This window comes from Streptomyces sp. BBFR25, from assembly GCF_044590125.1.
GTDB classification, from domain to species: domain Bacteria; phylum Actinomycetota; class Actinomycetes; order Streptomycetales; family Streptomycetaceae; genus Streptomyces; species Streptomyces canus_D.
This window is the reverse complement of sequence record NZ_CP172447.1, coordinates 5,443,607-5,500,350: the sequence shown is the minus strand read 5'-3', so window position 1 is coordinate 5,500,350 and position 56,744 is coordinate 5,443,607. Positions and strand designations below refer to the sequence as shown.

Genomic DNA, 56,744 nt, shown 5'->3' with positions numbered 1-56,744 from the left:
TTGCCCGTGAGGCGGTAGGCGAGGCGGTAGACCCGGCCGCTGTGGGTGCTGACGATCTCCTCCCAGGTGGGCGGAGTCCACGCCTGCCCGTCCGCGTCGCTGGAGAAGGTCGCGGTCTGGGCGGGTCCCCTGGCGGGACCCTCGGCGTGGCTGTGGTCAGCAGCGGTGTCGTTCACGGATTTCGGCCTGCCTGCCGATCCGAGGAAGCGCCGCAGCACTCCGCCCCGATCCGCGGGTGCGGCCGCACCTCCCCTGTCGGCTCTGGTGGTGTCCAGTGGAGCCCCTACCATAGCCACCTCGCCCGTTAGCTCCGGATAAGCGGTTTTACGAGAATTTGATCTGAGCCGGTACGGCTCGTCCCCGGGCCGCTCGGCCGCGTCTCCTCGGTTCCGCCTTCTTGCTTCCCCTTTTAACGACTGGTCCCATCTGCGGGTTCCCGACGCCAACGGATACAGTCACGCCGAGGCAACGACGGGGACAGGAGAGGGTCATTACCGGCAACCGGCAGACGAGCTGGGCGTTCGCCGACGCCTATGTCGCCGAGGACGACGCGCTGCTCTGGGCACGCGACCGGGCCCGCGAGGCGGGTCTGCGCTCGGTGACCCCTGGCACCGGCTCCGCCCTGGGGTTGCTCGCCGCCGCCGTGGACGCCAAGGCGGTCGCGGAGATCGGCACCGGCTGCGGCGTCTCCGGGATCCATCTGCTGCACGGTATGCGGCCGGACGGGGTGCTGACGACGGTCGACCCGGAGCCGGAGCACCAGCAGTTCGCCCGCCAGGCCTTCCGGGCCGCGGGCTTCGCCAGCAACCGCGCCCGGTTCATTCCCGGACGCGCCCTGGACGTGCTGCCCCGGCTCGCGGACGCCGGCTACGACCTCGTCTTCTGCGACGGCGACCGTCTGGAGTACCAGGACTACCTCGCTGAATCGTTGCGCCTGCTGCGCCCCGGAGGTCTCGTCGCCTTCGAGGGCGTCTTCGGCGCCGGCCGCACGATCGACTCGGGACCGCAGCCCACCGAGGTGCTGCGGGTGCGGGAACTCCTGCGCGCGGTACGGGAGAGCCAGGAGCTGGTGCCGTCGCTGCTCCCGGTGGGCGACGGACTGCTGTGCGCCGTGAAGCGCTGATCCGAAGTTTCCGCCCGCGCGGCGCTCACCCGAATGCCGGAAAAAGGTGCCGGGCGCCGGGAAAGGCCGTCACACGACAATCACCCCGGCACCAGGTGCGGTACCGGGGTGATTGCACGGGTATGGTCGCTCGCGCGTCAGCCGACGACCTTCTTGAGGGCGTCGCCGAGCGCGTCGGCCTCATCGGGGGTCAGCTCGACGACGAGCCGCCCGCCGCCTTCGAGCGGAACGCGCATGACGATGCCCCGCCCCTCCTTGGTCACCTCGAGCGGGCCATCGCCCGTCCGCGGCTTCATGGCCGCCATGCTCGTTCCCCTTCCTGATACCAGCTCACCGTCACCGGCGACGGCCCGTGAGGGCACGCGCATTCCGGCAAGGACGCGCGACACCGGCATCGAACACATTGCTTCCCAGCCATTATCCCGCATCGCAGGACCCGATGACCAACATCGGTCGGCATCGCTTGGGCAACGCGCGCGAGCAAAACCACTCAATTCGGCGATGTGACTGCGATACTGCGCGCCCTCACGCACTTCCACCGAATGGATACGGACCGGATTTCTTTGACGCAGGTCACATCGCCCGGGCGATCCGTTCCCGGTGATCTCCGTCATGCTGTCTCCCGGACGCATGCCACCGCATGCCGCCGTACGACACTGCATGACACGACGCGGAGGGGATCTCCCATGGCCGACACCGTGCTCCACGAAGTGAGCGACGGGCTCGCGACGATCACGCTGAACCGCCCCGAGGCGATGAACGCGCTGAACATCGAGACCAAGGTCGCGCTCCGGGACGCGGTGCGCTCCGCGGCGGCGGACGACGCCGTACGGGCGGTGCTGCTGACCGCGGCCGGGGAGCGCGCGTTCTGCGTCGGCCAGGACCTCAAGGAACACATCGGACTGCTGGCCGCCGACCGGGAGACGGGCTCGGGGCAGACGATGAGCACGGTGCGCGAGCACTACAACCCGATCGTGCGGGCGCTCGTCGAGGCGCGGAAGCCGGTGGTCGCCGCCGTGAACGGCGTGGCGGCCGGGGCGGGCCTGGGGTTCGCGCTCGCGGCGGACTACCGGATCGTCGCGGACACGGCGGCGTTCAACACCTCCTTCGCGGGCGTGGCGCTCACCGCGGACTCCGGCATCTCCTGGACGCTGCCGCGCGTCGTCGGCCCCGGCCGCGCCGCCGACCTGCTGCTCTTCCCGCGCAGCATCGGCGCGCAGGAGGCGTACGAGCTGGGCATCGCCACCCGGGTGGTCCCCGCCGCCGACCTGCGCGCCGAGGCCGAGAAGACGGCGCGCGCGCTGGCCGAGGGGCCGACGGTGGCGTACGCGGCGCTGAAGGAGGCGATGGCGTACGGGCTGACGCACTCGCTCTCCGAGACGCTGGTCAAGGAGGACGAGCTGCAGTCGCGGGCGGGGTCCTCCGAGGACCACGCGATCGCGGTGCGGGCGTTCGTCGAGAAGCAGAAGCCGAAATACCTGGGCCGCTAGGCCGTTCAGGACCGGCGGGCCACGCAGGCCGCCAGGTGGTCGTCGACCAGTCCGCACGCCTGCATCAGCGCGTACGCCGTCGTCGGGCCGACGAAGCGCAGGCCCCGCTTCTTGAGGGCCTTGGACAGCGCCGTGGACTCCGGGGTGACGGCCGGGACGTCGGTGAGGGTCTTCGGGGCCGGTCGTCCGGCCGGGTCGGGGGCGTGCGACCAGATCAGCTCGTCCAGGTCGCCGGGGGCCCACTCGGCCAGCACGCGCGCGTTGGCCAGGGTCGCGTCGATCTTGGCGCGGTTGCGGATGATGCCGGGGTCGGCGAGGAGCCGCTCGCGGTCGGCCTCGGTGAACGCGGCGACCTTGGCGATCTCGAAGTCCGCGAAGGCGCCGCGGAAGCCGGTGCGGCGACGCAGGATGGTGATCCAGGACAGGCCGGACTGGAAGGCCTCCAGGCTGAGCCGCTCGTAGAGGGCGTCGTCGCCGTGGACCGGGCGGCCCCACTCGTCGTCGTGGTACGTGACGTAGTCCGCGGTGGAGAGCGCCCAGGGGCAGCGCAGCGCGCCGTCCGGGCCCGCGAGGGCTTCCCCGGCGCTCACTGCTGCTCCTCCTGGGCCGGCTTGTCCATGACCACGTGGCGGTGGGCGGCGGCGGCCCGGGCGCCCGCCAGCGCGGACTCCAGGTCGGCGATGCGGGCGTCCCGCTCGGCCAGCTCGGCGCCGAGGCGGCCGAGGGCGTCGTCGACGTCCCCCATGCGGTAGCCGCGGACCACCAGCGGGAAGCGCAGCCGCTCCACGTCGCCGCGGTCCACCGGACGGTCCGGGGGCAGCGCGTCCCGTACCCGCTCGGGTGCGGCGTCGGGCAGCGGCCCGCTCTCGCCGCCGCCCACCACGGCGAGCGTCACCGCGGCCACGACGACGGCCAGCGCGATGACGAGGAACAGGAACATGACCATCGCTGGGCCCCCATGGTCGGGTCGGATCCGACCGGAGTCGGAGTCGGTTGTGTCGGGTCCGATCGTGCCATGCGAGTCTGACAGCCGGGACCGCGGTCGTCGAAGGACCGCGCGCCCGAGGTCGAGAGCGGCACGAGAGAAACGGTGTGGTCGAGGAGATGGCACAGGGGATGCTCAGGCTGGGCAGGCGCGAATTCGCGGCGCACGAGCCGGTGATCATGGCGATCGTGAACCGGACCCCGGACTCCTTCTACGACCAGGGGGCGACCTTCCGCGACGAGCCCGCCCTCGCGCGCGTGGAGCAGGCCGTGGCCGAGGGCGCCGCGATCATCGACGTCGGCGGGGTGAAGGCGGGCCCCGGGGACGAGGTGTCGGCCGCGGAGGAGGCGCGGCGGACGGTGGGCTTCGTCGCGGAGGTCCGGCGGCGCTTCCCCGACGTCGTGATCAGCGTGGACACCTGGCGGCACGAGGTCGGCGAGGCCGTGTGCGAGGCGGGCGCGGACCTGCTGAACGACGCGTGGGGCGGCGTCGACCCGAAGCTCGCGGAGGTCGCGGCCCGGTACGGGGTGGGGCTGGTGTGCACCCACGCGGGCGGCGCCGAGCCGCGCACCCGGCCGCACCGGGTGACGTACGACGACGTCATGGCGGACATCCTCCAAGTGACCCTGGGGCTGGCCGAGCGGGCGGCGGGGCTGGGCGTGCCGCGGGAGTCGGTGCTGATCGACCCCGGGCACGACTTCGGGAAGAACACCCGGCACAGCCTGGAGGCGACGCGGCGGCTCGGGGAGATGGTGGAGACGGGGTGGCCGGTGCTGGTGTCCCTGTCGAACAAGGACTTCGTCGGGGAGACGCTGGACCGGCCCGTGAAGGAACGGCTGATCGGCACGCTGGCGACGACCGCCGTCTCGGCCTGGCTGGGGGCCCGGGTGTACCGGGTGCACGAGGTGGCGGAGACCCGGCAGGTGCTGGACATGGTGGCGACCATCGCCGGGCACCGGGAGCCCGCGGTGGCCCGGCGGGGGCTGGCCTAGGGCCGCGGCGGGGTCCGGCCCACGGCTTCGCCCCGCCCTGACCCGCCGTTTACCGGCCCGCCTCCTTGGAGACCAGGGCCACGGCCTCGTCCACGTCGTCCGTGACGTGGAAGAGCATGAGGTCCTTCTCTGCGGCCTTGCCCTGGGCCACCAGGGTGCCGCGGAGCCAGTCCACCAGGCCGCCCCAGTACTCCGAGCCGAACAGGACGATGGGGAAGCGGGTCACCTTCTGGGTCTGCACCAGGGTGAGGGCCTCGAAGAGTTCGTCGAGGGTGCCGAGGCCGCCGGGCAGCACGACGAAGCCCTGCGCGTACTTCACGAACATCATCTTGCGGACGAAGAAGTAACGGAAGTTCAGGCCGATGTCCACGTACGGGTTGAGCCCCTGCTCGAAGGGCAGCTCGATGCCCAGGCCTACCGACGTGCCCTTCGCCTCCAGGGCGCCCTTGTTGGCCGCCTCCATGGCGCCGGGTCCGCCGCCGGTGATGACGGCGAAGCCCGCCTCCACCAGGCCGCGGCCCAGCCGTACGCCGGCGTCGTACTCCGGTGAGTCCGCCGACGTGCGGGCGGAGCCGAAGACGCTGATGGCGGGCGGCAGTTCGGCCAGCGTGCCGAAGCCCTCGATGAACTCCGACTGGATGCGCAGGACGCGCCAGGGGTCGGTGTGCACCCAGTCCGTCGGGGCACGCTCGTCCAGCAGGCGCTGGTCCGTGGTGCTCTTCTGCACCTTGTCCCGCCGCCGGAGGACGGGGCCCAGGCGCTGCTCCTCCGGTGGCCGCTTCTTGCCCTCGGGGTTGCCGGTAGCCATGCGCGCTCCCTCCAGTTGCAGGTTCTTCCACCTCAGCGTAGATCTACGCGGGTTACGTACGAGGGACCTCAGCATGTCCGCCACGCACCGACATAAACCCGCGGTGGATCAAGCCGTCAGCCACGACCGCAGGCGTTCCTCACCGGCGAGGATCTTCGCCACCTCGACCCGCTCGTCGCGCTTGTGCGCCAGGTGCGGGTTGCCGGGGCCGTAGTTGACCGCCGGGACGCCGAGCGCGGAGAAGCGGGACACGTCCGTCCAGCCGTACTTCGGCTGCGGGGTGCCGCCCACCGCCTCGATGAAGGCCGCCGCGGCCGGGTGGGACAGCCCCGGCAGGGCCGCGCCGCTGTGGTCGTCGACCACGAACTCCGTCACCCCGCAGTCCGCGAAGACCTCGCGCACGTGGGCGAGGGCGTCCTCGGGGCTGCGGTCCGGGGCGTAGCGGAAGTTCACCGTGACCACGCACGCGTCGGGGATGACGTTGCCCGCGACCCCGCCGGTGATGCCGACCGCGTTGAGGCCCTCGCGGTACTCCAGGCCGTCGATGACCGGGTACCGGGGCTTGTACTCCGCCAGGCGCGCGAGGATCGGGGCGGCGGCGTGGATGGCGTTGGAGCCCATCCAGGAGCGCGCCGAGTGCGCCCGCTCCCCCGCCGTCTTCAGCAGCACCCGCAGGGTGCCCTGGCAGCCGCCCTCCACCTGGCCGTCGGAGGGTTCCAGGAGCACCGCGAAGTCGCCCTCCAGCCACTCGGGGTGGGCCTCGGCGACGTGCTTGAGGCCGTTCAGCTCGGCGGCGACCTCCTCGTTGTCGTAGAAGACGAAGGTCAGGTCGCGGTTGGGGGCGGGGACGGTGGCCGCGATGCGCAGCTGGACGGCGACGCCCGCCTTCATGTCGCAGGTGCCGCAGCCCCACAGCACCCCGTCCTCGTCCAGCCGGGACGGGACGTTGTCGGCGATCGGCACGGTGTCGATGTGGCCGGCCAGGATCACGCGCTCCGCGCGGCCCAGGTCGGTGCGGGCGACGACGTTGTTGCCGTACCGCTCGACCGACAGGTGGGGCAGGGCCCGCAGGGCGCTCTCGATCGCGTCCGCCAGGGGCTCCTCGGTGCCGCTCTCGGACGGGAGGTCGACGAGCCGCGCGGTAAGCTCCGCGGCGTCCAGCGTGAGGTCAAGCGGGGTATCGGCCATGGCCCCGACCCTAACGCCCTGCCCTTTCGGGCAGAGTGCGTACCCGGCGGACACCGGACCCTACCCTCCAGTACCTTGTACGCGTGCTTCAGCCGTCCCCACCCCGCAAACGCCGTGGCCGCCTCGCCCGTTCGGGCGCCGCCTCCATGGTCCTGCTCGCGGTCGCCGGTTATCTGGCGGTGCAGTACGTCACCGGGGGCGCGGGCGCCCCGGGGTGCAAGGTGACCGGCGGCGCGGGCGAGGCGTCGAGCTACGAGTTCACGCCGGAGCAGGCGGTGAACGCCGCGACGATCACCGCCGTCGGCACCGCGCGCAAGCTGCCCGACCGGGCCGTGACGATCGCGCTGGCGACCGCGCTCCAGGAGTCGTCGCTGCGCAACCTGGACCACGGCGACAAGGACTCGCTCGGCCTGTTCCAGCAGCGGCCCTCGCAGGGCTGGGGCAAGCCCGAGGAGATCATGGACCCGGCGTACTCGGCGGGCCTGTTCTACGACCACCTGGTCGAGGTGCCCGGCTACCTGGACCTGCCGCTGACCGACGCCGCCCAGCGCGTGCAGCGCAGCGCCTTCCCGTACGCCTACGCCAAGCACGAACCCGGCGCCGAGCTGCTCGCCGCCGCGCTCACCGGACGGTCCGCGGCGACGCTGACCTGCGACGGGCGCCCGGGCGCGACCCAGGAGAAGGGGCCGGACGCGGTGCGCGCGGCGCTGGTACGGGACTTCGGGCACGACGTGCTCCGCCCGGCCGGAGCCGAAGCGGGCGGCGACGCCGCCTCTCCCCGGCCCACGGCCGGCTCCGACGAACGGACCGTGACGTGCCGGTGACCGGCGGCACCGGTTCCGGCGCGGCCGCGGAACGCGGGCGGCGCGGCTGGCAGCTGGCGCACTGGGCGGTGGCCAACGCCTCCTCGCTGCACATCCAGCGGGTCACCTACGCGGGCCGGGAGTGGACCGCGGGCAACACGGACAGCAAGTGGAGTCCGGTGGGCGCCGCGGGCGCCAAGGGCGCGGAGCGGGCGGCGGGACCGGTGCGGATCACGTCCGCCCGGTAGCGCGCCCGTACGGAGCGTCCTCCGCGCGAGTGACCCGCGTCGGCGTGAGGTCGACGCGGAGCACGGGTTTTCGCACCCTCACCCATGGCTGCGTCGGAGCCCAGGAAAATCAAGGGCCGTAAGGATTCAGCAGACTTTCCGACCGGCGCCCTTTTGCCCGTTTTTCTGTGCACCTGATAATGCGACGCATTACCAACTCTTTACGTTGGGTCGCCGCAACCTTCGTGGCTCTCGAGCGGTAGTCACTGCGTCCGAGCCCGGTCGATCACTCTCCGGTCGCCCTCCGGGCCCGGTCGGATCACTCATCGTTGTTGTCGACTTACGTCGAAGGAGCATCATGTCCCTCCCCCTGACCCGCCGGATCGCCCGTGCCGCGCTGCTCGTCGCTGCGGGAGCGGCTGCCGGGGTCGGTGCGGCCGGCTCCGCCAGCGCGGCGCCCGAACTGCCGGCCACCCCGAACCTCGGGGGACTGACCGCCCTGGACGGGGCGAACGTCGGCAACACCGCCGCCTCCGCGGCCGAGACCGTCACCGAGACCGCGGGTGACACCGGCGGCAAGGCCGTCAAGAAGGCCGTGCCGACCGCCGGCAAGACCGGTGGATCGGTCGTCAAGAAGGCCACGCCGGCGGCGCAGAACGCCGCCGGGGACGCGGCGGGCTCCGCCGGGGACATCGTGGGTGACACGGCTTCGACCGCGACGAAGGGTGGGCTGCCGACGGACGCGCTGGGTAAGGGTGGGCTGCCGGTGCAGGGGCTGCCGATCGGCTAGCGCCGGGCTTATACGGCGCCGGGGTCTGGGAGTTCCCAGGCCCCGGCGTTTTGCTTGCCCCCTGGGTGCGGTGGGCGTGTCTTGGCCGATGCCCGGCGTCGGTGGCTGTGCCCACCCGTTCCGCCCTGCGGAACGACTGCCCACAGCCGGGCGGAGCGACTGCCCGCGGCCGGGTCAGCCCTTCAGGCGTTCGGCCGCTGTCTGGACGCGTTCGTCTGTTGCTGTCAGGGCTACGCGGACGAAGTTTTCGCCTGCCGGGCCGTAGAAGTCGCCCGGGGCGACCAGGATGCCGCGGTCGGCGAGGTGGGCGACCGTGTCCCAGCAGGACTCGTCGCGGGTGGCCCAGAGGTAGAGGCTGGCCTCGCTGTGCTCGATGCGGAAGCCGTGGCCGAGCAGGGCGGCGCGCAGGGCGGCGCGGCGGGCCGCGTAGCGCTCGCGCTGGACGCGGACGTGCTCGTCGTCGCCGAGCGCCGCCACCACGGCCGCCTGGGTCGGCGCCGAGGTCATCATGCCGCCGTGCTTGCGGATCTCCAGGAGCGGGCCCAGGACGGCCGGGTCGCCGGCCAGGAAGGCCGCGCGGTAGCCGGCGAGGTTGGAGCGCTTGGAGAGGGAGTGGACGGCGACCAGGCCGTCGTAGGAGCCGCCGTTGACGTCCGGGTGCAGGACCGAGACCGGGGCCGCCTCCCAGCCCAGCTCCAGGTAGCACTCGTCGGAGACGACGAGGACGCCGTGCTCGCGGGCCCAGGCCACGATGCGGGTCAGGTCGCCCTTGGAGAGCACCCTGCCGGTCGGGTTGGACGGGGAGTTGAGCCAGAGGAGCTTGAGGCCCGCCGGGTCCAGCTCGGTCGGGTCGTCGTACGCCTCGTACTCCGCGCGGGCCAGGCGCGCGCCGACCTCGTACGTCGGGTAGGCCAGGCGGGGGAAGGCCACCTTGTCGCCGGGGCCGAGGCCCAGCTGGGTCGGGAGCCAGGCGACGAGTTCCTTGGAGCCGACGATGGGCAGCACGTGGCGGTGGGTGACGTCCCGGGCGCCGAGGCGGCGCTCCACCCAGCCGGTGATCGCGTCGCGCAGCGCCGGGGTGCCCCAGACGGTCGGGTAGCCCGGGGAGTCCGCCGCATCCACCAGGGCCTTCTGGATCAGCTCGGGGACCGGGTCGACCGGGGTGCCGACCGAGAGGTCGACGATGCCGCCGGGGTGGGCCGCGGCCGTCTTCTTGTACGGCTCCAGCTTGTCCCAGGGGAAGTCGGGAAGGCGGTCGCGAAGCGACTCGTTGGAAGGGTGGTGGTGGGCGACGGGTGGGCGGTCGGAGACTGCGGACACGTGGGTGGCTCCCTTTCCTCGTGAACGCCCGGCACGGCAAACGCCTCGGTCCCGTGCGGCGCCGATCGGGGATCGGGCCGTACGGGACCGAGGCGGCGCGGGTGCGGGCCGCTCTTACTGGTTCTGCGGCGGCAGCGCGGCGACGAAGGGGTGGTCGCGCTCGATCAGCCCCAGCTTGCTGGCGCCGCCCGGCGAACCGAGCTCGTCGAAGAACTCGACGTTCGCCTTGTAATAGTCCTTCCACTCCTCCGGAGTGTCGTCCTCGTAGAAGATCGCCTCGACCGGGCAGACCGGCTCACAGGCACCACAGTCGACGCATTCGTCCGGGTGGATGTACAAGGACCGCTGGCCCTCGTAGATGCAGTCGACCGGGCACTCCTCGATGCACGCCTTGTCCTTCACGTCGACACAAGGCTGCGCGATGACGTAGGTCACGCTGTCGTTCCTCCTCGATAGGGCGCTGGCGGGCCTCCTCAGGCTCCGCCGCCTGGCGCGCGGGAGCGCGGCGTCGTCGATGCCCGCCCCTAGTATCTCCGTTCTTGGGCATGATCCGAACAGGAGGGGTGGACAGACCCGTGGAATTCTCTGCCGCAGGGCGACTTGAGGTCCGTATCACCGCTGCTGACGTGGGCAAACGAGTCTCCGTACGGCGCTTGAGCGAAGCTGGTGTCGCGGGTGAGAGGTTCACCGACACGGTCGGTGTTCTCACATCATGGACCGACGGTGTGCTGCTGATCACACGAAAGAGTGGCGAATCCGTCCGTGTCGCGGAGTCCGCCCTGGTCGCCGGAAAGGTCGTGCCGGCCGCGCCCGCCCGCCGTCGCGGTCCCGCCGCGTCCTACGAGGAGCTGGCGCGGGTCGCCGCGCGGGCCTGGCCGCCGGTGGAGAGCGAGCGGCTCGGCGGGTGGGAGCTGCGGGCCGCCGCGGGCTTCACACGGCGGGCCAACTCCGTGCTGCCGCTCGGCGATCCGGGGCTGCCGCTCGACGAGGCGCTGACGGCCGTACGCCGCTGGTACGGCGAGCGCGGGCTGCCCGCGTACGTCCAGACCGCGACCGGCGCCGACGGCGCGCAGGAGCTGCTGTGCGCGGAGCTGGAGGGGCGCGGATGGGTCCGCGAGGTGACGGCCGAGGTGTGGACGGGCGGACTCGCGCCGGTCGCCGATCTGGCCGAGGGCACTGGTGTGGTCCTGTCCCGGGAGGCGGACGAGGCGTGGCTGGCCCGGTACCAGCGCAAGGGCGTGAGCGACGTGGCCCTGCGGGTGCTGGGCGGCGGGCCGTCGGTGTGGTTCGCCACGGTGTCCGGCGCGGACGCGACGGGTGCTCCGGCGGCGATCGGACGGTGTGTCGTGGACGGGCGTTGGGCCTCCTTCGCGGCCGTCGAGGTCGACCCCGCGCAGCGGCGGCGGGGGCTCGCGACCGCCGTGATGGCCGCGCTGGCCCGGCGGGCGCTCGACGAGGGCGCGTCGGCGGCCTGGCTCCAGGTGGAGACGGACAACGCCGCCGCCCGGGCGCTGTACGCCGGGATGGGCTTCGCCGCGCATCACGCCTACCACCACTACCGGGAGCCCGGGGACGCCGGGACGGACCGGTGACCCCACCTCAGCCCCCCTCGCCGGAACGGTCGGCCGAAGTGCGGCGGCGGTTCGCCGAAGAGGCGCGGTCCGAGCGGCCCGACCTGACCACGCTGTGCCTGCTGGTGGGCGCGGAGGCGGACGGGACGCTGGACGAGGCCGGGCTGGACGCCGCGCAGGTGGAACTGGACCGGCTGGCCGGACAGCTGCCGTTCCGGCCGGGTACGCCGCGGGCCTGGGCCCAGGCGCTGCGGGACCTGCTCGGCGAGCGGTACGGGTTCCACGGGGTGGCGGCCGACTACCAGCGGCTGGAGTCGTCGCTGCTGCACGAGGTGCTGCGGCGCAGGCGCGGGCTGCCGATCCTGCTGTCGGTGGTGTGGATCGAGGTGGCCCGACGGGCGGGGGCGCCGGTGTACGGGGTCGCGCTGCCCGGGCACTTCGTGGTCGGGTTCGGGACGGAGCCGGAGCCGGGGTCGGAGGCCGGGTCGCTGGAGGAGCGGGTGCTCGTCGATCCGTTCGACGGGGGGCGGCTGCTGAGCGGGAAGGACGCGGAGGTGCTGGTCTCCGGGGCGACGGGAGCGGAGCTGCGGCCGTCGATGCTGGAACCCGCGGCGCCGCTGGACGTCGTGTCCCGGGTGCTCAACAACATCCGGGCGTGGGCGGCCAGGCGGCCGGAGCAGTCGGCGGTCGGCCTGTGGGCGGTCGAGCTGGCGCTGCTGTTGCCGGCGCATGCGGCGCGGTTGCGGTACGAGCGGGCGCGGTTGCTGGTGCAGCGGGGGGATTTCCTGGCGGGGGCCGGGGAGTTGGAGGCGTATGCGGAGGTGGTGGGGGCGGTGGATCAGGCGGTCGCCGAGGAGGTGCGCGGGGAGGCCCGGGCGGCTCGGGCGATGCTGAACTGAGGCCGTCGTGGCCGCGGCGGCGTACGACGAGAGGGGCGCCCGGCGAGTGCCGGGCGCCCCTTTCTCCTGCGGCCGCGTCAGCTGGGGTTGGTGTCGATGACGGCCACCCGGTCGGTCTTGCTCTTCAGGGCCTGGCGCATGGCGCCGTAGACGTCCTGGGGGGTGACGGCGGTCTTCTCACCGTTGGCCCGGGTGATGAGCACACCGTCGAAGGTCTGGCCGTACAGCTCCTTGAGGGCGTTCAGGTCGGGCTTGTCGACGAGCTTGCCGTCGACGGCCGTGACCCTGAGGAACTTCCACAGCGACTTCTCGGGGCTCATCGGGATGGAGTGCGCCGCGTCCGTCTGCACGGTCACCCGGTCCGACATGGCCGGCTCGGCGAACTCCTTCAGCATCCGGTCGACCTCGGCCTTGGAGACCGTGGGCTCCTTGGTGGTCGTCGGCACGTTCACCGCGGTGGCGGTGCCGGTCTCCACCTGGGCGCGGTAGGCGGCCTGCACGGCCTCGGTCGACTTGGCGACGTCTATGCCCTTGCCGGCCTTGCCGTACACGGGGACGGCCTTGCCCGACTCGAACTTGATCGTGCCCTCGGTGACCGATCCGGCCCCGCTCGCGGCGTTCTGCAGGGCGGCGTGCAGCTTCTCCTCGTCGACGGGCATGACCGGTTCGACGACCCGCTTCTGGCCGAAGAGCGAGCCGATCACGGACATCGGGTTGTAGTCGCTCGTCGCCGCGTCGCTGGCCGTGGCCTGGGTGTCGAGCTGGAGTCCCGCCTGGTCCGGCTTCAGGGAGACGGTGTCGCCGCCCACCGTGAGCTTGAGCGGCTTGGCCGCGCGGGCACCGAGGACCGCGTCCAGCTTCTCGACGGCGTCGTCGCGGGTGCCGCCGCCGATGTCGACGCCGAGCACGGTGGTGCCCTTGGGCACGTCGGAGCGGTTCATCAGCAGGCCGGCGCCGTAGGTGACACCGGCGACGACGACCAGTGCGCCGACGAGCAGCGGGAGCTTCCTGCGCCCCTTCTTCTTGGCGGGCTTGGCGGAACTCGCCGGCGGCGCGGAGACCGGCTCGGGCAGCTTGGGCGGCGTGTGCGGCACCGGCCCGTCGCCGGGGGCGGGCCGGAACGGCTCGCCCCTTCCGCCCGGTACGACGGGGATGCCGCTGGTGACGGTGTTGCCGGAGACGTTGTCCGGGTTGCCCATGCCGGGGGGAACCGGCCGCTGCGGGGTGAGGATCGCGGTGTCGTCGCTGAGCCCGCCGCCGGGGCCGGGGCGGGCGGCGTTCGGACCCGCGCCGGGGCCCCCCGGGCCGCGCAGGGCGTTCGGTGCGGGCTCGCGCTGCCCGTCCGGCGCTCCGGGGCCGCCGGACGTGCCCAGGTCGCCGAGGTCGCCGGCCGGGGGCGGCGCCAGCCGGCCGTCGCCGGTGACCGGACCGCTCGTCGGGCCCGCGGGGCCCTGGGGTCCGTTGCCGTACGGGGACTGCCCGTTCAGGCCGTTCTGCTGCCCGCCGGGGGCGCCGGGGCCCGGGGCGGCCTGCCCGTCCGCCGCGAAGTACGGCAGGTCGTCACGGCGCGGCTCGCCACCGGCGTCACTGCCCGGCCGGGTGCCGTTGCCGTCGCCGCCCAGGGGGCCGGCCGCCAGCGCCTCGGTCACGTCGAAGGAACCGGTGCCGCCACCGTGGCCGGGTGCCACCGGCCCGCCGGTCGCACCGGAGCGGGGGGCGCCGCCCGCGGACCCGGGGCGGGAGCCGCCGGGCGCGCTCATGGAGCCGACGACGCCACCGGGACGGCCACTCCCGCCGCCCGGCCGCGCACCGGCACCCGAAGCGCCCGCGGTCCCTGTCCCGCGGGGGCCCTGCGCACCCGGGCCCCCGGCAGCCGCAGCCGAACCGCCGCTCAGACCGGCGCCGTTCGTGGAGCCGCCACCCGGAGTGCCCTTGCCCGGTCCCGACTTGCGTGGCGCGAACCAGTCGCTCGTCGGCTTCTCCTCGGCGGGCCGTCCGGTCTCGGCGGGAGCCTCGGGAGCGGCGGCCGCGGGCGCGGCCGCACTCGGCGCCGGCGCGGGCCGCTCGCCCGTCGTCTCCGTGTCCTCGGCGGCGTCGGCGGCGTCCGCGGTGTCCGCGACGGGCTTGCGCACGACGACCGGCGGGATGGGCCGCGACCCGGGGATGTTGATCCGGATCCGGGTCGTCAGCGTCGTCTCGGTCTTGCGCTCCTCCGGTCGGGCGGCCGAACGGCCCGCGTCCGCACCGGCGTCGGAAGCCGTGGGTGTCCCGTAGGGCGGGGTGCCCGACGGGTATGCGGCTCCGCCGCGCCCGTGGGGCCCGGAGGACGAACTGTCAGTTTCACGACTCAAGGCAGGTTCTCCCGGTTGGCTCCGCCGCCCGTCACGCCTTCAGCGGGCGGCTCGGCGGCGCGCACCACCATACTGGCCACTTCTCACGCGTATCCCGTGACCGCCGGGGAAACCCACACGGGACTCGCACGCACGCGGCACGGCGAAGTAGTACGTCACTTGCGAAGTCGGGCGGAGCCGCCGTCCGGTTGCCGCACCGGCGCGAGGGTGGCGCAGATCACAGCAACGGCGATGCCGCCGAGCAGGAAGAGATAGGAGCCGATCCCGGCGGCGAAGAGGAAGTCGCCCTCCGGTCGACTGGTGGTGAGCAGCACCACGGCGAGCGCCCAGCCGAGGGCGGGCGCGACGGCCCCTCCCCGGCGTCCCACGGCACGGCCCGCCCCGACGCACAGCCCCGCCTCGGCGGCCAGCGCGAGCAGCAGTCCGCCCGGGAACCAGGCCGGCTGCACCAGCGCACCCGCCACCCCGACGACGGCGCCGAGCGCGAAGAGGCCCACGTACAGGGCGGCCCGTCCGGGCGAGGGCGGACGCAGGGGCTGGGCGAGTGCGGAGCTCGCCGGTTCGTTGCGGCCGCTCACGAGGCCTCCCCGGTCGCGGGGACCGCGGAGGTCCCGGTGGCCCCGGCGATCCCGGTGATCCCGGCGAACAGGTCGTTCTCGCGCCCGTCGCCGCCGCCCCGCTCGCCGCGCACCAGTTCGTAGTACTCGGTGGCGAGGAGCGGCTGGGCCAGGTCGTTGGAGAGGACGAAGTACGGTCCGGCGACCGTGATCTGGGTGGCGTGCGCGCGCATCGCGGCGGCCTTGGCGGCGGCGTACGCGGTGCCCTCGCCGCGGATCTCGGTGGTGATCCGCTCGTCGTCGACGACGCCCGGCACGTCCTCGACACCGGCCGCCTTCTCGAACGGCAGGCCGGGCAGGTCGTCCCGGAGCCGGGCGAAGGCGTCCTCCACGTAGGAGCGCGGCACGCGGTTCCAGTAGACCTTGGCGACGGGGCACCCGGCCTCGGCCGCCAGCTCCACCGCCCGCATGGCGATGCGGTGGGCCTGGATGTGGTCGGGGTGGCCGTAGCCGCCGTTCGGGTCGTAGGTGACGAGCACCTGGGGGCGCACCTCGCGGATCACGTCGACGAGCAGGGCCGCGGCCGCGTCGACGTCCGCCTGCCACAGGCAGCCGGGGTCGTCGTTGTCGGACAGTCCCATCATCCCGGAGTCGGCGAACCGCCCCGGCCCGCCGAGCAGCCGGACGTCCTCGACGCCGAGCGCGCGCATCGCGTCCGCCAGCTCGCCCCTGCGGTGCCCGCCCAGGGCGGCTCCGGACAGGTGGGCGAGCGCGGGCGGAATGACCTCGCCCCGCTCGCCGAGGGTGCAGGTCACCAGCGTCACGTGCGCGCCCTCGGCCGCGTACCGGGCCATGGTGACGCCGTTGTTGATCGACTCGTCGTCCGGGTGCGCGTGCACCAGCAGCAGACGCCGGGCGGGTGGTTCCGTCATGGCCCCCACCTTATGAGGCCCGCGCCCCGTCCTCATGTCCGCACCGGCCGTGCCCAACCGTCGGGGCGGGGAGCCCGCCCCGACGTCGGCACCGACGTCAGAAGTTGATGTCGCTGATCATCCCGGCGATGTTGGTCGTCAGGTCGTTGATCGTGGGAGCGATCGTCGAGGAGGCCAGGTAGAAGCCGAGAAGCATGCACACGATCGCATGGCCCGTCTTCAAGCCTGACTTCTTGACCAGCAGGAAGACGATGATCGCCAGCAGCACAACCGCCGAAATCGAGAGTGCCACGGCGGCTCACCTCCAATGGGCCCAGGGACATGGGGGGGGTCGGTCGCAGTCAAAGCTCGGGGCAGATAAATCCACGCAGCGGGGCACCTGGTTGATACCCACTATGCGCTAGTGATCATAACTATCCGTGCGCGCGCATCTCTCGGCGCACGGCCGCACAAGGGGGCGCATGGCCAATATGGTCAAGGCATGACGACCGAGTCCGACTCCTTCCCCAAACGGCACGCCCGCACCCAGCGGTTCACGCTCGGCGCGCCGCGTTCGTTCACCGTGGCACCCGATGGTTCACGGGTGGCCTTCCTGCGCTCCGGTACCGGTACCGACCGGGCCAATTCCCTGTGGGTCCTGGACGTCGAGGAGGGCGGGGAGCGCGTCGCCGCCGACCCCCGCGCCCTGCTGGGCGACACCGAGGAACGCCTGTCGCCCGAGGAACGGGCCCGGCGCGAGCGCAGCCGCGAGGGCGGCGCCGGGATCGTCGGCTACGCCACCGACTCGGCGGTCGAGCTGGCCTCCTTCGCGCTGTCGGGGCGCCTGTTCACGGCCGAGTTGCGGGTCGGCACCGCGCGCGAACTGCCCACGCCCGGGCCGGTGATCGACCCGCGCCCCTCCCCCGACGGCCGGCACGTCGCCTACGTCGCCCGGGGCGCCCTGCGGGTCGTGGGCGCCGAGGGCGACGGGGACAGGGCGCTGGCCGAGGCGGACGGCGAGGGCGTCACGTACGGGCTCGCCGAGTTCGTGGCGGCCGAGGAGATGGCGCGCAGCCGGGGCTTCTGGTGGAGCCCGGAGTCGGACCGGCTGCTGGTGGCGCGCGTGGACGACACGCCGGTGCAGCGCTGGTGGATCTCCGACCCGGCCCACCCCGGACGTGATCCACAACACGTGCCGTACCCGGCGGCGGGCACCCCCAACGCGGACGTACGGCTGTTCCTCGTCGGCCTCGACGGGGGGCGCACGGAGGTCCTCTGGGACCGGGCGCGGTATCCGTATCTGGCGCGAGTGCACTGGTCAGCGGCGGGTGCGCCACTGCTGCTCGTACAGGCGCGCGACCAGCGCAGCCAGCTGTACCTGGCGGTGGACACCGCGTCGGGGACGACCCGGATGGTGCACGCCGACGAAGATCCAATTTGGCTGGAACTCTTCCCCGGGGCGCCCTGCTGGAGTCCCTCGGGCCACCTCGTGCGGATCGCCGACGAGGGCGGCGCACGGGTGCTCGCGGTGGGCGAACGACCGCTCACGGGCGCCCAGTTGCACCTGCGGGCGGTGCTGGACGTCGGGGCCGACGACGTGCTGGTCTCCGCCTCGGCGGGCGAGGAGGCGGCGGAGGCGGAGACCGGCGAGGTGCACGTCTACCGGGTGAACGAACTCGGTGTGGAGCGCCTCTCGCAGGAGCCCGGCGTGCACTCGGCGGTGCGCGCGGGGAACGTGACCGTGCTCGTCTCCGCCACCCTGGACCGGCCGGGCGCCCGGGTGCGGGTGCTGCGGGACGGGAAGCCGACGGCGAGCATCGCCTCGTATGCGGAAGACCCCGGTTTGTCCCCGCGCGTGACCCTCACCCAGGGGGGCGCACGGCGTGTCCCGTGCGCCGTGCTTATGCCAACGGACTACCACGGTGACGCCCCCCTCCCCGTCCTCCTGGACCCCTACGGCGGCCCGCACGGCCAGCGCGTCGTGGCCGCGCACAACGCCCACCTCACCTCGCAGTGGTTCGCCGACCAGGGGTTCGCGGTGGTCGTCGCCGACGGGCGGGGCACTCCGGGGCGCTCCCCCGCCTGGGAGAAGGCCCTCAAGGACGACGTGGCCGCCGTCGTGCTCCAGGACCAGGTGGACACGCTGCACGCCCTCGCCGCCGACTTCCCGCTGGACCTGGACCGCGTCGCCATCCGGGGCTGGTCCTTCGGCGGCTACCTGGCCGCCCTCGCGGCGCTGCGCAGGCCGGACGTCTTCCACGCCGCCGTGGTGGGCGCCCCGGTCACCGACCTGCGGCTCTACGACACCCACTACCAGGAGCGGTACCTCGGCGACCCCGGTGAGCAGCCGGAGGTCTACCGCCGCAACTCGGTGATCGACGACGCCGGACTGGTCGACGCCGCCGAGCCGCACCGGCCCATGATGGTCATCCACGGCCTCGCGGACGACAACGTGGTGGTCGCCCACTCGCTGCGGCTGTCCTCGGCCCTGCTGGCGGCCGGCCGGCCGCACGAGGTGCTGCCCCTGTCCGGCGTCACGCACATGACCCCGCAGGAGTCGGTCGCCGAGAACCTGCTGCGGCTCCAGGTGGACTTCCTCAAGCGGTCGCTGCCCGCCCCGGCGTGACGCCTGCCGCGTCACCCGTACGCCAACGCCTTTGACACGCGGGTAACTTCACCGAAGCGGCCCCGACACACGGCCGCGCCACGCTGATCGGCGTACGGCCGTGCGGGTGCCGTAAGCGGGCCGGGGACCATGTCACCCCGGCCCGCTGCCGTCGCCCTCGCTCTCCCCCTCGCTCTCCCCCTCGGGCGGCACCACCTGCTTCTCCTCCGCGAAGTGGCAGGCGGAGTCGTGCGCCGCGGGGCCGGAGACCGAGCGGAACTCGGCGGGCACGGCGAGCGCCGGCACCTCCAGGGCGCAGCGCTCCCGCGCCTTCCAGCAGCGGGTGCGGAAGCGGCAGCCGGAGGGGATGTTGGTGGGGGACGGGACGTCGCCGGCCAGGATGATCCGCTCACGGTGCTCCCGGGCCTCCGGGTCGGGCACCGGCACCGCGGACAGCAGGGCCTGGGTGTAGGGGTGCGTGGGGTGGTCGTAGATCTCCGCGTCCCGGCCCGTCTCCACGATGCGGCCCAGGTACATCACGCCGACCCGGTCGGAGATGTGCCGGACGATCGACAGGTCGTGGGCGATGAAGATGTAGGACAGGTCGAACTCGTCCTGGAGGCGGCCCATCAGGTTGATCACCTGGGCCTGCACGGACACGTCGAGGGCCGAGACGGGTTCGTCGGCGACGATGATCTCCGGGCGCAGCGCCAGGCCCCGCGCGATCCCGATGCGCTGCCGCTGGCCGCCGGAGAACTGGTGGGGGTAGCGGTTGATGTACTCCGGGTTCAGGCCGACCACGTCCAGCAGGTCCTGGACCCGCCTCCGGCGGTCGCCCTTCGGGGCCACCTCCGGGTGGATGTCGTACGCCTCGCCGATGATGTCCCCGACGGTCATGCGGGGGTTGAGGGAGGTGTAGGGGTCCTGGAAGACCATCTGGATGTTGCGGCGTACGGACTTCAGGGCCTTTCCCGACAGGCGGGTGATGTCCTCGCCCTTGTAGCGGATCTCCCCCGCCGTCGGCTTCTCCAGGTTGACCAGCATCTTGGCGACCGTGGACTTGCCGCAGCCGGACTCGCCGACGATGCCGAGGGTCTCGCCGCGGGCCAGTTCGAAGTCCACGCCGTCGACGGCCTTGACCGCGCCGACCTGCTTCTTGAAGAGGATGCCGGAGGTCAGCGGGTAGTGCTTGACCAGGCCCCGGACTTCGAGGATCGGCTCTGTGGTCTCAGGCATGCAGGCACTCCCTCCAGAAGTGGCAGGCGCTGCCCCGCTCGGCGTCGGACTCCGTGACGTCGTACAGCGGCGGTACGTCGGTGCGGCAGACGTCCTGGGCCATCGGGCAGCGGGGGTGGAAGGCGCAGCCGGGCGGGATGCGGGTGAGGTTGGGCGGCAGGCCCTTGATGGCGTACAGCTCCCGGCCCTTCTGGTCCAGGCGCGGGATCGACTCCAGCAGGCCGCGGGTGTACGGGTGGGCCGGGGCCTTGTAGATGTCGTGGACGGGTGCCGTCTCGACGATCCGGCCCGCGTACATGACGGCGATCTTGTCGGCGACGTCGGCGACCACGCCGAGGTCGTGGGTGATGAGGATCAGGCCCATGTGCAGCTCGCGCTGGAGTTCCGCGAGCAGGTCCATGACCTGGGCCTGGACGGTGACGTCCAGGGCGGTGGTCGGTTCGTCGGCGATGATCAGCTTGGGCTCCAGGGCCATCGCCATCGCGATCATGATGCGCTGGCGCATGCCGCCGGAGAACTGGTGCGGGTACTGCTTCACCCGCTCCCTGGCGGCCGGGATGCGGACCCGGTCCATCAGCTCGATCGCCTTGGCGTGGGCGTCCTTGCGGGACATGCCGCGGTGCACGGTGAACATCTCGGCGAGTTGGGCGCCGACGGTCAGGACCGGGTTCAGCGAGGACAGCGCGTCCTGGAAGATCATCGCCATCTCGGCGCCGCGGATCTTCCGGCGTTGCTCCTCCTTGAGCTTCAGCAGGTCCCGGCCCTCGAAGAGGATCTCCCCGGCGGTGATCCGGCCCGGCGGGACGTCGAGGATGCCCATGACCGTCTGGGCGGTGACGGACTTGCCGGAGCCGGACTCGCCGAGCACCGCGAGGGTCTCGCCCGCGTCCACGCCGTAGGAGACGCCGTTGACGGCCTTGGCGACGCCGTCGCGGGTGTGGAACTCCACGTGCAGGTCGCGCACTTCGAGCAGCATGCGGCGGCTCACCTCAGCTTCGGGTCGAGGGCGTCGCGCACCGCGTCGCCGAGCATGATGAACGCGAGGACGGTGACGGCGAGGGCTCCGGAGGGCCACAGCAGCGCGTGCGGGGCGTTGCGGACGTAGGGGGCGGCGGCGGAGATGTCGATGCCCCAGGAGACGCTGGGCGGCTTCAGGCCGACGCCGAGGAAGGACAGGGTCGCCTCCAGGGAGATGTAGGTGCCGAGCGCGATGGTCGCCACGACGATGACCGGCGCGATGGCGTTGGGTGCGATGTGGCGCAGCAGGAGCCGGGAGTTGGAGGCGCCCAGCGCCCGCGCCGCCTGCACGTAGTCGTTCTGTTTGGCGGTGATGACGGAGCCGCGGGCGATGCGGGAGATCTGCGGCCAGCCGAGCAGCACGATGAAGCCGATGACCGGCCAGACGGTGTTGCTGGTGATGACGGAGAGCAGCACGAGTCCGCCCAGGACGACCGGGATCGCGAAGAAGATGTCGGTGATCCGCGACAGGACCGCGTCCCCGCCGCCGCCGAAGAACCCGGCGAGGCCGCCGAGGACGCTGCCGAGGATCGCGACGCCGAGGGTGGCGAGGATGCCGACCGCGACCGAGGTGCGGGCGCCGTAGACGGTGCGGGTGTAGACGTCGCAGCCCTGGCCGTTGAAGCCGAAGGGATGGCCGGGCTGGGAGCCCTCCTGGGCCTTGGCCAGGTCGCACTTGAGCGGGCTGCCGGAGGCGATCAGCGACGGCCAGATGGAGATGACGACCAGGAAGAGGATCACCAGGGCGGAGATGATGAAGACGGGGTTGCGGCGCAGGTCGTGCCAGGCGTCGGACCAGAGGCTGCGCGGCTTGTCCCGCGGGTCCGCCCCGTCCGGTCCCGGCGGCTGCTCCAGCGTGACCGCCTCGCTGCTGCCCAGGTCCATCGTGCCGCCCGTGCCGGTCGCGGCGATGGCGCGGTCGGGCTCGTAGGGGTCGTCAGACATAGCGGATCCTCGGGTCGAGTACGGCGTACAGGAGGTCGACGACGAGGTTGGCGACGAGGAAGACGAGGACCAGGACGGTGACGAAGCCGACGACGGTCTGGGTGTTCTGGCGCAGGATGCCCTGGTAGAGCTGGTAGCCGACGCCGTGGATGTTGAAGATCCGCTCGGTGACGATGGCGCCGCCCATCAGGGCGCCGATGTCGGTGCCGATGAAGGTGACGACGGGGATCAGGGAGTTGCGCAGCAGGTGCCGGGTGATGACCCGGTGGCGGGGCAGGCCCTTGGCGATGGCGGTGCGGACGTAGTCGGAGCGCCGGTTCTCCGCGATGGAGGTGCGGGTCAGCCGGGTGACGTAGGCCAGCGAGACCGAGGCGAGGACCAGGCCGGGGACGATCAGCTCGCCGAAGGCCGCCTCGGAGGAGACGGCCGGGTCGATCCACCCCCACTTCACCCCGAGCAGCAGCTGGAGCAGCAGGCCGGTGACGAAGGTGGGGACGGAGATGACGACGAGGGTCAGCAGCAGCACCCCGGTGTCGACGGGGCGGCCGCGGCGCAGGCCGGTGACGACGCCGAGGATGATGCCGACGACGATCTCGAAGAGGATCGCGACGAGGGTGAGCCGGATGGTGACCGGGAACGCCGTGCCCATCAGCTCGGTGACCGGCTGGCCGTTGAAGGCGGTGCCGAAGTCGCCGGTGAAGACGTTGCCCATGTAGGTGACGTACTGCCGCCACACGGGCTGGTCGAGGCCGAACTCGTGCCGCAGTTGCGCGGCCGTCGCCGGGTCGCACTCCCGGTCGCCGCACAGGCCCGCGATGGGGTCGCCCATCACGTTGACCATCAGGAAGATCAGCAGCGTGGCCCCGATGAAGACCGGGATCATCTGGAGCAGCCGCCGGACGACATAGCGTCCCATGGCGCCTCCTCAGCCGACCTTGATCTCGTTGTAGACCGGGACGCTGAACGGGTTGAGCTTCACGTTGGAAAGCCGGTCCGAGTAGCCCGCGCTGCCGTTCTGGTACCAGAGCGGGATGGCGGCCATGTTGTCGCGGACGACCTCCTCGGCCTGCTGGAAGGTCTTGACCGCCTCGGCGGTGTCGGTCTGGCCGTTGGCCTTGTCGACCAGGTCGTCGAACTCCTGGTTGGACCACTTGCCGTCGTTGGAGGAGGCGTTGGTGTAGTAGAGCGGCTGGAGGAAGTTCTGGATGAGCGGGTAGTCCATCTGCCAGCCGGCGCGGAAGGGGCCGCTCATCTTCTTGCCGGTGATCTGGTTGCGGAAGTCGGCGAAGGTGCCGACCGGGTTGCCGGCGCAGGCGCGGTCGTTGTCCAGGGCGTTGTTGATGGAGTTGCAGACCGCGTCGACCCACTGCTTGTGGGAGCCGGTGTCGGCGTTGTACGTGATCTTGACCTGGCCGCCGGGGAGTCCGCCGCCCTCCTTGACCAGCTTCTTGGCCTCCTCGGCGTTGTACTCGCAGGCGTCCCCGCACAGGCCCGGCTTGTAGCCGCCCTCCTCGCCGAGGACCGGTGAGGTCCAGTCGGTGGCGGGGGTGCGGGTGTTCTGGAAGATCGTGTCGGTGATCTGCTTGCGGTCGATCGCCATGGACAGGCCCTTGCGGACCTTCTCCGAGCCGGACTTGTTCCAGTCGTTGTCGTAGAACGGGAAGGCTAGGGTCTGGATGATGCCCGCGGGGGTGTTGATGTACCGGTCGCCGAGGTCGTTCTTGACGTTCTTGAGCTGCGAGGCCGGGACGTCGTCGACGAGGTCGAGGTTGCCCGCGATCAGGTCGGTGTAGGCGGTGTTGTTGTCGGTGTAGACCTTGAGGTCCACGCCGCCGTTCTGCGCCTTGTCCGGACCGGGGTAGTCGTCCCAGGTGCGCAGGGACATCTGGGAGCCGCGGCTGTAGTTGTCGACCTGGTAGGGGCCGTTGCCGACCGGCTTCTTCAGCCAGGCGTCGTGGTCGTCGAAGAACGCCTTGGGCAGCGGCGCGAAGGCGTTGTAGCCGAGGGTGTCGGGGAAGCTGGAGAACTTCTGGTTGAGCTTGATGGTGAAGGTGCGCGGGCCGGTCACCTTCAGCCCGGAGAGCGTGTCGGCGCTCTGCGAGCCGCTCTCGGGGTGCACCTTGTCGTAGCCGTCGATGTACGCGAAGAAGTACGCGTTGCGCTGGTTGTTCTTGAGGCTCGCGCCGTAGTTCCAGGCGTCCACGAAGGACTGGGCGGTGACCTTCTCGCCGTTGGAGAAGGTCCAGCCGTCCTTGACGGTGACGGTGTAGTTCTGCGAGTCGGAGGTGTCGATCTTCTCGGCGAGCATGTTCTGCGCCTCACCGGTCTCGGGGTCGTACTTCTTCAGCCCCCGGAAGATCATGTCGAGGACCTTGCCGCCCTGCACCTCGTTGGTGTTGGCCGGCTCCAGCGGGTTCTGGGGGTCGCCCCAGGAGGAGCTGAGCACGCCGCCGCCGTCCCCGCCGCTGCCTCCGTCCCCGCCCCCGCCGCCGCAGGCCGTCGCCGCGAGGGCTACCGCCGCCGCGCATGCGGCCCATTTGGCGTGCATGGCTCCGCGCATGGAGTGCCTCCTCGTGCCCTGACTCGTCCGCCGGTCCGTTCGGGTCCAGCCTCAGGGGGCGTACTCGGGGGCGCACACCCGTCCGGTCCGTACGGGTTGCCGGTGTCCTCCGGACGGGTGCAGGAGGCCCGGGGCACACGGAAGGGCGGCGGCGGGAGTCCTCCTCCCGCCGCCGCCCCTCTTCGCCGGCTGCCCGTGCGTGCCGGTCAGGCCCCTGTGCGTGGCTGCCAGGCCCCTGTGCGCGTGGCTGTCAGGCCTTGGAGACCGCCGCGCCGCCGCCGGCGCCGTCCTCCATCGCCTTCAGGCCCGGGTCCATGACGATGTCCTCGGCCCTGGCCTCCGTCGAGCCTTCCTCCGGGAAGTGGCAGGCCGTCAGGTGGCCCTCACGGTTCCCGGAGAGCTGCACGAGCGGCGGCTCCTCGGTGGCGCACTTGTCCTGCGCCTTCCAGCACCGGGTGCGGAACCGGCAGCCGGAGGGCGGCGAGATCGGCGAGGGCACGTCGCCCTCCAGCCGGATGCGCTCCCGCTTCTCGGCGTCGAGGTCCGCCTCGGGCACGGCCGACAGCAGGGCGTGCGTGTACGGGTGGCGGGGGCGGTTGTAGAGCGAGTCGCGGTCCGCGATCTCCACGACCTTGCCCAGGTACATCACCGCGACGCGCTGCGAGAAGTGCCGCACGATCGCCAGGTCGTGGGCGATGAAGACGAACGCGATGCCCATCTCCCGCTGCACTTCCTGCAGCAGGTTCACCACCTGGGCCTGGATCGACACGTCGAGGGCCGAGACGGGCTCGTCGGCGACGATCAGCTTCGGCTCCAGGGCGACGGCGCGCGCCACCCCGATGCGCTGGCGCTGGCCGCCGGAGAACTCGTGCGGGAAGCGGTTGTAGTGCTCCGGGTTGAGACCGACGATCTCCAGGAGTTCCCGGACGCGCTTCTCCCGGCCGCCGGGCGGGTTGATCCCGTTGATCTCCATCGGGCCCGAGATGATCGTGCCGACGGTCTGCCGCGGGTTCAGCGAGGCGTACGGGTCCTGGAAGATCATCTGGATCTCGGACCGGATCGGCGCCAGCTGTCGCCGGTTGGCGCGGGTGATGTCCTGGCCCCGGTACTCGATGGTGCCCCGGGTCGGCTCGTACAGGCGGGTCAGCAGTCGGCCGGTGGTCGACTTGCCGCAGCCGGACTCGCCGACGAGGCCGAGGCTCTCGCCCGGGTAGACCTCGAAGTCGACGCCGTCGACCGCCTTGACGTGGCCGACGGTGCGCTTGATCGGGAAGCCGCCCTTGATCGGGAAGTGCTTCGCCAGCCCGCTGACCTTGAGAAGCGGCGCGGTGTCGCCGTCCCGCTGCTGCGGGAAGCTGTCGGCCACCGCTGTGTTCGTCTTGCTGTTGTCGCTCATGGTGATGCCCCAGTCGCCGGTTTCCGCTCAGCCCAGCCGGGGCTGAATCTTCTCGATGAACACCTGCTGCCGCTGGTCCCCCGTCAGGTGACAGGCGGCGGCGCGGCCGTTCGGGAGCGTCGGACGCTCTCCCGAGCAGCGCTCGCCGGAGACCAGGTCGGTGAAGCCGCACCGCGGGTGGAACGCGCACCCGGAGGGCGGGTTCAGCAGCGAGGGCGGCGACCCCGGGATCGGCATCAGCGGCTCGTCGACGTCGGAGGTGAGGTTCGGCATCGAGCCCAGCAGGCCCCAGGTGTACGGGTGCTGCGGGGACTTGAGCACCTCGCGCACCGTGCCGCGCTCTACGGCCCGGCCCGCGTACATGACCATGATGTCGTCGGCCATGTTGCCGACCACGCCCAGGTCGTGGGTGATCATGATGATCGCGGAGCCGAACTCCTGCTGGAGGTCCTTGAGCAGGTCGAGGATCTGCGCCTGGACGGTCACGTCGAGCGCCGTGGTGGGCTCGTCCGCGATGAGCAGGTCGGGGTTGCAGGAGAGGGCCATCGCGATCATGGCGCGCTGGCGCATACCGCCGGAGAACTGGTGCGGGTAGTCGTCGACCCGCTGCTGCGGGTGCGGGATGCCGACCTTCTGCAGCAGATCGATGGCGCGCACCCGGGCGTCCTTCTTGGACGCGCCGTTGTGCTTCATGAACGGCTCCGCGATCTGCCGGCCGACCGTGTAGTACGGCGACAGCGCGGTCAGCGCGTCCTGGAAGATCATCGCCATCTTCTTGCCGCGCAGCTTCTCCAGCTGCTTCTCACTGGCGTCGGTCAGCTCCTGGCCGTCCAGCGTGATGGAACCCTCGATGGCGGTCCTGCGACGGTCGTGCAGGCCGAGGACGGCCAGGTTGGTCACCGACTTGCCGGAGCCGGACTCGCCGACGATGCCGAGGGTCTTGCCCCGCTCCAGGTCGAAGGAGAGTCCGTCCACCGCCTTGACGACGCCGCCCTCGGTGGAGAAGTGGACCTTGAGGTCGCGCACCGAGAGAAACGCGTCCCCCGCGGCGGCGGCCGGGGCCGCTTCGGGCTTGGTCTGAGTGGTCACGGTGGTTCTCCTAGGACAGGCGCACGCGCGGGTCGATGACTGCGTACATGGCGTCCACGATCAGGTTGAAGACGATGATGAGCGCGGCGCTGACCAGCATGACGCCCATCAGCATCGGCAGGTCCTTGTTGATGACCGAGTCCAGCGCGAGCCGGCCGACCCCGGCCAGGCCGAAGGTCATCTCGGTCACCATGCCGCCGCCCATCAGCGCGGACAGGTCGATGCCGAGGATGGTGACGATGGGGACGAGCGAGCCGCGCCAGGCGTAGCGGAAGAAGGTGTAGTTGCCCGACATGCCCTTGGCGCGGGCCGCCTTCACATGCTCTTCCTGCAGTTGCTCGATCATCGACGACCGGCTCATACGGGTGTAGTTGGCGGTGAAGATGGTCGCCATGACGAGCCAGGGGATCAGCAGACCGGCGAACCAGCCGGCCACGTCCTCGGAGATCGGCACGTACTTGGGCTTCTCCAGCCAGCCGGTGCTGTAGACGAGGGCCAGCAGGACGAGCGGGCCGAGGAAGTAGATCTGCAGGGAGCTGACGACCAGCGAACCGGAGCTGAACACCTTGTCGATCCAGGTGCCGCGGTTCTTGGCGGCCACCAGGCCGGCGCCGAGGCCGACGATCAGGAAGACGATCAGGGAACCGACGGTCAGCGAGACGGTCAGCGGGAAGCGGTCGAGGATCGTGTCCCAGACGTTCTGGTTGTTGGCGAAGGAGACGCCGAAGCAGGGGGCGTCGCAGTGGCCGACGGCGAAGTCACGGCCGGCGAAGATGCCGACCAGGAAGTTCCAGTACTGCACCGGGACCGGCTTGTCGAGGCCCAGGTTCTTGTGGATGATCTCCAGCGCGTCCGGAGTGCAGTTCTTGCCACAGGCCAGCATGGCCGGGTCCTGCGGGATCGCGAAGAACATGAAGAAGGTGAAGGCACTGATCAACACCAGGATCAGCACCGCGCCGAAGGACCGGCGAATGAGGAATTGAAGCATGGCAGACAGCTGCTCTCAGGACTGCGGCAGTGGAATGGGGAGGACTGGAGGAGGTCCGGGCCCGGTGGCGGGCGCTCCGCAGCGCGCCCGCCACCGGTTTCCCGGCCGGACGGGTTACTTCTTGAGGAAGACCCGGGTCACGTCCACGTAGCTCGAGTCAGAGCTGTAGCGGATGCCGCCGACGTTCGAACCGAAGATCTGGAAGACCTTGGTGTAGTAGATCGGGGCCGCCGGGTTCACTTCCTTGGAGATGTACTCGTTCAGGTCGTGCCAGGCCTTCGTGGCCTCCGCCGTGTCCGTGATCTGCTGGATGCGCTTGATCTCGGAGTTGACGTGCTCGTCGTTGATGTGCGAGTAGTTCGACGCGCCGTCCTGGATCTGCGTGCCGTCGTAGACCGGCGGGATGACCGTGGAGGCGGACGGCCAGTCCTGGCCCCAACCGGTCATGTAGAGGTCCAGGCCGTTCTTGACCTTGCCGACCTGCTCGTACCAGGTGGCGGAGTCGATCTCCTTCTTCTGGATGTCGAGACCGATCTTCTCCAGCGCGGTGGAGATCAGGACCGCCTGCTTCTGCCGCTCGGGCGTGTTGCCGTAGGCGTAGACGAGGCTCTTGCCCTCGAAGCCGCCCTCCTTGATCAGCTTCTTGGCGGCCGCGAGGTCGCCGTTCGGCTTCTTGGCGCGGTTGAACGGGTCGAACGACTCGGTGTAGCCCGGGGTGGTGGGCGACATCAGCGAGTTGGCGACCTCACCGCCGTAGGCACCGCCGTCGGCCTTGAAGACCGAGTCGGAGGGCAGCGCCAGGGTGATCGCGTCACGGAGCTTCTTGTCCTTGACGCGGTCCATGTTGAAGTTCAGCTGCCACACGTACGGGGCGTAGCCCTGGATCGTGCGGTTCTTCATCGCGTCCTTGTCGCCGACCACCTTCTGGAGCTGCGTGGTGGCGACCTGACCCGTGAACATCATGGCGTTCTTGGCCTCGCCCTGGTCGGCGAGGAGGGTCTTGGTCTGGTCCTCGTCGTCGTGGTTCATCTCGATGTTGAAACCGTCGACGTACTGGTGGCGCACCGAGTCGGACTTCGGGTCCCACTGGGTGTTCTTGACCAGCTTCATGGACTTGCCCGGCTTGAAGTCGGCGATCTTGTACGGACCGACGGCGACGGGCGCGTTGTCGTACTTCTCCTTGGTGTCCGTCTCCTCCGGGACGACGCTGTAACCGGGCATGGTCAGCATCTGCGGGAGGTCGGGGCGGGCCGTCTTGAAGTGGAAGACGATCGTCTTGTCGTCCGGGGTCTCCAGGACGTTGTCGGGCAGGTGCTTGCCCTTGTCCGGACCCGCGTAGGCGTCGCGGTAGGTGGTGCCGTCGCCGGACAGCCACTGCTGGAGGTAGGTCGGGCCGTCGGTGATGTAGCTGGAGTACATCCGCTCGATCGTGTGGCGGATGTCCGCCGAGTTGATCGGGTTGCCGTTGGCGTCCTTCAGGTTGTCCTTGAGGGTGTACGTCCAGGTCTTGCCGCCGTCGGTCTGCTTGCCCGCGTCGGTGGCGAGGTCGCCCACGACGGTCAGGTTGCCGTTCTCGTCCTCGTTGTACTGGGTCAGACCGCGGAAGATGAGGCGGCTGAGCAGCTTGCCGTCCGAGACGTAGATCTGGCCCGGGTCCAGGTGGGAGAAGTCCGCCGTCTGGTAGACGGTCATGGTGCCGCCGGGCTTGGCGCCCGGGACCTCGGGGGCCGGGCCGGTGGAGGCCTGCGCGTCGCCGATCTGGACCGGCTTCGACTGCGACTTGGCGTCTTCCTTCTTCTTGCTGTTGTCCTTGGCGGAGCTGTCGCTGTCGCCACCACCGCAGGCGGTGAGGGTGAGGGCGCCGGCGGCGACCGCGACTATAGCGGCCGTCGCGGTGCGGTTACGGAGAATGCTCATAGGGACGAATCCACCTGCCTGTGAGTAGTGAGCGCTGCTGGTACGTGGCCGGGACCGGGCTGAGCGGCACCGAACCGGCCTGGCGAGGATGTGGGGGGATTTCCCCTGGGCCTCAGCGGTTCCCCTTGGGGTCGAAGGCGTCCCGCACCGAGTCGCCGAGGAGGTTGAAGGCCACAATGAAGATCACCATGGCCACTCCGGGGAAGAGCATGTAGTACGGGTCCTGCTCGACGATGTCGGCACCGATGGCGAACATCCGCCCCCAGTCCGGCGTGGGCTCGACGTATCCCACGCCCACGAAGGACAGGAACGCGATGCTGAGGATGGTGCTCGGCAGCGTGAGCGTCGCCTGTACCAGTGTCGGAGTGACGATGTTGGGCAGCAGTTCCTTGCGGAGGATGCGCCAGGGCGAGGCCCCGGAGATGCGGGCGGCCTCGATGAACTCCCGGTCGCGCAGCGACATCGTGGCGCCCCGGACGATGCGGGCCATGCTCATCCAGCCCAGGAAGGACAGCACGATGATGATCGCGGCGGCGCGCACGTACGTGGGCGTCTCCTTGTCCGGAGCGACGAACACCGTGGTGATGACGGGCATCGCGGCGACGAAGAAGAGCTGGCTGGGCAGGGCCATGAAGAAGTCGGTGATCCGGCCGAGCCAGTAGTCGATCTTCCCGCCGAAGTAGCCGCCGGCCAGGCCGATCAGGACGCCCAGGACCGTCATGATGAGGGTAGCCGCCAGCGCGGTGGCCATCGAGTTGCGCATGCCGTACAGCAGCTGGGTGAACACGTCGCGGCCCAGGCCCGGTTCGATGCCGAACCAGAAGTCGCCGTCGATGCCGCCGTACGGCGCGGCGGGCATGGTGAACATGTCCAGGAGGTCGGGGTTGTCCTGCCCGTACAGCGTGTACGGGTCCTTGCCGTAGACCTTCGAGATCAGCGGCGCCGCCGCCGCGATCACGAAGAAGAACAGGACGACGAAGGCAGAGATCACACCGGCCCGGTCGCGCTTGAAGCGCGCCCACATCAACTGGCCGGGCTTGCGCCCTTCCGGCTCCTTGGGCTTCGGGGCGTCGCCCTGCGGCGCGCTCTCTTTGTCCAAGACGGAAGAGGCTTCAGCACCCTCAATCTCGATTGGACTCGTCATGATTCGTCCATTTCACAGGTAGGAGGTCGTCGGGAGTGCACGGGGCCGACGGCCTTCGCACGGCGTACGTCTTTCGCAGCGCGCGAGGGGAACAAAGACGGAGGGGCGGCACGGCCCCGGGAGAACCCTGGCTCGCGATCGGCGGCTACCGACCGACGGCACACGACGTCAAGGAAGTTCGCGACGCCGGGCCGCTGCCGCATCAACCGTGACGGCACTGAACGCACCCGCGGGGCCTACACCTGCCATCGGGGACGACGCGACCCATATGGCGCTTGTGGCACCTCGCATGGGTTCCTCCTCATGAATCCGCTGGTTCACCGCAAAGAGGAGCACGCGACACATTCCGGCCATCGGCCGGTGATGAGATCGCCTGGCACCCTCACGCTCGCGAGCCTGCGCCCCGTCAGCGCGTGACCCGTTTATCCGAGCTCTACGCGCCTAACTATCTGCCATCCTCCGGGGAACGAACCACAGGTTCGAGGTCTCGGTTCGATCACAGATAGGGGCCAGATCTTTCAAAATCCGGACAAAGGGTTTGGTACGAGATCGCTGCGAAACGGACTTGTTACACATCTAACGGTGGTGACCGTCCGTATAACGGACGTCCGCGCGACAGAAATTGATTGCGCGTAACGTGCGCTGGGTGCAAGCTGACCCGCAGGTGTGTCCCGCGCCCGGCACCCCCGCCGGCGCCGACCCCCGGGTCCAGTGCTTCCGCGCAGGTTAGTGCGGGACTGCCCACCCTGCCCCACCCCGCCGGGAAATCGAGGGTTTTCCCTACACCCGCGCCCCACCTGCGTCGGCATCACGCCAAAACGGCACCGAACACCACGTGAGCCGTGGTGTCCGGTGCCGTCCGGCGTGCCGTGGGTCAGCCGTGCTTGGCGCGGCTGGCGGCGCGGGCGCGCTCGCGGGCGTCCAGGTTCACCTTACGGATGCGGACGGCCTCCGGGGTCACCTCGACGCACTCGTCGTCGCGGCAGAACTCCAGGGACTGCTCCAGCGACAGCTTGCGCGGCGGCACGATCGCCTCGAAGGAGTCGGCCGAGGAGGACCGCATGTTGGTGAGCTTCTTCTCCTTGGTGATGTTCACGTCCATGTCGTCGGCGCGGGAGTTCTCGCCGACGATCATGCCCTCGTACACCTCGGTGCCGGGGTCCGTGAAGAGCACGCCGCGCTCCTGGAGGTTGGTCATCGCGAACGCGGTGACGGCACCGGAGCGGTCGGCGACCAGCGAGCCGTTGTTACGGGTCGTCAGGGTGCCGAACCAGGGCTCGTGGCCCTCGTGGATGGAGTGGGCGATGCCGGTGCCGCGGGTCTGGGTGAGGAACTCCGTCCGGAATCCGATCAGACCGCGCGAGGGCACCACGAACTCCATGCGGACCCAGCCCGAGCCGTGGTTGGACATGTTGTCCATGCGGCCCTTGCGCACGCCCATCAGCTGCGTGACGGCGCCCATGTGCTCCTCGGGCACGTCGATCGTCATGCGCTCGACGGGCTCGTACGTCTTGCCGTCGACCTCCTTGGTGACGACCTGCGGCTTGCCGATGGTCAGCTCGAAGCCCTCGCGGCGCATCTGCTCGACCAGGATGGCCAGCGCCAGCTCACCGCGGCCCTGCACCTCCCAGGCGTCGGGGCGCTCGGTGTCCAGGACGCGGAGCGAGACGTTGCCGATCAGCTCGCGGTCCAGACGGTCCTTGACCTGGCGGGCGGTGACCTTGCGGTCCTTGACGACCGCCTTGTTGTCGGCGCCCTTGCCGGTGGCGCCGCGGCCGACCAGCGGGGAGGTGTTGGTGCCGATGGTCATGGAGATCGCGGGCTCGTCCACCGTGATCAGCGGCAGCGGTACCGGGTTCTCCACGTCGGCCAGGGTCTCGCCGATCATGATGTCCGGGATGCCGGCGACCGCGCAGATGTCACCCGGGCCGGCCTTCTCGGCGGGCTTGCGGGTGAGCGCCTCGGTCATCATCAGCTCGGAGATCCGCACGTTCTGCACGGAGCCGTCGCGCTTCATCCAGGCGACGGTCTGGCCCTTCTTCAGCTCGCCCTGGTGCACGCGCAGCAGCGCGATGCGGCCGAGGAAGTTGTCGGCGTCCAGGTTGGTGACGTGGGCCTGGAGCGGGGCGTCCTCGTCGTAGGTCGGCGCCGGGATGTAGTCCAGGATCGTCGAGAAGAACGGCTCCAGGCTGGTGGAGTCGGAGGGGACCGTGCCGTCCTCGGGCTTGGTGAGGGAGGCGACGCCGTCCCGGCCGCAGGCGTAGACGATCGGGAACTCGATCTGCTCCTCGTCGGCGTCCAGGTCGAGGAAGAGGTCGTAGGTCTCGTTGACCACCTCGTCGATGCGGGCGTCCGGACGGTCCGTCTTGTTGATGCACAGGATGATCGGCAGCCGCTGGCTGAGCGCCTTGCGCAGCACGAACCGGGTCTGCGGCAGCGGGCCCTCGGAGGCGTCCACGAGCAGCACCACACCGTCGACCATCGACAGACCGCGCTCGACCTCGCCGCCGAAGTCGGCGTGGCCGGGGGTGTCGATGATGTTGATGGTGATGACGTCGCCGCCATCCTTGGGGTGGTACTTCACCGCCGTGTTCTTGGCGAGGATCGTGATGCCCTTCTCACGCTCCAGGTCGTTCGAGTCCATCATGCGGTCGTCGACGCCTTCGAGCTGGTGCGCGGCGAAGGCACCGGCCTGCTTGAGCATTCCGTCGACGATCGTGGTCTTGCCGTGGTCGACATGGGCAACGATGGCGACGTTGCGGATGTCGTGACGCGTTGTAGACGCGGTCATGTGAGGCGTACTCCCGGAGGGTGTGAGGACGGCCCTCGCGGACGTCCGTGTCACGCGGGCCTGCCGGGCGGTACATGCCACGGCCTCACCCAATGGTACGGGGCCCCGGGGACTGCGGCTCGCCAGGAGGGTTCAGGACGAGGGCGGGACCGAGGACGGGGCGGAAGGGCGGGAGCCCTGGGCGCCCTTCTTGAGGTAGCCCATGTCCTCGTAGACCGGCGTCTCGAAGCCGAAGGCTCCCGCGTTGGCGAGGTTCTCGCGGGCCGCCACCAGTTGGGGGCGCTGGTAGAGGGGGACGGAGCCGGCCGCCGCCCAGATCCGCGAGTCGGCCTTGCGCAGCAGGTCCCGGGCCTCCTTCTGGTCCAGGGTGGTCATGGCCCGGTCGAAGAGCTGGTCGACCTGGTCGGTGCCGACCCGGGTGTAGTTCTGCGCGACGTTCAGGGAACCGTCGGCGGCCGGGACGGGCTTGGCGTAGATGGGGCGGGCGTCGGTGGCCGGGAAGGCGGAGGCGGGCCAGGAGTAGAGCGCCAGGTCGTACTCGCCGGCGGCGACGTGGTCCTTGAAGTAGCTCTCGTCCGGCACCTTGGTGATCTCGGTGCCAATGCCGATCTCCGCCAGCATGTCCGTGATGCGGTCGGCCACGGTGCGCAGGGTCTGGGAGCCGGGACCGGAGGGGAGCACGAAGCGGAGGGTGAGCGCCTTGCCGTCCTTGGCGAGCGGGGCCGCCGCCGAGCCCGCCGGGGCCGCGGTGCCCTTGGGGGCGTAGGCGCCGGGCGCGCCGCCCTGCGCGGTGTTCTTGCCGCTGCTGTGCTTCTCGCCGCTCTCCTGGTCGGCGCCGTCCTTGGCGTCGTCGCCGTCGTCTTTCCCGCCATCTTTGCCGTCGTCGTTCTTGCCGTCGTCGTTCTTGCCGTCGTCGTTCTTGCCGTCGTCGTTCTTGCCGTCCTCGCCGACGATGTACGTGCCGTCGTCGTCGCCCTCGGACTTCTCGCCGTCCTTCTCGTCCTTGTCGTCCTTGTCCTTCTCGGCGCCGGCCGCCTCCTCCCCGTCCTTCTTCTTCACGGGGCCGCCGGGGACCCATCCGGCGTCCGCGAGCAGGGCCCGGGCCTCCTTGGCGTTCTGCTCGCCGAGCGCGCCGCTGCCGTCGGCGTAGGCGGGCTGGCCGGACAGCGCGAGATGGCTGCCCACAGGGTCGGTGGGCAGGCCGAGCGGCTTCAGCACCGCCTCGGCCAGCTTCCCGCGGTCCAGGGCGCGGGCCACGGCCCTGCGGACGCGCTCGTCGGCGAGGGGGCCGTCGGAGCCGTTGAGGGCGAGCTGGGTGTAGGCGGGCTCCAGCGACTTGCGGACCTCGAAGCCGCTCAGGGCCTGCTGCCGGCTCCGGGCCTTCGCCTCGGCCTCGCGCCGCTCCTCGCGGGCGAGGGCCTCCTCCTCGGCGGCCTCCTCGTCGGAGCCGTGGGCGAGGGCCCAGGAGCGCAGCGCCTCGGCGGCGGACCTGCCCTGCGGGCCGGGGGCCGGGGTGCCGCCGGGGCCCATGAGCGGGGTGCCGGTGGCGGGGTCGCGGGGCCCGGCGGCCAGGCCGACCTCGTCGGCGGTCTCCGGGTCGATCTCGGCGAGGTCGAGCTTGCCCGCGACCAGTTCGGAGACCCGTTCGTCGCGGGGGACGGCGCGCAGCACGATCCGGTCCAGCTTCGCCGGCTCGCCCCACCAGCGCGGGTTGCCGGTGAGGACGACCTGGTCGCCCTTGGTGTCGACCTTCTTGACCGCGAAGGGTCCCGCGGTGACCTTGAGCGTCCGCCGGGCGCCGTCGTTGAAGGCGTCGGGGGTGCCCGTGACGTCCTTCGGGTACAGCGGCGTGAACAGGGCCTTCCAGTCGGCGTAGGGCCGGCTGAAGGTGACCTTGACCTCCAGGTCGTTCGCGCCGCGCTCGATCTTCTCGATGCGGTCGTAACCGGCGTTGCGGGCGGTCCAGTAGGCGCTGTCCTTGCCGGACAGGGCGCGCCACTGGGCGGCGAAGTCCGCGGCGCCGATCTCCCGGCCGTCGCTCCAGACTGCCTGCTGGTTCAGCTTGTAGACGACGACCTGCTTGGGCTCGGTGTCGACGACCTCGGCCGATTCCAGGTAGTCGGGGTCGCGCACCGGGCTGCCGGTCCCGTCCATCCGGTACATCGAGGGCAGTACGGCCTGTGCGACGCGGGTGGTGGTGGCGTCGGCGTCCGACTGGAAGGCGTTCAGCGTGTCCGGCACGGAGTCCACCGCCCAGCGCAGGGTGCCGCCGTCGGCGACCCGGGCGCGGGCCGCGGCGGCGACGTCCTGCTCGGCGAGCGGCTTGCCCGACGGGTCCTCGGAGGTGCATCCGGCCAGCGCCGGGACCGCGAGGGCACCCGCGGTGAGGAAGGCGACCGAACGCATGACCGCGCGCGGTCCGACGCCGACGTGGGACATCTCTGCTACCTCCGGAAAGCCGCGTTTGCGAGATTTGCGGTATTCAAGTTGATCATTTGTATCCGGACGGGGATGCGGCCACTGAAGGGGAAACGGTTCGGCGACGCCGGGAGACACGGCGACGACGGTGCGTAACCTCACCCGTCCGGCTCAACGCCACCCGCGATGCACCGACACGCCCCGGCCAATCACGGCACATCCCTTCCCAGCGGCTGGTGTGACGCGCGACACTCTCAGGCGCACGAGCGTCGCTCCCACGCCCGGCGCACCCTGCCGTGTCCGACGGAAGTGAGGTCACGTCTTGTCCGTGCACGACGATCTGTCATCGGTGCAGCGCAGCCTCGACGAGCTGTCCCGGACGGTGACCCGCCTGGAACAGCAGCTGGGCAGCGGCGGCCTGGAGGTCCGCCGGGTCCGCACCGACGCCGACCACCTGCGCGAGAGCCTCGCGCTGCTGCGGGCGGCGGCTGCCGCGCCGGACGCGCCCAAGCGCCCGGACCTCGTCCCGATCCCCGACACGCCGTACGACGGCTCGCTGTGGACGGACTCGGACGACGAGGGCCTCGGCGCCCGCGACCGCCGCGCTCCCTGAACCCGACCCGACCGACCGGAGCCGCCCAGTGGCAACTGGTACCGAACCTCCAGCCACCGAAGACCGTCCCCCGGGCGGTGGCGTCCACACCCCGACGCGCGCCGCCATCCGCGCCCCGCACCTGCGCACCGACCGCTGGTGGCTGGCACCGGCCGCCACCGCCGCGGGCCTGCTGGCCTTCGTCGTCTACTCGACCTGGCGGGCCTTCGCCAACGCGGACTACTACGCGGCCCCGTACGTCTCGCCCTTCTACTCCCCCTGTCTGGCGGAGAACTGCGAGCCGATGCGCGGCGGCCCCAACTGGGAGCTGTTCGGGACCTGGTGGGGCATCTCCCCCGCGATCATCATCCTGATCTTCCCGCTCGGCTTCCGCCTGACCTGCTACTACTACCGCAAGGCCTACTACCGGGGCTTCTGGGCGTCCCCGCCGGCCTGCGCGGTGGCCGAGCCGCACAAGAAGTACACCGGCGAGACCCGCTTCCCGCTGATCCTGCAGAACGTCCACCGGTACTTCTTCTACGCGGCGCTGCTGGTCGCGCTCATCCTCACCTACGACACCGTGCTCGCCTTCCGCGACGAGCACTACGCGTGGGGGCACATGGGGCTCGGCACCCTGGTGTTCCTCGCCAACATCGTGCTGATCTGGGCGTACACGCTCTCCTGCCACTCCTGTCGGCACATCGTCGGCGGCAAGCTAAGGCACTTCTCGCGGCATCCCGTGCGCTACCGGATGTGGCAGCTGGTGGGCAGGCTCAACGCCCGGCACATGCAGCTCGCCTGGGCGTCGCTGGTGAGCGTGGCGCTCGCCGACTTCTACGTCTACCTGGTCGCGTCCGGTGCCTTCGACGATCCGAGGTTGTTCTGATGTCCGTGGTCGACCGGCAGGAATGGGACGTCGTCGTGGTGGGCGCGGGCGGCGCCGGACTGCGCGCCGCGATCGAGGCCCGCGAGCGGGGTGCCCGTACGGCCGTGATCTGCAAGTCGCTGTTCGGCAAGGCGCACACCGTGATGGCCGAGGGCGGCATCGCCGCCTCCATGGGCAACGTCAACTCCGGCGACAACTGGCAGGTCCACTTCCGCGACACCATGCGCGGCGGCAAGTTCCTCAACCAGTGGCGGATGGCCGAGCTGCACGCCCAGGAGGCCCCGCAGCGGGTGTGGGAGCTGGAGACCTGGGGCGCGCTGTTCGACCGTACGAAGGACGGCCGGATCTCGCAGCGCAACTTCGGCGGCCACGAGTACCCGCGCCTCGCCCACGTCGGCGACCGTACGGGTCTGGAGCTGATCCGCACCCTCCAGCAGAAGATCGTCTCGCTCCAGCAGGAGGACTTCCGCGAGAGTGGGGACCACGAGTCCCGGCTGAAGGTCTACCAGGAGTGCACGGTCACCCGCGTGCTCAAGCAGGGCCGCGAGGTCTCGGGCGTCTTCGGCTACGAGCGCGAGAGCGGCCGCTTCTTCGTGCTGGAGGCGCCCTCGGTGGTGATCGCCACCGGCGGCATCGGCAAGTCGTTCAAGGTGACGTCGAACTCGTGGGAGTACACGGGCGACGGTCACGCCCTGGCGCTGCTGGCCGGGGCGCCGCTGCTGAACATGGAGTTCGTGCAGTTCCACCCGACGGGCATGGTCTGGCCGCCGTCGGTGAAGGGCATCCTGGTCACCGAGTCGGTGCGCGGCGACGGCGGGGTGCTGCGCAACTCCGAGGGCAAGCGGTTCATGTTCGACTACATCCCGGACGTCTTCAAGGAGAAGTACGCCGAGTCGGAGGCGGAGGGCGACCGCTGGTACGACGACCCGGACCACAACCGCCGCCCGCCCGAGCTGCTCCCCCGCGACGAGGTCGCCCGCGCGATCAACGCCGAGGTGAAGGAGGGCCGCGGCTCACCGCACGGCGGGGTCTTCCTCGACGTGTCGACCCGGATGCCCGCCGACGTGATCCGGCGCCGACTGCCGTCGATGTACCACCAGTTCAAGGAGCTGGCGGACGTGGACATCACGGCGGAGGCGATGGAGGTCGGGCCCACCTGCCACTACGTGATGGGCGGCGTCGCCGTCTACTCCGACACCGCCGCCGCGCGCGGGGTGCCGGGGCTGTTCGCGGCCGGTGAGGTGGCCGGCGGCATGCACGGCTCCAACCGGCTGGGCGGCAACTCGCTGTCCGACCTGCTGGTGTTCGGGCGCCGGGCGGGGCGGTACGCGGCCGAGTACGCGGCGGACCGGTCGGACGGCGGCGCGCGCACCCGGGTCGACGACGCGCAGGTCGACGCCGCCGCCGCGGAGGCGCTGCGGCCGTTCTCCGCCGAGACGCGGGAGCCCGACGCCGGGCCGCCGGAGAACCCGTACACCCTCCATCAGGAACTCCAGCAGACCATGAACGACCTGGTGGGGATCATCCGTCGCGAGGCGGAGATGAAACAGGCCCTGGAGAAGCTGGCGGAGCTGCGGGTGCGCGCCCGCCGGGCCGGGGTGGAGGGGCACCGGCAGTTCAACCCGGGCTGGCACCTCGCCCTGGACCTGCGCAACATGCTGCTGGTCAGCGAGTGCGTGGCGCGGGCCGCGCTGGAGCGCACCGAGTCGCGCGGCGGGCACACCCGGGAGGACCATCCGTCGATGGACCGGCGCTGGCGCCCCGTCAACCTGCTCTGCTCGCCAGCCGACCCGGCGGACGACCTCGCGGCGGCGGACCCTGAGCGCGGCCGGATCGCCCTGGAGCGGCAGACCACCGAGCCGATCCGGCCCGACCTGCTCGCCCTCTTCGACAAGGAGGAGCTGGTGAAGTACCTCGCCGACGAGGAACTGGAGGGCCTGTCCGAATGAGCGGCTACGAGGCCCGCTTCAAGGTGTGGCGCGGTGACGTGGAGGGCGGCGGCCTGGAGGACTTCACGGTCGAGGTGAACGAGGGCGAGGTGGTGCTCGACATCATCCACCGCCTCCAGGCCACCCAGGCCCCCGACCTCGCGGTGCGCTGGAACTGCAAGGCGGGCAAGTGCGGTTCGTGCTCGGCGGAGATCAACGGGCGGCCCCGGCTGCTGTGCATGACCCGCATGTCCGTGTTCACCCGCGAGGAGACGGTCACCGTCACGCCGTTGCGCGCCTTCCCGGTGATCCGGGACCTGGTGACGGACGTCGGCTTCAACTACACCAAGGCCCGCGAGGTCCCGGCCTTCGTGCCGCCCGCCGACCTCGGGCCGGGCGAGTACCGGATGATGCAGGAGGACGTGGACCGCTCGCAGGAGTTCCGCAAGTGCATCGAGTGCTTCCTGTGCCAGGACACCTGCCATGTCGTGCGGGACCACGAGGAGAACAAGCCCGCCTTCGCGGGCCCGCGCTTCCTCATGCGCGTCGCCGAACTGGACATGCACCCGCTGGACGCCGCCGGCGACACCGGCCTGGACCGGTCGCGCACCGCCCAGGACGAACACGGCCTCGGCTACTGCAACATCACCAAGTGCTGCACGGAGGTGTGCCCCGAGGGCATCAAGATCACGGACAACGCGCTGATCCCGCTGAAGGAACGGGCCGTGGACCGCAAGTACGACCCGCTGGTGTGGCTGGGCTCGAAGATCGGACGCCGGTCACGGGACCGGTCCTAGCCGACCCAGCCGTCCCGGTATGACGTCCAGTCCTTCTCCGTCGCCGCGAAGTCGATGTAGGCGGCGACGCCGAAGCGCTCCCGGTCGGCGTCCGTGCGGGACAGGCCGAGGCGGACGCCGCGGACGGCGGCGGCGACGGTCTCCGCGTGGTTCCAGTGGCCGAAGCGGTTCTCGTGGTAGAAGGGCAGGCCCATCAGGAGGTGGGTCGTCGGCGGGGTGGCCTCCAGGGCCAGTGAGGTCTGCTGGGCGACGTAGCCGCCGTACAGGCTCTCCAACGGCTGCATGGTGTCGTACGACATGACGGCGATCTGGTCGACGCGGCGGGCGACCTGGCCGAAGAACTCCTGGGACCACCACTTGGGGTGCCCGGCGACCGTGCCCCAGAAGGAGTGGAAGCCCGGCAGCGGGTCGATCTGGTGGGCGGCAACGGAGAGTTGCGCGTCGCGGGCGCGGGTGACGGCGCGGACGTCGTCCAGGAGGGAGAGGTAGTTCCGGTCGCCCGAGTGCAGCGGCTCCAGGTCGAGGTGGACTCCGTCGTAGCCCACGTCCAGGACCTGGCGGGCCGAGTCGACGACGGCGGCCCGGGTGGCGGCCTTCTCCAGGCGCATGCCGTCGGGGCTCTCGGTGGCGAGGACGTCGCCGAGGAACGCCTGGACGCGGACGCCGGGCATCTCGCGGTGCACGGCGTCCACCAGCCAGCGGGCCCGCGGGTACAGCGACTCGGGCAGCGTGCCGTCGTGCTCCATCGGGCCGGTGTGCACGTACAGGTCCCGGATGCCGGTGGTCTCGAGGCCGCGGGCCAGCGCGGTGAGGTCCGCGTCCTTCTTGCGGCCGTCGACCCAGGCGTGGCCGAGCCACATCGCGTCGCGGTCGCGGGTGCGGGTGCCGTCCGCGGGGTCGCCCATGTAGTTGATGCGGAGGGCGGTCTCGGCGGTGAGGACGGGGAGGAGCAGGACGAGGAGGACGGCGAGAGTGATGCGGCGGGTGCGGCGGAGCCGCTTCGTCCTTTTCGGTGCCCCACCCGCACCACCCGTGCTGCTTTCGTTGTCGGGTGTCTCTTTCGGTTCCGTGTCCTCCACGGTGTCCCCTCCCTGTGACCCGGCCCGGTCGCGGTGACCGGCCGCCGCGCATACGCTGCGAGCGTGGTGCCAGCGGGGACGACTCGAACCGGTGTTCCGGTTGCGGTCAGGGGTGCGTGGCGATGATCTCCGCGGATCTGGTGCCGCCCCTGGTCGCGGCCGGGGCGGCCCTGCTGCTGGCCGGGTACACGCATGTGCGCCGCGCCCGGCGGGCCCGGACGCGTACGACTCCGGGGCGGGTCAGAACAGGCTCAGCAGAGCCTCCGCCGGGTCGGTGAGCTGGGTGTCGGCGCCCGGCAGGGGCAGTTCGAACCAGACCGTCTTGCCGCGCGGCGTACGGCGTGAGCCCCAGGCCGCGCTGAGCAGGCCGACCAGTTGCAGGCCGCGGCCGCCCTCGTCGGTGTCGCGGGCGCGGCGCCGGCGCGGCTGGACCAGGCCGGAGTCCCAGACCTCGCAGACCAGGGTGCGGTCGAGCAGGAGGCGGAGCCTGATCTCGCCCTCGCCGTAGCGGAGCGCGTTGGTGACGAGTTCGCTGACGAGCAGTTCCGTGGTGTCGACCAGCGGCTCCATGTCCCAGGCGAGCAGCCGCGCGCGGGCGTACTCCCGGGCCCGCCCGACGCTGCGCGGCTCGCGCGGCAGGGTCCAGTCGCCGACCGAGTCGCTGGGCAGGCCCTGGACGCGGGCCATCAGCAGGGCGATGTCGTCCTCGCCGTGGTGGCTGTCGAGGGTGTTGAGGACCTGGTCGCAGACGTCCTCCAGGGGCTGGGCGGGGTCGGTGAGGGCGCCCACGAAGGCCTGGAGGCCCTCGTCGAGGGGGTGGTCGCGGCTCTCGACCAGTCCGTCGGTGTAGAGGGCGAGCAGGGCGCCCTCGGGCAGTTCGACCTCCACCTCCTCGAAGGGCTCCCCGCCGACGCCGAGCGGCAGGCCCGGCGGCACGTCCAGCATCAGCGCGGTCTCCCCGGGCTCGACCAGGACCGGGGGCAGGTGGCCCGCGTTGGCGAAGGTGCAGCGCCGGGTCACCGAGTCGTAGACGGCGTACACGCAGGTCGCCAGGTAGACCTCGGACAGGTCGGCCTCGCGGGGACGGCGGGCGGCCCGGGTGGCCTGCTGGACGCCGGAGGGGGCGCCGAGGCCGCGGGCGATCTCGTCCAGCTGGGAGAGCACCTCGGCCGGTTCGAGGTCGAGCTGGGCCAGGGTGCGTACGGCGGTGCGCAGTTCGCCCATGGCGACGGCGGCCCGCAGACCGCGGCCCATGACGTCGCCGACGACCAGCGCGGTGCGGTGCCCGGGGAGTTCGATGACGTCGAACCAGTCGCCGCCGACCTCGCTGGCCCGGCCGGTGGCCGCCTCGCCGGGCAGGTAGCGGCAGGCGATGTCGAGTCCGGACGCCTCGGGGTCGCCGGGCGGGAGCAGCGAGCGCTGCAGTATCAGCGCGCGTTCGTGTTCGCGCCGGTAGAGGCGGGCGTTGTCGATGCAGACGGCGGCGCGCGCGGCCAGCTCCACGGCGAGGTCGCGGTCGCGGTCGCCGAACGGCTCGCTGCCCTTGGTGCGGGCGAACTGGACGAGTCCGACGACCGTGTCGTGGGCGACCATCGGCACGGCGAGCGTGGACTGCACCAGGCCGCCGTCCTCGGCGGGGACGCTGCGCGGCCGGGCGGTGCGCAGGGCGTCCGCGCAGGGCGAGTTGAACGGGTAGTGGTGGACGGCGCCGAGCTTGACCCGCTCGCCGGTGCCGAGGAAGGGCGCGTCCGAGACGGCGCTGGAGAAGGCGACACGGCGCAGTTCCGCGCTGCCGTCGGCGAGGCCGGGCGGGCTCTGGTCGCCGACCAGCAGGCCCTGGTAGAGGTCGACGGTGGCCAGGTCGCAGAAGCCGGGGACGACGACGTCGAGGAGTTCGCGGGCGGTGGTCTCCAGGTCGAGGGAGTTGCCGATGCGGGCGCCGGCCTCGTTGAGGAGGGCGAGGTTGCGCCGGGCGGCGGCGGCCTCGCGGGCGGCCTGGCGGCGGGCGGTGATGTCGGTGCCGAGCCAGGCGACGCCGATGGGCCGGCCGGAACCGCTGTGCACGCGGTAGAGGTTGACGGACCAGTGGCGGCGTTCCTCGGTGCCCGGCACGAAGCCCGTGACGTGCATGTCCGTGATGGACTCGCCGGTCTCCAGCACCCGGCGCAGGGTGGCGGAGACCCGGTCGGCCTCGGCGCGCGGCAGGTAGTCGTGGACGCCCTTGCCGCGGTGGTCGTCGGGGGTGCCGCCGAAGGTGGAGGCGAACCGCTGGTTGGCGCGGCGCACCCGCAGGTCGGGGTCGATCAGCAGGAACCCGAACGGAGACTGGCCGAATATGGCCTGCGACGCGGCGAGGTCGGTCTCGATGCTGCGCAGGACGCGGACGTCGACCACGATGCAGACGGCGGCCTTCTCCCCGTCCTCGGTGCGCGTCGGCATGACGTACACCTCGGCGAGCCCGCGCCGCCCGCCCCGGCCCCCCGCGTGCCGGCCGGTCCCCTCGGCCTCGTCCGGTGCCCGGAAGGGGACCACACCGGTCCACTCCCGCCCGTCGAGGATCTCGGTCATCTTGCGCTGGCCGCGCTCGCGCAGGTCGGGGTCGATGAAGGCCTCGATGGGATCGGTGCCCACGGCGTCCTCGGCGCGGATGCCGAGCAGTTGCTCCGCCCGCAGGCTCCACTGGTCGACGAGTCCGTCGGGGCCGATGGAGAAGGAGGCGACCTTGATGTAGTCGTAGATGGAGCCGGGCGGGCTGCTCTGCCACACCGCGTCACCGAGTGGCGCGTCTGCCGACGGGTCCTCGGACTCCGTGGACTCCTTGGCCCTCGCTGGTATCTCGCTCACGCGAACCGTCCCCTCCAGCTCACCGCGTCCGGCACCGGTCACCGGAGGCGGCTGCCCGCAGTATCCAGCACTACGGCGCCGCACGACACGGTGTTCACGATCACAGCACGGTCCCGATGGTTTTCGGTCCGGACCGTGACAACACTTCCAGTCTTCTAACCAGCGGACACGGCATCGAATCACGCAGTTCCACAACTGCCACCGGCCTGTACCGGTTCACGGCCGGGACCAGGGGCGATGTCAGGACATTCCGGATGCCTGACCGGCGCGACGGCGACGGTGCGTCACCAGGGGTCGCGCTAGACGGGCAGGGCGAGTTCGAACCACACGGTCTTGCCCGCCTCGCCGGGGCGGGTCCCCCAGCGCCGTGCGGCGGTCGCCACCAACTGCAGACCCCGGCCGTCCTCGTCGTCGGGACGGGCGGCGCGCTCGCGGGGCGGGTCCGGCAGCGGGTCGGAGACCTCCACCAGCAGGACCCCGGCCACTCCGGCGGGGTCGCGTACGACGCGGACGCCGATGGGGCCGGTGGCGTGCCGCAGGGCGTTGGTGACCAGCTCGCTGACCAGCAGGGCGGCGATGTCCCCGACGCTGTCGAGCCGCCAGTCGTCCAGGGTGCGGCGGACCAGGGAGCGGGCGGTGCGCACGGCGTCCGGCGCCGCGGGAAAGACCCACTCGGCACAGTCGCTCTCGCCGTCACTCACGCCGTCCCGCACGCCGATCACTTCTCCCGGCCGACGACCCATCGCTGCCCGTTTTCATGGGGTTAATGGGCACATACCCTTTATCCGGGCTCGGTACCGCTCGCCGGGGTCCCCGCCTCGATTCCCAGGTGGGCGAGGACCTGCTCGACGGCCGGTACGTCCTGGTCGAGCCAGGGCACGTCCCAGACCTGGGCGGGGGTCAGCCAGCGCAGTGCGTCGTGGTCCTCAAGGGGTTCGGGGGCGGCGGAGCCGGGGCGCAGGCGGGCGGTCCACACCTGGAGGACGAGGGGCGGCCTCAGGGGCCACTGGCCCGGGACGCGCTCACCGGGCTCGGCCGCCACCCCGAGTTCCTCGCGCAGTTCGCGCACGAGCGCCGCCTCGGGCGTCTCGCCCGCCTCGACCTTGCCGCCGGGCAGCTCCCACCGTCCGGCCAGTTCGGCGGGTGCGCTGCGGCGTGCGGCGAGCAGGCGCTCGCCGTCGACCAGGGCGGCGCCCACCACGATCCGTTCCGTCATGCGCCGGAGCCTACGGCCTGTCCGGCCGTCCTCGCGGGGCGCGGGGGTCAGTCCGCGGCGCCCCGTCCGGGTGTGCCGAGCTTCTCGACCCAGTAGAGCTGCTTGTGTCCGCGGCCGTCGAGGGTGTCCGCGATCTGCTGGGCCTCCGCCCGGGTCGCGTATCTGCCCACGCGGTACCGATTGCCGTTGTCGTCCTGCCGGAAGACCAGCCAGGGAAGAGTGACCGTGCTGTCGTTCATCGCGCCCCTCCACTTCCCGTTCCCGCCGCCCGCGGCTCCCGCCGCGCCCCGCCCGCCAAGGAAACCGCAATCCGCATATGCCCGAGCCTACGCCCAACCTTCACGGAGCGAATACGGCTTTGCACAAAGAGGTACGCAACCAGCCAGAACGCAGGGGGCGCACGATGCGGAACGCGCCGTCTCCGCACCTCGATGCCTCCGGTCACGGGCATACCGGGGCGGGGCGAGGCGACCTGGGGGAACGACCGGATTGCGGCGCGGACGCGCGGGGCGCCGCGGTCCCGGACGGGTGTGCGAGTGAGGGAACGGAGCACGGGAGGCGCACGACAGGCGTGCGCCATCTCACACCGCCGCACGCCGCCACACCCCGCCTCGCACCGCCCCGCACCGTGGAAGGGCGCGCCGGGGCGGGTGAACTCCCCCTACCGGGACCCCGCTTGACGGACTACCTGACCGGCAGGTGGTACGCCACCCGGTAACGGTCGGCCGGGACGACCACGTCGGCCGTCTCCACCGCGCGCCCGGAGGCGAAGAAGGTGCGCTGGACGACCAGCACCACGTGCCCCGGTACGCCGCCCAGCGCGAGCAACTCCTCGGCGAGGCCGGGGCGGGCGCCGACCTCCTCGGTGACGTTGTCCACGACGACGTCGATGGCGGCCATCCGCTCGACGACGCCCATGCCGCCGAGCGGTCCCTCCTCGGGCAGCATCACGGGGGTGCGGCCGGTCAGGTCCAGCGGCTCCCAGGAGGTGGAGAGCATGACGGCCTCACCGGCCTCCCGGAAGACGTACCGCGTGCACATCACCCGGTCGCCCGGCTTGATCCCCAGCCGCTCGGCGACGGCGCCGCTCGCCTCGGCCTGCTCGCTGCGCGACTCCCAGGTGCCGTGCGCGTGGGCGTCGGCCTGCTCCTGGCGGAAGGGCGTGGCGCCGCCGGCCGGCCGGTACCCGGAGCGGGCGACGCGTCGCGGGACGGGCCGCTCGCGCACATAGGTGCCGGAACCGGAGCGGCCCTCGACGAGGCCCTCGGCCATCAGCACCTTGCGGGCCTCCAGCGCGACGGTGTCCGAGACGCCGTACTCCTCGCGGATCCGCGCCTGGGACGGGAGGCGGGTATGGGGCGGCAGCAGGCCGTCGGCGATCTTCTTGCGGAGATCACCCGCGACACGCAGATACGCCGGCTGCTCACCGAATGTCACTGGCCGCTCCCATCAGGTTGTACAGACAGCAACAGCGTGGCAACCGTAGGTTGGGCCAGGCAAGCAAAGGCCAAAGAATCACTCGATGTGATGACTTGTGGGGCCCGGGGGCTTTACGCAGGCACTTTCTCCCCACTGGGGCCGCTCTCACACCTCCACGCCGGGGTCGTCTCCCCCGCTCCCGCCACCGCCCTCGTAGTCCGGCGGTGTGGTGGCCAGGCCGAGGGCCTTGCGGGCGGTGACCGTGCTGTCGGCCACGACGAGGTCGTAGCCCTTGCCGTAGTGCTCGAAGTACGCGTCGAGGTCGGTCGCCTTCGCCGCCTGGCCCCACTCCCGCTGTGCCGCCCGCAGGTCCTCGGTCAGCTCGGCGACCGGGCGCTCGGCGCCGGCGGGCCAGTCGTGGCCGTCCAGCACCGCGATCTCGCCCCGGAGCGCCTCCGAGACCTGGCCCGCCCAGACCCGGTAGCCCGCGAAGTCGTCCTCGACGGCCTCGGCCGCGGGCACCTCGTCCATGGCCCGGTTCAGGTGGCCCTCGGCGAGCAGGTACGTGTGCTGGTCCCGGTCGAGCCGCGCGCCGTCGTTGCGCAGCGAGCCGGTCAGGGTGTCCCGCTCGTCCGTGTTCCCGAACAGGCAGGTGATCTCGCGGTCACCGGTCCGCCAGCTCCCGGAGGTCGGGGTCAGGTAGTACACGTCGACGTCGGTCGGCAGCGCCCACCGGTCCATCGCGTAGGCGTCCTGGAGGGCGTAGCACCGGTCGTCGGCGGCGCGCGTGATCTCCGTGTCGCCCGGGTAGGAACCGTCCGGCAGGTCGAAGGCGGCGAACACCTCGCCGTCGTGCTCCTGCGTGCAGGGCACCTGGTCGACGTCGTACGTCACCCCCTGGAGGGAGCCGCCCGGGGTGGTGAAGCACTGGCCCTTCTCGAGCGAGTAGGCGGTGCCCTCGCCGCGCGCGGCGTCCCGGAAGCCGTCCCAGAACTCGCCGGCGGCGCCCGTGGCGAGCGTCAGCGTCCACAGGGCCAGCCCCACGGAGGACAGCACGCACCCGGCCACCGCGAACCCCTTGCCCCGCTCGCCCCGCTTCCGGATCCGGGCCAGCGCGACCAGCCCGAGCACGAGCCCGACCGCCGGCACGAAGCACAGGACCCCGAGCACGAACGCGGCGATGGCGAGCCCGCTGACGGGAGCCTGCCGGGGGTACGGGGTGAGGGGTTGGCCCCACTGCGGAGCGTACGGGCCCTGGGGGTACTGCCCTTGGGGACCGGGCGGGGGCGGCATGGACACCGGGTCATCGTAAGCGCGGTACGCGCGGGAGCGGCACCCGGGGGACGTGCGGCGAGCGGGCCGGACGGCGGTCGGTGCGGCCCGTGCGGCCGGTTCTTCAGAGCTTCTCCACCCCTGCGCTATCCGCTGCCGTGACTCTCCTGTGCGGAACGCCCCGCACCCCACAGCGAGAGAGGACCTACGGCGATGGCAGCCACCGACGCAGCAACACCCGGCTCCGTGGAGACCCGCGGCCATCCGGGACGCACCGCCACGGTCACCTCGGTGGCCGTGTTCATGGTGTCCCTGGACAACCTGGTGGTCACGACCGCCCTTCCGAAGCTCAGGGAGAGCCTGGACGCGAGCCTGGCCGGGCTGGAGTGGACGGTCAACTCCTTCACCCTCGTCTTCGCCGTGCTGCTGCTCTCCGCCGCCGCGGTCGCCGACCGCTTCGGCCGCAAGCGGCTGTTCGCGATCGGCATCGGCGTCTTCACGCTCGGTTCCGTGCTCTGCGCGCTCGCTCCCGGCATCGAGATGCTGGTCGCCGGGCGGGCCGTGCAGGGGGTGGGCGCGGCGATCGTGCTGCCGCTCACGCTGACCCTGCTGTCCGCGGCCTACCCGCCCCATCAGCGGGGTGCGGCCCTCGGCATCTGGGGGGCGGTCGGCGGTCTCGCCGTGGCGCTGGGGCCGGTCGTGGGCGGCGTGGTGATCAACTACCTGTCCTGGCAGTGGATCTTCTGGATCAACGTGCCGATCGGGGTGGCACTGCTGGCCCTCACACCGGGCTGGCTGACCGAGAGCCGCGGCGAACGCAAGCCGCTGGACATCGGCGGCACGCTGCTGGGCTGCGTCGCCGTGCTCGGAATCGTCTTCGGCCTGGTCGAGAGCAGCTCGGCGGGCTGGGGCAGCCCCCGGGTCACGGGTGCGCTCGTGCTCGGTGCGGTGGCGCTGCTCGCGTTCCTCGGCTGGGAGCACCGCTCGCCGGCGCCGATGCTGCCGCTGCGGTTCTTCCGCAACCGGGGCTTCAACGCGATCAACGGCGTGTCGCTGCTGATGTACTTCGGGATGTTCGGGTCCATCTTCCTGGTCACGCAGTACGTCCAGACGGTCCAGGGCGCGTCGCCGCTCGGGGCGGGGCTGCGGCTGCTCGCCTGGACCGGCATGACCCTGATCGCGGCCCCGATCGGCGGGGTGCTCTCCGACCGGATCGGCGGCAGGCCGATCGTGCTGACCGGCATGGTGCTGCAGGCTGCGGGGCTCGTGGTCATCGCCCTGACGGTCACCGAGTCCTCCGGGTTCCTGACGCTGCTGCCCGCCTTCGTCCTCAACGGCCTGGGCATGGGCCTGTACTTCGGCCCCGCGGCCAATCTCGCGCTGGGCGCCGTGCGGCGCTCGGAGGAGGGCATCGCGTCCGGGGTCAACAACACGATCCGGGAACTCGGGGGCGTGTTCGGCGTGGCCGTGCTCAGCGCGGTGTTCGCCGCGCGGGGCGGCTACGAGAGCGGGCACGCCTTCGTCACCGGGATGCGGGCGGCGGTCTGGCTGGGAGCGGCTGCGGTGGCGGCGGCCGCGGTGTGGTCGCTGTGGCTCGCCGGCCGCGCGCCCGGGTCCGGGTCCGGGGCCGACACGGACCCCGGTCCGGCCGAGGCCGACGCGAAGTCCTCCGGCGGCGCCCCCACGACGCCGGACCCGGCTGCGGCCGTGCCGGTGCACTCCCCCGCCCCTGCCGCCCAGCCGCCGGTCGGCCTGCGCGGCTGAACCCGACGGAACGGAGGCCCGGCGCCGGACCCACGGCCCGGGGGGGGCCACCCGCCGGACCGACAAGTCCCGGGGCCGACAAGCCCCGGGGCCGGAAGGAATGAGCGCCGAGAAAGAGCGAGGCGCCGGGAAGAGCCCGGACCCGGCAGAGCCGGGAGAACCGACCGGAAGGCCGGAAGGCCGGAAGGCCGGAAGGCCGGAAGGCCGAGAGACGGGGCCGGAAGGCCGGGCCCCGCAAAACCGGGGCCGGAAGGCCGAGGGCCAGGGCCCGCAAGGCCGGGGGCCAGGACCGCAAGGCCCTGGGTCGCAAGGCCAGGAGGGCCGCAAGGCCGGGGCCCTGGGCCGCAAAGCCGAGGTCAAGGTCGGCCGGGTCCGGGCGGGGTTTTGAAGGTGCGTTGGTGTCGTCGGGTGGGTGGGCGAGTGCGAGGAGGAGGTTCAGGTGAGATTGCCATGAGGTACGAACGAGACGTCTTTGTCGCCGGGGTCGCCGGTGTGCTGCCCCCGCTCCACCCGGTGCGGGACGCCGTGGCGGCGGGTCTGCTCGACGAGCGGACGGCGCGTCAGACCCGGATGGAGAGCGTGGCCGTGTCGCAGGACAGGGCGGGCCCGGAACTGGCGGCCGAGGCCGGTCGGGCGGCGCTCGCGCACGCCGGGCTCGGCGCCGTCGACCTCGATCTGCTGCTGCACGCGAGCGTGCACTACCAGGGCCACGACCTGTGGCCGCCCGCCTCGTACGTGCAGCGGGCGGTCCACGCCGACACCTGCCCCGCGATCGAGATCCGTCAGATGTCCAACGGGGGGATGGCCGCGCTGGAACTGGCCTCCGGATACCTGCTGGGCGCCGACGACCGGTCCGCCGCACTGCTCACCGCCGGCGACCGGTTCTGCGCCCCGGCCTTCGACCGCTGGCGCTCCGACCCCGGCACCCTCTACGGCGACGCCGGCGCCGCCCTCGTCCTGTCCCGCCGCTCCGGCTTCGCCCGGCTGCTGAGCCTGGCCACGGTGTCCGACCCCGAACTGGAAGGCATGCACCGCGGCGACGACCCCTTCGGCGGCGCTCCGTTCGACCGGCGCCCCGCGGTCGACCTGGAGGCACTCAAACGCGCCTACGTCGCCCGCAACGGCATGTCGTTCTGTGTGGCCCGGGTCTCCGCGGGACAGCGCGCCGCGCTCAAGAACGCCCTCGCCCAGGCCGACGTCGAACTGGAGCGGATCGACCTGTTCGTCCTGCCCCACCTCGGGCGGCGGCGGCTCGACGCGGCCTTCTTCCAGCCGTTCGGCATCCCCGTCGAACGCACCGTCCTCGACTGGGCCGGCACGGTCGGCCACCTCGGCGCCGCCGACCAGTTCGCCGCGCTCGCCCACCTGGCCGCCGAGGGACGCCTGGTGCCCGGCCAACTGGTCCTGCTCGTCGGCGTGGGAGCCGGGTTCACCTGGTCCTGTGCCGTCCTGCGGATCGTCGACGCGCCGCCCGCGCCGGCCGCTCCCGACGCCTGACTCTTCTCCCCCCGAACACTTCTCCACGCGCCCGCACCAGCGGAAGGACTGAGCAACGTGAGACAGATCCAGCACCACCCACGGGCCGCACGACGGCCGGTGCACCGAACGGCGGCGCACCGATGACCCGCCGAGTGGTGATCACCGGCATGGGAGCCGTCGCACCGGGCGGCGTGGGCCTCAAGGCCTACTGGGAACTGCTGACGGCGGGCCGCTCCGCGACCCGGACCATCACCCACTTCGACGCGTCGCCCTTCCGTTCCCGCGTCGCCGCCGAGGTCGACTTCGACCCGCGCGCGGCGGGACTGGGCCCGCAGGAGATCCGACGGCTGGACCGCGCCGCGCAGTTCGCGGTCGTCAGCGCCCGCGAGGCGCTCCAGGACAGCGGTCTCGACACGGCGTCGTACCCCGACCCCGGCCGGATCGGCACCACACTGGGCAGCGCGGTGGGCTGCACCACCAGCCTGGAACGCGAGTACGTCGTCGTCAGCGACGGCGGACGCACCTGGGAAGTCGACCACGAGTACGCCGTACCGGCCCTCTACCGGCACTTCGTACCCAGTTCGATGGCGGCCGAAGTGGCCTGGCAGGCCGGTGCCGAGGGCCCCGCCGCCGTGGTCTCCACCGGCTGCACCTCCGGCCTGGACGCGCTCGGCCACGCGGCGGAACTCGTCCGCGACGGCTCCGTGGACGTGATGATCGCCGGCGCCACGGAGGCGCCGATCTCCCCCATCACCGCCGCCTGCTTCGACGCCATCCACGCCACCACCCCGCGCAACGACGACCCGGAGCACGCCTCCCGGCCGTTCGACCGCACCCGCAACGGACTGGTGCTCGGGGAGGGCGCGGCCGTCCTCGTCCTGGAGGAGCTGGAGAGCGCGCGGCGGCGCGGCGCGCACGTGTACGCCGAGATCGCCGGGTACGCCTCGCGCTGCAACGCGTACCACATGACGGGCCTGAAGCCGGACGGGGTGGAGATGGCGGAGGCCATCGACCGCGCCCTTCAGGAGGCCCGGGTCGCGCCCGAGGACGTCGACTACGTCAACGCGCACGGCTCCAGCACCAAGATGAACGACCGGCACGAGACGGCCGCGTTCAAGCGCAGCCTCGGGGCGCACGCCCACGACGTCCCGGTCAGCTCCATCAAGTCGATGATCGGGCACTCGCTGGGCGCGATCGGCGCCCTGGAGGTGGCGGCCTGCGCGCTCGCCATCGAGCACGACGTGGTCCCGCCCACCGCGAACCTGCGCGAACCCGACCCGGACTGCGACCTCGACTACGTGCCGCTGACCGCCCGGGACCACGACACCGACGTGGTGCTCAGCGTGGGCAGCGGGTTCGGCGGATTCCAGACGGCGATGGTGCTCGCCGCACCGGACAGGAGGCAGCCGTGAGAGCCGTCGTGACCGGGCTCGGTGTCGCCGCGCCCAGCGGCCTCGGCACCGGGGCCCACTGGAAGGCCGCGCTCGACGGGCGCGGCGCGATCGGCCCGGTGACCCGTTTCACCGCCGACGCCTACCCCACCCGGGTCGCCGGACAGGTCGACGGGTTCGAGCCCGCCGAGCACCTGCCCAGCCGGCTGCTGCCCCAGACGGACCACATGACGCGGCTCGCGCTGGTGGCCGCGGACGAGGCGCTCGCCGACGCGGCCGTGGACACCGCCTCGCAGGACGCGTACGGCATGGGCGTGGTCACCGCGGCCTCCGGCGGTGGCGTGGAGTTCGGCCACCGCGAGCTGCAGAACCTGTGGAACCGGGGCAAGGAGTACGTCAGCGCCTACCAGTCCTTCGCCTGGTTCTACGCCGTCAACACCGGCCAGATCTCCATCCGGCACGGGCTGCGCGGCCCCAGCGGGGTGCTGGTGGCCGAGCAGGCCGGCGGGCTGGACACGCTGGGGCAGGCCCGGCGGCACCTGCGCCGCGGCACACCGCTGGTGGTCGCCGGCGGGGTCGACGGGGCGCTGTGCCCCTGGGGCTGGGTGGCCCAGGTGTCCACCGGGCAGCTCAGCACGGTCGACGACCCCGGCCGGGCGTACCTGCCGTTCGCGGCCGGTGCCCCGGGTTACGTTCCCGGCGAGGGCGGCGCCCTGCTGGTCGTCGAGGAGGCCGAGGCGGCCCGTGCCCGCGGGGTGCACCGGGTGTACGGCGAGATCGCCGGGTACGCCGCCACGCTGGACCCGCGTCCCGGGTCCGGGCGGCCGCCCGGTCTTGAGCGCGCCGTGCGCAACGCCCTGGCCGACGCCGACGTCGCACCGGGTGACGTGGACGTGGTGTTCGCCGACGCGTCGGGCGTGGTGGGGCGGGACCGCGAAGAGGCCGCCGCCCTGGTCGCCGTGTTCGGGCCGGGCGGCGTGCCGGTCACCGCGCCGAAGGCGGGCACCGGCCGGCTCTTCGCCGGGGGTGGGTCACTGGACGCGGCGACCGCGCTGCTCGCCCTGCGGGACGGGGTGATCCCGCCGACGCCCAACGTGCCGTGTGCCGACCCCGGTTACCGTATCGACCTGGTCACGGGTGCCGCGCGGGAGCTGCCGCTGCGCACCGCGCTGGTGCTGGCCCGCGGTGACGGCGGCTTCAACAGCGCCGTGGTGCTGCGCGGGGGCGACGCCCGGTGAACGCCGTCGCGCAAGCCGCGCAGGACGCGCAGGCCGCTGCGGGGGACGCCGCGCCGACGGTGGCGGTCCTGCTGCCCGGCCAGGGCTCGCAGTACCCGGGCATGCTGCGCGGGCTGTACGGGTCCGAGCCGGTGTTCACCCGGGTGCTGGACGAGGTCTTCGAGCGGCTCGGCAAGGAGGGCGCGCGGACCAGGGACGACTGGCTGGGCGACGCGCCGGGCGTCCCGCTGGACGACGTGCGCCGGGCCCAGCCCCTGCTGTTCGGCCTGGACGTGGCGCTGGGCACGCTGCTCACCTCGTGGGGCGTGCGGCCCGCCGCGTATCTCGGGCACAGCGCCGGTGAGTACGCGGCCGCCGTACTCGCCGGGATCATGAGCCTGGACGACGCCGTGGACGTGCTCGCCGCGCGCGTGGACTCCCTGGCCGGGGCCCCGCCCGGCGGCATGGTCGCGGTGGCGGCGAGCGCGGCCCAGGTCGCGCCCCGGCTCACTTCGCAGGTCGTGGTGGCCGCCGTGAACGCGCCGTCCCAGGTGATGCTGGCCGGGCCGCACCCGGACCTCGGCGAGGTCACCGCGGCGCTCACCGAGGACGGGACGGCGTGGATGCCGGCCAAGGCCACCACCGGGTACCACAGTCCCTCGGTGGCCGAGGCCTGCGCGGCGACCGTCCCCGCCTACCGGCGGATCTCCCTGCGTGCGCCGCACACCCCGGTGGTGTCCGGGTACACCGGGCGGGAACTGGTCGAGCCCCTCGTGCGCGAACCGCGGTTCTGGGCCATGCAGCCTTCCCGGCCGGTGCACTTCGGGGCGGCGCTCGCTCATCTCCTCGGGCCGCGCGGCCCGTTGGGGGCGGGGCCGTTCCTGCTGGTGGAGGCCGGTCCGGGGCAGGGCCTGTCGACGGTCGCGCGCCGCCACCCCGCCGTCACCCGGGGCGGCGGCACGGTCGTCCCGCTCTCCCCGGCGCGCGCGGGAGCGGAGCGCGACCGCGCCCAGCTGGCCGAGGCCGTCCGCCGTCTGCGGCCGGCCGCCGACCCGGCCCTCCTCCCCGCCGACTCGCCCCGCTCCGCCTCCCCCGGCCCCGTCGCTTCCATCCACGTTCCAGGAAAGGACCCGTCATGGACACCAGCCGACCCCGTGCGGCACTGATCACCGGCGGCACCAGCGGCATCGGCCTGGCCTGTGCCGAGCTGCTGGCCGAGCAGGGACACGCGGTCTTCCTGTGCGCCCGCGACCAGCAGGACGTGGACACGGCCGTGGAGAAGCTGCGCGCCGCCGGTCACGAGGCCGCGGGCGCACGGGCGGACGTGACCTCGAAGCAGGACGTCAAGGACCTGGTGCGGGCCGCCGCCGACCGCTTCGGACCGCTGCACGTGCTGGTGAACAACGCCGGGCGCGGCGGAGGCGGCGTCACCGCCGAGCTGTCGGACGACCTGTGGGAAGACGTCATCGAGACCAACCTGAACGCCGTCTTCCGGGTCACCCGCGAGGTGCTCACCCGGGGCGGCATGCTCGCCCGCGGCGCCGGGCGCGTCGTCAGCATCGCCTCCACCGGAGGCAAGCAGGGCGTGGTGCTCGCGGCACCGTACTCGGCGTCGAAGCACGGCGTCGTCGGCTTCACCAAGGCCCTCGGACTCGAACTCGCCCAGGCCCGCTCGGGCATCACCGTGAACGCGGTCTGCCCCGGGTACGTGGAGACGCCCATGGCGGGCCGGGTACGCCGCGGGTACGCGGAGCACTGGGGCACCACCGAGCAGGAGGTCCTCGAGCGTTTCCAGGCGAAGATCCCGCTCGGCCGCTACTCCACCCCGCAGGAGGTCGCGGGCCTGGTCGGCTACCTCGCCTCGGACACCGCGGCCTCCATCACGGCGCAGGCGCTCAACGTCTGCGGCGGTCTGGGCAACTACTGAGGCCCGGGCGCCGCGCCCTTGGCTCCCCCTTGTCGTCCGGCTCCTGGAAGGAAGCACCCGTGCAAACGGTCCATCACACCCGCCACGAAGTACTCACCAGCGCTCCAGCGGACCACGTCTTCGCCCTCGTGGCCGACGTGACCGGCTGGCCCCAGGTGTTCGGCCCCACGGTGCACGCCGAGGTGGCCGAGGAAGAGGAGGACGAACAGCTGCTGCGCATCTGGGCGTTCGCCAACGACGAGGTCCGCTCCTGGACCTCCCGCCGCACCCTGGACCGGTCCGCCGGCACGGTCGCCTTCCGTCAGGTGGTCTCCTCGCCACCGGTGTCGGGGATGGGCGGCGAGTGGCGCGTCGAACGCGTCGGCGACGCTACCCGGGTGGTGCTGCTGCACGACTACAGCGTCGTCGACGACGAGCCCGGGGCGGCGGCCTGGGTGGCCAGGGCGGTGGAGCACAACAGCGAGGCCGAGCTGGCCGCCCTGCGCGGCGCCGCCGAGACCGGCGTGCAGCGGCCGGAGCTGACGTTCTCCTTCAGCGACAGTACGGAGATCCAGGGGTCGGCCGAGGACGTGTACGCCTTCCTCGACCGCGCCGACGCCTGGCCCGAGCGGCTGCCGCACGTCGCCGCCGCACGCTTCACCGAGGAGCCGGACGGCGTCCAGGTACTGGACATGGACACCCGCGGCCCGGACGGCTCGGTGCACAACACCCGCTCGGTGCGGGTGAGTTTCCCCGAGCGGGGCCTGCTGGTCTACAAGCAGCTCAAGGTCCCGCCCGTCATGACGGGCCACACCGGCCGCTGGACGGTCGAG

General features: G+C 71.8%; 49 protein-coding genes and 1 pseudogene (2 of these 50 running past the window's edge). 19 read left to right on the top strand and 31 right to left on the bottom strand.

The window, feature by feature from the left end:
- Positions 1-176, bottom strand: the beginning of a protein-coding gene (gene sigE, locus ACGH52_RS25225; protein WP_059300724.1) for an RNA polymerase sigma factor SigE. Its footprint begins 496 nt before the window's first position; 176 of the gene's 672 nt are visible here — the first part of the coding sequence; it begins with the start codon at positions 174-176; the stop codon falls past the left edge of the window.
- 248 nt (positions 177-424) lie between these two features.
- On the opposite strand from sigE, the gene ACGH52_RS25220 reads away from it, so the two are divergent.
- Positions 425-1,123, top strand: a complete 699-nt coding sequence (locus ACGH52_RS25220) for an O-methyltransferase (RefSeq protein ID WP_274579073.1) — start codon at positions 425-427, stop codon at positions 1,121-1,123.
- A gap of 137 nt (positions 1,124-1,260) precedes the next feature.
- Here the strand turns inward: ACGH52_RS25220 and ACGH52_RS25215 are convergent, their stop codons facing one another.
- Positions 1,261-1,428 carry a DUF3117 domain-containing protein gene (locus tag ACGH52_RS25215; RefSeq protein WP_003966491.1) on the bottom strand — a complete coding sequence of 56 codons (168 nt, stop codon included), beginning with the start codon at positions 1,426-1,428 and terminating at the stop codon, positions 1,261-1,263.
- A gap of 381 nt (positions 1,429-1,809) precedes the next feature.
- Here ACGH52_RS25215 and ACGH52_RS25210 point away from each other — a divergent pair, with 381 nt between their 5' ends.
- A complete protein-coding gene (locus ACGH52_RS25210) occupies positions 1,810-2,613 on the top strand; it encodes an enoyl-CoA hydratase/isomerase family protein (protein ID WP_399942562.1) in 804 nt (267 codons plus the stop codon).
- A 5-nt stretch (positions 2,614-2,618) separates the two neighbouring features.
- Here the strand turns inward: ACGH52_RS25210 and ACGH52_RS25205 are convergent, their stop codons facing one another.
- A complete protein-coding gene (locus ACGH52_RS25205) occupies positions 2,619-3,203 on the bottom strand; it encodes a DNA-3-methyladenine glycosylase I (protein ID WP_076976146.1) in 585 nt (194 codons plus the stop codon).
- On the bottom strand, positions 3,200-3,553 hold the full coding sequence (locus ACGH52_RS25200) for a DivIVA domain-containing protein (RefSeq protein ID WP_171987399.1): 354 nt from the start codon (positions 3,551-3,553) through the stop codon (positions 3,200-3,202). Before ACGH52_RS25200 ends, ACGH52_RS25205 begins: the two co-directional genes overlap by 4 nt.
- Positions 3,554-3,729: 176 nt before the next feature.
- On the opposite strand from ACGH52_RS25200, the gene folP reads away from it, so the two are divergent.
- Positions 3,730-4,590, top strand: coding sequence for a dihydropteroate synthase (gene folP, locus ACGH52_RS25195; RefSeq protein ID WP_076976296.1), 861 nt, complete (start codon positions 3,730-3,732; stop codon positions 4,588-4,590).
- Between the two features lie 49 nt (positions 4,591-4,639).
- Here folP and ACGH52_RS25190 read toward each other — a convergent pair whose 3' ends face one another.
- Complete coding sequence (locus ACGH52_RS25190) at positions 4,640-5,398, bottom strand: TIGR00730 family Rossman fold protein (RefSeq protein WP_210976814.1); 759 nt, start codon at positions 5,396-5,398, stop codon at positions 4,640-4,642.
- A gap of 108 nt (positions 5,399-5,506) precedes the next feature.
- The gene (gene dapE, locus ACGH52_RS25185) at positions 5,507-6,586 is read right to left on the bottom strand and encodes a succinyl-diaminopimelate desuccinylase (RefSeq protein ID WP_059300729.1); all 1,080 of its coding nucleotides are present in this window, start codon (positions 6,584-6,586) and stop codon (positions 5,507-5,509) included.
- Between the two features lie 146 nt (positions 6,587-6,732).
- Between dapE and ACGH52_RS25180 the strand changes: the two are divergent.
- A pseudogene (locus ACGH52_RS25180) lies at positions 6,733-7,637 on the top strand (heavy metal transporter).
- A 337-nt stretch (positions 7,638-7,974) separates the two neighbouring features.
- The gene (locus ACGH52_RS25175; RefSeq protein WP_076976141.1) at positions 7,975-8,406 is read left to right on the top strand and encodes an ATP-binding protein; all 432 of its coding nucleotides are present in this window, start codon (positions 7,975-7,977) and stop codon (positions 8,404-8,406) included.
- A 174-nt stretch (positions 8,407-8,580) separates the two neighbouring features.
- On the opposite strand, the gene ACGH52_RS25170 is transcribed toward ACGH52_RS25175, so the two are convergent.
- Positions 8,581-9,726: a bifunctional succinyldiaminopimelate transaminase/glutamate-prephenate aminotransferase gene (locus tag ACGH52_RS25170; RefSeq protein WP_076976140.1), complete on the bottom strand. Its 1,146-nt coding sequence runs from the start codon at positions 9,724-9,726 to the stop codon at positions 8,581-8,583.
- Between the two features lie 114 nt (positions 9,727-9,840).
- Positions 9,841-10,161, bottom strand: a complete 321-nt coding sequence (fdxA, locus tag ACGH52_RS25165; protein ID WP_003973842.1) for a ferredoxin — start codon at positions 10,159-10,161, stop codon at positions 9,841-9,843.
- A 140-nt stretch (positions 10,162-10,301) separates the two neighbouring features.
- On the opposite strand from fdxA, the gene ACGH52_RS25160 reads away from it, so the two are divergent.
- Together ACGH52_RS25160 and ACGH52_RS25155 are read left to right on the top strand one after the other, a co-directional pair.
- A complete protein-coding gene (locus ACGH52_RS25160) occupies positions 10,302-11,318 on the top strand; it encodes a GNAT family N-acetyltransferase (protein ID WP_399942556.1) in 1,017 nt (338 codons plus the stop codon).
- Positions 11,315-12,196, top strand: coding sequence for a transglutaminase-like domain-containing protein (locus tag ACGH52_RS25155; protein ID WP_399942553.1), 882 nt, complete (start codon positions 11,315-11,317; stop codon positions 12,194-12,196). Before ACGH52_RS25160 ends, ACGH52_RS25155 begins: the two co-directional genes overlap by 4 nt.
- 77 nt (positions 12,197-12,273) lie before the next feature.
- Here ACGH52_RS25155 and ACGH52_RS25150 read toward each other — a convergent pair whose 3' ends face one another.
- From ACGH52_RS25150 to ACGH52_RS25135, 4 genes are all read right to left on the bottom strand, one after another.
- Positions 12,274-14,547: a hypothetical protein gene (locus tag ACGH52_RS25150; protein ID WP_399942551.1), complete on the bottom strand. Its 2,274-nt coding sequence runs from the start codon at positions 14,545-14,547 to the stop codon at positions 12,274-12,276.
- A gap of 155 nt (positions 14,548-14,702) precedes the next feature.
- Positions 14,703-15,125 (bottom strand): DUF6113 family protein, encoded by a 423-nt coding sequence (locus ACGH52_RS25145; protein WP_076976136.1) that lies wholly within the window; start codon positions 15,123-15,125, stop codon positions 14,703-14,705.
- Positions 15,122-16,036, bottom strand: coding sequence for an N-acetyl-1-D-myo-inositol-2-amino-2-deoxy-alpha-D-glucopyranoside deacetylase (gene mshB, locus ACGH52_RS25140; RefSeq protein ID WP_399942547.1), 915 nt, complete (start codon positions 16,034-16,036; stop codon positions 15,122-15,124). Before mshB ends, ACGH52_RS25145 begins: the two co-directional genes overlap by 4 nt.
- Positions 16,037-16,133: 97 nt before the next feature.
- Positions 16,134-16,328 (bottom strand): hypothetical protein, encoded by a 195-nt coding sequence (locus ACGH52_RS25135; RefSeq protein WP_059300738.1) that lies wholly within the window; start codon positions 16,326-16,328, stop codon positions 16,134-16,136.
- Between the two features lie 189 nt (positions 16,329-16,517).
- Here ACGH52_RS25135 and ACGH52_RS25130 point away from each other — a divergent pair, with 189 nt between their 5' ends.
- Positions 16,518-18,641 carry a prolyl oligopeptidase family serine peptidase gene (locus ACGH52_RS25130; RefSeq protein ID WP_399942544.1) on the top strand — a complete coding sequence of 708 codons (2,124 nt, stop codon included), beginning with the start codon at positions 16,518-16,520 and terminating at the stop codon, positions 18,639-18,641.
- 132 nt (positions 18,642-18,773) lie between these two features.
- Here the strand turns inward: ACGH52_RS25130 and ACGH52_RS25125 are convergent, their stop codons facing one another.
- The 12 genes from ACGH52_RS25125 to ACGH52_RS25070 form a co-directional block, all read right to left on the bottom strand.
- The gene (locus tag ACGH52_RS25125) at positions 18,774-19,856 is read right to left on the bottom strand and encodes an ABC transporter ATP-binding protein (RefSeq protein ID WP_121701212.1); all 1,083 of its coding nucleotides are present in this window, start codon (positions 19,854-19,856) and stop codon (positions 18,774-18,776) included.
- The gene (locus ACGH52_RS25120; RefSeq protein ID WP_059300741.1) at positions 19,849-20,832 is read right to left on the bottom strand and encodes an ABC transporter ATP-binding protein; all 984 of its coding nucleotides are present in this window, start codon (positions 20,830-20,832) and stop codon (positions 19,849-19,851) included. The genes ACGH52_RS25125 and ACGH52_RS25120 overlap by 8 nt, the downstream gene beginning before the upstream one ends.
- Positions 20,833-20,840: 8 nt before the next feature.
- A complete protein-coding gene (locus tag ACGH52_RS25115) occupies positions 20,841-21,818 on the bottom strand; it encodes an ABC transporter permease (RefSeq protein WP_193777487.1) in 978 nt (325 codons plus the stop codon).
- Positions 21,811-22,734 (bottom strand): ABC transporter permease, encoded by a 924-nt coding sequence (locus ACGH52_RS25110; RefSeq protein ID WP_059300743.1) that lies wholly within the window; start codon positions 22,732-22,734, stop codon positions 21,811-21,813. The genes ACGH52_RS25115 and ACGH52_RS25110 overlap by 8 nt, the downstream gene beginning before the upstream one ends.
- Positions 22,735-22,743: 9 nt before the next feature.
- Positions 22,744-24,378: an ABC transporter substrate-binding protein gene (locus tag ACGH52_RS25105; protein WP_210976807.1), complete on the bottom strand. Its 1,635-nt coding sequence runs from the start codon at positions 24,376-24,378 to the stop codon at positions 22,744-22,746.
- A 250-nt stretch (positions 24,379-24,628) separates the two neighbouring features.
- Positions 24,629-25,774, bottom strand: a complete 1,146-nt coding sequence (locus tag ACGH52_RS25100) for an ABC transporter ATP-binding protein (RefSeq protein ID WP_399942539.1) — start codon at positions 25,772-25,774, stop codon at positions 24,629-24,631.
- 27 nt (positions 25,775-25,801) lie between these two features.
- Positions 25,802-26,863 (bottom strand): ABC transporter ATP-binding protein, encoded by a 1,062-nt coding sequence (locus ACGH52_RS25095; protein WP_121700911.1) that lies wholly within the window; start codon positions 26,861-26,863, stop codon positions 25,802-25,804.
- 10 nt (positions 26,864-26,873) lie between these two features.
- Positions 26,874-27,851, bottom strand: a complete 978-nt coding sequence (locus tag ACGH52_RS25090) for an ABC transporter permease (protein ID WP_121700912.1) — start codon at positions 27,849-27,851, stop codon at positions 26,874-26,876.
- Positions 27,852-27,965: 114 nt separating this feature from the next.
- Positions 27,966-29,768, bottom strand: a complete 1,803-nt coding sequence (locus ACGH52_RS25085; protein WP_121700913.1) for an ABC transporter substrate-binding protein — start codon at positions 29,766-29,768, stop codon at positions 27,966-27,968.
- A 112-nt stretch (positions 29,769-29,880) separates the two neighbouring features.
- Entirely contained in the window at positions 29,881-30,912 is a 1,032-nt protein-coding gene (locus ACGH52_RS25080; RefSeq protein WP_059300749.1) for an ABC transporter permease, read from the bottom strand.
- Between the two features lie 874 nt (positions 30,913-31,786).
- On the bottom strand, positions 31,787-33,703 hold the full coding sequence (gene typA, locus ACGH52_RS25075; protein WP_059300750.1) for a translational GTPase TypA: 1,917 nt from the start codon (positions 33,701-33,703) through the stop codon (positions 31,787-31,789).
- Positions 33,704-33,835: 132 nt separating this feature from the next.
- On the bottom strand, positions 33,836-36,142 hold the full coding sequence (locus ACGH52_RS25070; RefSeq protein WP_399942533.1) for an ABC transporter family substrate-binding protein: 2,307 nt from the start codon (positions 36,140-36,142) through the stop codon (positions 33,836-33,838).
- Between the two features lie 301 nt (positions 36,143-36,443).
- Here ACGH52_RS25070 and ACGH52_RS25065 point away from each other — a divergent pair, with 301 nt between their 5' ends.
- The 4 genes from ACGH52_RS25065 to ACGH52_RS25050 are packed head-to-tail and all read left to right on the top strand — an operon-like array spanning position 36,444 to position 40,324.
- Positions 36,444-36,734 carry a hypothetical protein gene (locus tag ACGH52_RS25065; RefSeq protein ID WP_210976802.1) on the top strand — a complete coding sequence of 97 codons (291 nt, stop codon included), beginning with the start codon at positions 36,444-36,446 and terminating at the stop codon, positions 36,732-36,734.
- A 28-nt stretch (positions 36,735-36,762) separates the two neighbouring features.
- Positions 36,763-37,599: a hypothetical protein gene (locus ACGH52_RS25060; RefSeq protein WP_059300753.1), complete on the top strand. Its 837-nt coding sequence runs from the start codon at positions 36,763-36,765 to the stop codon at positions 37,597-37,599.
- Complete coding sequence (locus ACGH52_RS25055; protein WP_399942529.1) at positions 37,599-39,548, top strand: fumarate reductase/succinate dehydrogenase flavoprotein subunit; 1,950 nt, start codon at positions 37,599-37,601, stop codon at positions 39,546-39,548. Before ACGH52_RS25060 ends, ACGH52_RS25055 begins: the two co-directional genes overlap by 1 nt.
- Complete coding sequence (locus ACGH52_RS25050; protein ID WP_059300755.1) at positions 39,545-40,324, top strand: succinate dehydrogenase/fumarate reductase iron-sulfur subunit; 780 nt, start codon at positions 39,545-39,547, stop codon at positions 40,322-40,324. Before ACGH52_RS25055 ends, ACGH52_RS25050 begins: the two co-directional genes overlap by 4 nt.
- Here ACGH52_RS25050 and ACGH52_RS25045 read toward each other — a convergent pair.
- From ACGH52_RS25045 to ACGH52_RS25015, 7 genes are all read right to left on the bottom strand, one after another.
- Positions 40,321-41,403: a glycoside hydrolase family 18 protein gene (locus ACGH52_RS25045; RefSeq protein WP_399942526.1), complete on the bottom strand. Its 1,083-nt coding sequence runs from the start codon at positions 41,401-41,403 to the stop codon at positions 40,321-40,323. The genes ACGH52_RS25050 and ACGH52_RS25045 overlap by 4 nt on opposite strands.
- Before the next feature lie 240 nt (positions 41,404-41,643).
- Positions 41,644-44,247: a SpoIIE family protein phosphatase gene (locus ACGH52_RS25040; protein ID WP_210976800.1), complete on the bottom strand. Its 2,604-nt coding sequence runs from the start codon at positions 44,245-44,247 to the stop codon at positions 41,644-41,646.
- A 299-nt stretch (positions 44,248-44,546) separates the two neighbouring features.
- Positions 44,547-44,990, bottom strand: a complete 444-nt coding sequence (locus ACGH52_RS25035; protein WP_076976125.1) for an ATP-binding protein — start codon at positions 44,988-44,990, stop codon at positions 44,547-44,549.
- A 38-nt stretch (positions 44,991-45,028) separates the two neighbouring features.
- Positions 45,029-45,463, bottom strand: coding sequence for a (deoxy)nucleoside triphosphate pyrophosphohydrolase (locus tag ACGH52_RS25030; RefSeq protein ID WP_399942521.1), 435 nt, complete (start codon positions 45,461-45,463; stop codon positions 45,029-45,031).
- A 47-nt stretch (positions 45,464-45,510) separates the two neighbouring features.
- On the bottom strand, positions 45,511-45,702 hold the full coding sequence (locus ACGH52_RS25025; protein ID WP_059299301.1) for an SPOR domain-containing protein: 192 nt from the start codon (positions 45,700-45,702) through the stop codon (positions 45,511-45,513).
- A 445-nt stretch (positions 45,703-46,147) separates the two neighbouring features.
- The gene (locus tag ACGH52_RS25020) at positions 46,148-46,900 is read right to left on the bottom strand and encodes a GntR family transcriptional regulator (RefSeq protein WP_076976123.1); all 753 of its coding nucleotides are present in this window, start codon (positions 46,898-46,900) and stop codon (positions 46,148-46,150) included.
- Positions 46,901-47,047: 147 nt separating this feature from the next.
- Entirely contained in the window at positions 47,048-48,181 is a 1,134-nt protein-coding gene (locus ACGH52_RS25015) for a DUF4190 domain-containing protein (protein WP_121703524.1), read from the bottom strand.
- 186 nt (positions 48,182-48,367) lie between these two features.
- Here ACGH52_RS25015 and ACGH52_RS25010 point away from each other — a divergent pair, with 186 nt between their 5' ends.
- From ACGH52_RS25010 to ACGH52_RS24980, 7 genes are all read left to right on the top strand, one after another.
- Positions 48,368-49,918, top strand: coding sequence for a DHA2 family efflux MFS transporter permease subunit (locus ACGH52_RS25010; RefSeq protein ID WP_399942516.1), 1,551 nt, complete (start codon positions 48,368-48,370; stop codon positions 49,916-49,918).
- A 450-nt stretch (positions 49,919-50,368) separates the two neighbouring features.
- The gene (locus ACGH52_RS25005; protein WP_121703526.1) at positions 50,369-51,415 is read left to right on the top strand and encodes a ketoacyl-ACP synthase III family protein; all 1,047 of its coding nucleotides are present in this window, start codon (positions 50,369-50,371) and stop codon (positions 51,413-51,415) included.
- A gap of 122 nt (positions 51,416-51,537) precedes the next feature.
- A complete protein-coding gene (locus ACGH52_RS25000; RefSeq protein ID WP_076976120.1) occupies positions 51,538-52,809 on the top strand; it encodes a beta-ketoacyl synthase in 1,272 nt (423 codons plus the stop codon).
- Positions 52,806-54,026, top strand: a complete 1,221-nt coding sequence (locus ACGH52_RS24995; RefSeq protein ID WP_399942511.1) for a ketosynthase chain-length factor — start codon at positions 52,806-52,808, stop codon at positions 54,024-54,026. The genes ACGH52_RS25000 and ACGH52_RS24995 overlap by 4 nt, the downstream gene beginning before the upstream one ends.
- Positions 54,023-55,171 carry an acyltransferase domain-containing protein gene (locus tag ACGH52_RS24990; protein ID WP_399942508.1) on the top strand — a complete coding sequence of 383 codons (1,149 nt, stop codon included), beginning with the start codon at positions 54,023-54,025 and terminating at the stop codon, positions 55,169-55,171. The genes ACGH52_RS24995 and ACGH52_RS24990 overlap by 4 nt, the downstream gene beginning before the upstream one ends.
- On the top strand, positions 55,141-55,932 hold the full coding sequence (locus tag ACGH52_RS24985) for an SDR family NAD(P)-dependent oxidoreductase (RefSeq protein WP_059299308.1): 792 nt from the start codon (positions 55,141-55,143) through the stop codon (positions 55,930-55,932). The genes ACGH52_RS24990 and ACGH52_RS24985 overlap by 31 nt, the downstream gene beginning before the upstream one ends.
- A 59-nt stretch (positions 55,933-55,991) precedes the next feature.
- Positions 55,992-56,744 carry the 5' portion of an aromatase/cyclase gene (locus ACGH52_RS24980; protein WP_210976795.1) on the top strand. Its footprint extends 189 nt past the window's final position, so 753 of the gene's 942 nt are visible here — the first part of the coding sequence; its start codon is at positions 55,992-55,994; its stop codon lies beyond the right edge, outside the window.

Bases quoted from the DNA above. Each gene is read 5' to 3' on its own strand.
- ACGH52_RS25215 (WP_003966491.1), bottom strand. From the start codon at position 1,428: ATGGCGGCCATGAAGCCGCGGACGGGCGATGGCCCGCTCGAGGTGACC.
- ACGH52_RS25210 (WP_399942562.1), top strand. From the start codon at position 1,810: ATGGCCGACACCGTGCTCCACGAAGTGAGCGACGGGCTCGCGACGATC.
- ACGH52_RS25200 (WP_171987399.1), bottom strand. From the start codon at position 3,553: ATGTTCCTGTTCCTCGTCATCGCGCTGGCCGTCGTCGTGGCCGCGGTG.
- folP (WP_076976296.1), top strand. From the start codon at position 3,730: ATGCTCAGGCTGGGCAGGCGCGAATTCGCGGCGCACGAGCCGGTGATC.
- ACGH52_RS25190 (WP_210976814.1), bottom strand. From the start codon at position 5,398: ATGGCTACCGGCAACCCCGAGGGCAAGAAGCGGCCACCGGAGGAGCAG.
- dapE (WP_059300729.1), bottom strand. From the start codon at position 6,586: ATGGCCGATACCCCGCTTGACCTCACGCTGGACGCCGCGGAGCTTACC.
- ACGH52_RS25175 (WP_076976141.1), top strand. From the start codon at position 7,975: ATGTCCCTCCCCCTGACCCGCCGGATCGCCCGTGCCGCGCTGCTCGTC.
- mshB (WP_399942547.1), bottom strand. From the start codon at position 16,036: ATGACGGAACCACCCGCCCGGCGTCTGCTGCTGGTGCACGCGCACCCG.
- ACGH52_RS25130 (WP_399942544.1), top strand. From the start codon at position 16,518: ATGACGACCGAGTCCGACTCCTTCCCCAAACGGCACGCCCGCACCCAG.
- ACGH52_RS25125 (WP_121701212.1), bottom strand. From the start codon at position 19,856: ATGCCTGAGACCACAGAGCCGATCCTCGAAGTCCGGGGCCTGGTCAAG.
- ACGH52_RS25120 (WP_059300741.1), bottom strand. From the start codon at position 20,832: ATGCTGCTCGAAGTGCGCGACCTGCACGTGGAGTTCCACACCCGCGAC.
- ACGH52_RS25115 (WP_193777487.1), bottom strand. From the start codon at position 21,818: ATGTCTGACGACCCCTACGAGCCCGACCGCGCCATCGCCGCGACCGGC.
- ACGH52_RS25110 (WP_059300743.1), bottom strand. From the start codon at position 22,734: ATGGGACGCTATGTCGTCCGGCGGCTGCTCCAGATGATCCCGGTCTTC.
- ACGH52_RS25105 (WP_210976807.1), bottom strand. From the start codon at position 24,378: ATGCGCGGAGCCATGCACGCCAAATGGGCCGCATGCGCGGCGGCGGTA.
- ACGH52_RS25100 (WP_399942539.1), bottom strand. From the start codon at position 25,774: ATGAGCGACAACAGCAAGACGAACACAGCGGTGGCCGACAGCTTCCCG.
- ACGH52_RS25090 (WP_121700912.1), bottom strand. From the start codon at position 27,851: ATGCTTCAATTCCTCATTCGCCGGTCCTTCGGCGCGGTGCTGATCCTG.
- ACGH52_RS25085 (WP_121700913.1), bottom strand. From the start codon at position 29,768: ATGAGCATTCTCCGTAACCGCACCGCGACGGCCGCTATAGTCGCGGTC.
- ACGH52_RS25080 (WP_059300749.1), bottom strand. From the start codon at position 30,912: ATGACGAGTCCAATCGAGATTGAGGGTGCTGAAGCCTCTTCCGTCTTG.
- typA (WP_059300750.1), bottom strand. From the start codon at position 33,703: ATGACCGCGTCTACAACGCGTCACGACATCCGCAACGTCGCCATCGTT.
- ACGH52_RS25070 (WP_399942533.1), bottom strand. From the start codon at position 36,142: ATGTCCCACGTCGGCGTCGGACCGCGCGCGGTCATGCGTTCGGTCGCC.
- ACGH52_RS25055 (WP_399942529.1), top strand. From the start codon at position 37,599: ATGTCCGTGGTCGACCGGCAGGAATGGGACGTCGTCGTGGTGGGCGCG.
- ACGH52_RS25050 (WP_059300755.1), top strand. From the start codon at position 39,545: ATGAGCGGCTACGAGGCCCGCTTCAAGGTGTGGCGCGGTGACGTGGAG.
- ACGH52_RS25035 (WP_076976125.1), bottom strand. From the start codon at position 44,990: ATGGGTCGTCGGCCGGGAGAAGTGATCGGCGTGCGGGACGGCGTGAGT.
- ACGH52_RS25030 (WP_399942521.1), bottom strand. From the start codon at position 45,463: ATGACGGAACGGATCGTGGTGGGCGCCGCCCTGGTCGACGGCGAGCGC.
- ACGH52_RS25025 (WP_059299301.1), bottom strand. From the start codon at position 45,702: ATGAACGACAGCACGGTCACTCTTCCCTGGCTGGTCTTCCGGCAGGAC.
- ACGH52_RS25010 (WP_399942516.1), top strand. From the start codon at position 48,368: ATGGCAGCCACCGACGCAGCAACACCCGGCTCCGTGGAGACCCGCGGC.
- ACGH52_RS25005 (WP_121703526.1), top strand. From the start codon at position 50,369: ATGAGGTACGAACGAGACGTCTTTGTCGCCGGGGTCGCCGGTGTGCTG.
- ACGH52_RS25000 (WP_076976120.1), top strand. From the start codon at position 51,538: ATGACCCGCCGAGTGGTGATCACCGGCATGGGAGCCGTCGCACCGGGC.
- ACGH52_RS24985 (WP_059299308.1), top strand. From the start codon at position 55,141: ATGGACACCAGCCGACCCCGTGCGGCACTGATCACCGGCGGCACCAGC.